This is a genomic window from Enterobacter sp. EGD-HP1, from assembly GCF_000733275.2.
In the GTDB taxonomy this organism is placed as follows: Bacteria; Pseudomonadota; Gammaproteobacteria; order Enterobacterales; family Enterobacteriaceae; genus Enterobacter.
Window position 1 is genome coordinate 565,121 of sequence record NZ_AVOP01000001.1, and the last position, 53,976, is coordinate 619,096.

Below are 53,976 nucleotides of genomic sequence, written 5' to 3' on the forward strand. Positions count from 1 at the left end.
TGCAGTTCACGCAAGACCTGATCAAGACGCTGCATATCTGCCACCATCTTGTTGTAGGCCGCTGAACCCGGCTGGAAGCCCTGCATACTGCGGTTCAGCTCACGCAACGTTTTCTGCATATCCTGCGGCAGCTGCTGCATGCTCTGGCTCGCCGTGATCTTGTTGATGTTATCCAGCGTGGTTTGCAGACGACGCATCGTTGCCTGGCTTTCGCTCAGAGAGTTCGTCGCCGCTTCAATCATCGGATTCAGTGGCAGATTGTTGATCTTATCCAGCGTCTCCATCAGACGCTGCTGGATCTGCGCCAGACCGCTGCTCACCGTTGGGATGATCTTATAGCCACCGAATTCACGAATACCGGTAATCGGCGGCGCTTTCGGGTAGAAGTCCATATCCACATACAGCGCACCCGTCACCAGGTTACCCGTTTTCAGCGACCCGCGCAGACCACGGTTCATCAGTTCGTTAATATGCGCCGCGATATCCTGGTTCTCGCCAATCTGGTTCAACAGACGCTCCGGCTCAATGCGGATCAGCACCGGAATACGATAATCATCGTCCAGCATCTGGCTCAGGCCCGGAACAAAGAATGGAACTTGTCCAACCGTACCAAGACGAATACCGCGGAACTCAACGGGCGCGCCCGGCTGAAGACCGCGGACGGAATCTTTGAAGAACATCAGGAAGTCAATGTGATCGGTATAGAGCGCGTCCTGAATGCTTCGCTGATCGTCAAAGAGTCTGAACGCCGTTTTCTCCGCAACCGGCTGCCCGAGATCCTGCCCTTCCGGCACATCAAAGCTCACCCCGCCGCCAAACAGCGTGGTTAAGGAGCCCATTTCTACGCGCATCCCCGCCGAGGTAAGATCCACCGCGATCCCGCTGTCCTTCCAGAAGCGAACGTTGCTGGTCACCAGACGATCGTTTGGCGCATTGATGAACAGCTGATAGCTGATGGTACGCTTTTGCGCATCGAAGGTGCTGGTTTCAACGGAACCGACGCGGTAGCCGCGGAACAGTACCGGGTCACCCGCCGTAAGCTGGCCCGCTTTTTTACTGTCGAGGATCACGCGGATACCCTTGGCATCAGGCGGCGCTAGCGGCGGTGAATCAAGAAGCTGGTATTTTCCCGGCTGGCTACCCTTCGTGCCGGGCTGCAGTTCAATATAGGCCCCGGAGAGCAGCGTCCCTAAGCCGCTGATCCCTTCGCGCCCCACCTGCGGTTTAACCACCCAGAAAACGGAATCGCCATGCAGCAGTTTTTCCATGCCGGCATTAAGGCGCGCCTTAATCTCCACATGGGTTAAATCGTCGGTCAGGGTTGCGCTTTCGACCACGCCCACGTCCACGCTACGGCTTTTGATGGTCGTTTTACCGCCCTCAATCCCCTCGGCATTGGTGGTTATCAGCGTGACTTCCGGTCCCTGATGGCTGTAATGATAAAACAGGATCCATGCACCGATCAGCGCGGTCACGATGGGGAAAATCCACACCGGCGACCAGTTTTTGACCTTCTGCACTTTCGCCTCTCCACTCTTATTTTCCATGCTCTTACTCTTCCTCATGGCTTGATTCAGGCTCACGATCCCACGATAAACGAGGGTCGAAGGTCATGGCCGCAAACATGGTCATAATCACAACCAGTGCAAACATTAAAGCCCCCATCGCGGGATAAATACTCATCAAACCGCCCATCCGCACCAGTGCAGAGAGAACGGCGATGACAAACACGTCAATCATTGACCAGCGTCCGACAAACTCGACCACTTCATAAATCAGGTGCATGCGTTCGCTGTCGCGTTTTCCATGACCTTTCGCATCCCAGCAGAGCCAGGCAATGGCGATCATTTTTAAAGTTGGCACCATAATACTGGCGATAAAAATTACCCCGGCGACCGGATAAGAACCCTCGCCCCAGAGCAATATCACCCCGGCGAGGATCGTCGAGGGCATTTTGTCGCCGAGTAAATCGGTGATCATGATCGGCAGAATATTGGCCGGCAGATACAGCATGATGGACGTGACCAGCAGCGCCATCGTCCACTGCAGGCTATTTTTACGGCGTACGTGACCTTTCGTTTCGCAGCGCGGACAAACGTCGAGATCGGCGGGTAGCACGGCGGTGCAGCATGGGCAAGAACGCAGCCCCTGACGAATACCGGGCACGCCGACCTTCACCGTCTGCGCCAGCGTCGGTGCCGGGGCGATGTCATCCCACGCCCAGCGCCTGTCCACGCACTGGAATGCGCGCAGCTGCAGGACACAGTAAAGGCACCACGGAATAAAGCTGCTGCCAATCCCCACATCGCCGTACGCCATCAGCTTAACGAAACTGACCAGAATGCCCGCCAGAAAGATCTCGGCCATGCCCCAGCTTTTGAGCTGAAAAAGGATACGCGCGAGCCGGATTTTCAGCGATGCCGGCATCCTGACGCGGTTGACCAGCAAAAGGATAACGACCAGGCAAAAAGCCGGGACTATCTGGACAAACAGGAGAAAAAAGGTGCCGAGGCTGGCGTAATCTTCCGAAAACATTACGCCCGGAATTTCAAGCAAATCAACCTGACTGGTTATCCCCCCCACCTTCATATAGATAAAGGGGAAGAGATTTGAGAGTAGCAGCATGAACAATGCTGCCAGGGCGTAAGCAGTGGGACGCTGCCGCGGCGCGTCCCACTCGGTTGTCAACGTCGCACCGCAACGTGGACACAGGGCTTTATGTCCGTGACCAAGCTCTGGCAACGCCACGAGCATATCGCATTGCGAGCATAAAATATGCCTGTCGGCATGGTGCTGGTCACACATATGTTATCCCTGTTTATGCGCCGTTCTTCAGAGACTCAAGGTACTCCCAGCGCTCAAATGCTTCTTCCAGGGCTTTTTCAGCCGCGGACAGTTCTGACAGTACTTTCTGAGTATAGTCATGCGATTGGGTAAAGAATGATGCATCAGCAACCTGTTTTTGCAGATCCTCAAGCGCGGCCTCCAGCTCTTCCAGACGCAGAGGTAGCCCCTCCAGTTCGCGCTGCAGGTTATAACTTAGTTTAGCCGAGGTTTTCTTGACAGTTTCTGCTTTTGTTACAGCAGATTCAGAACTCGTTTTGGACTTTGACTGTTTCTGCGCCAGAGACTGCGATTGCTGCCCTTTTGCATCGTGATAACCGCCTACGTACTGTCCAATTCGCCCTTCACCTTCGAAGATCCAGCATTCTGTCACGGTGTTATCAACAAACTGACGATCGTGGCTAACCAGCATCACGGTCCCCTGATAACCGTCAATCAGTTCTTCGAGAAGTTCCAGCGTTTCGACATCCAGGTCGTTCGTTGGTTCATCGAGAATCAACAGGTTACTTGGTTTCAGGAACAAACGCGCCAGCAGCAGACGATTTCGCTCCCCGCCTGACAACGCACGCACCGGGGTCATTGCACGTTTCGGATGGAACAGGAAGTCCTGCAGATAGCCCAGCACGTGGCGCGGCTTGCCGTTTACCATCACCTCTTGCTTACCTTCGGCGAGGTTATCCATCACCGTGCGGTCCGGATCCAGCTCCGCGCGGTGCTGGTCGAAGTAGGCCACTTCCAGCTTAGTCCCGCAGTGAATGCGGCCGCTGTCGGCCTGCAGCTGGCCCAGCATCAGCTTCAGCAGCGTGGTTTTACCGCAGCCGTTCGGGCCGATAAGGGCAATTTTGTCGCCGCGCTGAACCTGGGCGGAGAATTCTTTCACCAGCACTTTGCCATCAACCTGATAGTTGACGTTTTCCATTTCGAAGACAATCTTGCCGGAACGGGACGCTTCTTCCACCTGCATTTTGGCGCTGCCCATCACTTCACGGCGTTCGCTGCGCTCACGGCGCATTGCCTTCAGCGCGCGCACGCGGCCTTCGTTACGGGTGCGGCGGGCCTTGATGCCCTGGCGGATCCACACCTCTTCCTGCGCCAGCTTGCGGTCGAACTCCGCATTCTGCAGCTCTTCCACGCGCAGGTTTTCTTCTTTCTCCAGCAGATAGGTATCGTAATCGCCAGGATAGGTGACCAGCTTGCCGCGGTCGAGATCGACAATACGCGTCGCCATGTTGCGAATAAACGAACGGTCGTGCGAGATAAAGATGATGGTGCCGCTGAAGGTTTTCAGGAAGCCTTCCAGCCAGTCAATCGCTTCGATATCCAGGTGGTTCGTCGGTTCGTCCAGCAGCAGCACCTTCGGCCCGCTGACCAGCGCGCGGCCCAGGGCCGCTTTACGCAACCAGCCGCCGGAGAGTGCCGACAGCTCCATGTCCGCTTCCAGACCAAGCTGGGCCAGAACCTCGTTAATGCGGTTTTCAAGCTGCCACAGACCGTGGTGATCGAGCATCTCCTGCACTTTCGCCAGTTCGTTGAGGTTTTTGTCGCTCGGATCGGTCATCACCAGATGCGAAATCTCGTGATAGCGCTTCAGGTATTCGGCCTGCTCAGAAATGCCTTCCGCCACGAAATCGTAAACGCTGCCGGTCACGTGACGCGGCGGGTCCTGCTGGAGGCGAGAGACGATCAGATCCTGCTCGTAAACGATGCGGCCGTCATCCAGCCCCTGTTCGCGGTTGAGGATTTTCATCAGCGTGGATTTACCCGCGCCGTTACGGCCCACCAGACAGACGCGCTCGTTATCTTCGATATGCAGCTCTGCATTATCGAGAAGCGGCGAGTCGCTGAAAGAGAGCCACGCGCCGTGCATGCTAATTAATGACATTTATTTTTCCTTTCAGACCGCGGTAATCAACCAGCAGTTATGAATTTGACGGTTACGGGCAAAGTCCTGAGACAGCGTTTTTTGGCTGATTTCTTGTGCTTGCAGTCCCAGGGCCGCTAAACCGTCATGATCCATACGGAAGCCGCGTTTGTTGTTCGAGAACATAATGGTGCCGCCCTTGCGCAGCAGACGCTTCAGGTCGGTCATCAGGCGCAGGTGATCGCGTTGTACGTCAAAGCTATCCTCCATACGCTTGGAGTTGGAGAAGGTCGGCGGATCGATAAAGATCAGATCGAACTGCTCGTCGGTATCACGCAGCCAGCCCAGCACATCAGCCTGCATCAGGCGGTGCTGACGTCCGGTTAAACCGTTAAGACGCAGGTTGCGCTCAGCCCATTCCAGATAGGTGCGGGACATATCCACCGTGGTGGTGCTCCGCGCGCCGCCCAGACCCGCATGCACGCTCGCGCTGCCGGTATAGGAGAACAGGTTAAGGAAATCTTTGCCCTTGCTCATCTGGCCCAGCATGCGACGGGCGATACGGTGGTCGAGGAACAGGCCGGTATCCAGATAGTCGGTCAGGTTTACCCACAGGCGGGCGTTGTATTCTCCCACTTCAATGAAGTCACCCTTCTCACCCATCTTCTGGTACTGATTTTTCCCTTTCTGACGCTCGCGGGTTTTCAGCACCAGCTTGTTTGGCGCAATGCCGAGCACGGCGATGGTCGCCGCAATCACATCCAGCATGCGCTGACGCGCTTTTTGCGCATCAATGGTTTTCGGTGGCGCATATTCCTGAATCACCACCCAGTCCGCGTAGCGGTCAACCGCCACGTTGTACTCCGGCAGGTCGGCGTCGTACAGGCGGTAGCATTCAATCCCTTCCTGCCTAGCCCACTTCTCATATTTCTTCAGGTTCTTGCGCAGGCGGTTGGCGTAATCTTCCGCCACGCCGGACGGCTTGCTGTCCGCCGCTTTCTCTGCCAGATGGTAGTTTTTCTGCACGCAGTCCAGCGGGCCGTTTTTCGCCTTAAACTGGCGATCGGCACGCAGCTGCAGGCAGCTCAGCAGCTCCGGCGAGGCGCTAAACAGGGAGAGATTCCAGCCGCCGAAGTAATCCTTCATATTGCGGCCCAGCAGGCTGTGCAGGGCAATCAGCGCCGGTTCGCTGTCCAGACGCTCGCCGTATGGCGGGTTGCTGATCACGGTACCGTACGGGCCTTTTGGCAGCGGGTTGGTCAGGTTCGCCACGTCTTTCACCTCGAAGGTGACCAGCTCGCCAATACCGGCGCGACGGGCGTTGCTGCGCGCGCGTTCAATGACGCGCGGGTCGCTGTCCGAACCGTAGAAGTGGGAGGTGTACTCTGCCAGACCTTTGCGCGCGCGGGTTTGCGCGTCGTCTTTGACCTCTTTCCAGAGTGCTTCGTCGTGCTGTGCCCAGCCTTTAAAGCCCCAGTGCCCGCGATGCAGGCCCGGCGCGCGGTCGGTTGCCAGCATGGCCGCTTCAATCAGCAGCGTCCCGGAACCACACATCGGATCGAGCAGCGGCGTGCCCGCCTGCCAGCCGGAGCGCATGACGATGGCGGCGGCCAGCGTTTCTTTGATCGGCGCCATACCGGTGCGATCGCGGTAGCCGCGCAGGTGCAGGCCCGCGCCGCTCAGATCGAGAGAAATACTCGCCGTGTCGCCGTTCAGCCAGACGTTAATACGCAGATCCGGGTTTTCGCGATCGACGTTCGGACGCTCCTTATTTTTACGCGTGAAGCAGTCCACAATGGCGTCTTTTACGCGCAGGGCACCGTACTGGCTGTTGCGGATCTCGTCGTTTACGCCGTTGAAATGCACCGCAAAGGTGGCATTTGGCGTGAAGATCTCTGTCCAGTCGATCATCTGTACGCCGGTATAGAGGTCCAGGTCGCTATAGACCTTGCACTCCTTCATCGGCAGCATGATGCGCGACGCCAGACGGCTCCACATCAGGCTCTGGTAAATAAGCCGCGTGTCGCCCTCAAAATGGACACCACCCTGAACCACCTGACACTCTTGTGCGCCCAGGCTTTCCAGTTCAGTTTTTAACAGCTCTTCCAGCCCACGGGCCGTACTGGCAAACAGAGAATTCATATCGTCACTTTTACTCTTAGAAAATTGTCGCGCATTATAGCTAATATGGCGTGTATGTCATAAAGTTGAAGGCTTATTTTCATTTGTGGGAGTGTGCAGTGGCGACGTTATCCAGGCTTTTTATTCATCCGGTGAAATCCATGCGCGGCATCGGCGTCTCTCACGCGCTGGCCGACATGAGCGGATTCGCCTTCGATCGTATTTTTATGGTCACCGAGCCTGACGGCACGTTTATTACCGCACGCCAGTTCCCGCAGATGGTTCGCTTTACCCCTTCCCCGCTTCATGACGGGTTGCATCTGACCGCGCCGGACGGCTCCAGCGCGATTATCCGCTTTGCTGATTTTGCGCCTGTCGATGCGCCAACGGAAGTGTGGGGCAATCATTTTACCGCGCGCATCGCCCCGGATGAAATTAACCGCTGGTTGAGCGGTTTCTTCTCCCGCGACGTGCAGCTGCGCTGGGTTGGGCCTGAACCGACGCGTCGCGTGAAGCGCCATGACTCCGTTCCCCTCTCCTTCGCCGATGGCTTCCCGTTTCTGCTGACTAACGAAGCCTCGCTGCGTGATTTACAAGGCCGCTGCAAGGCCAGCGTTCAGATGGAACAGTTCCGTCCGAACCTGGTGGTCACGGGCGCCGACGCCTGGGACGAAGACACCTGGAAAGTGATCCGCATCGGTAGCGTGATTTTCGACGTGGTGAAGCCATGCAGCCGCTGTATTTTCACCACGGTGAGCCCAGAGAAAGGCCAGAAGCACCCTTCCGGCGAACCGCTGAAGACGCTGCAGTCGTTCCGCACCGCGCAGGACAACGGCGATGTGGATTTCGGCCAGAACCTGATCCCGCGCTCCAGCGGCGCAATCCGCGTCGGTGATGAGGTAGAGATCCTTGCCCGCGGGCCTGCAAGAGTGTACGGCTCAGGTCAGGAAGAAGAAATGGTCGACGTTGTGACGAACGTTGCCTCGGCGGTAGATATTCACTGGCAGGGCAACGTCATCCGCGGCAATAACCAGCAGGTATTGCTTGAGCAACTGGAGCAGGCAGGTATTCGCGTACCCTATTCCTGTCGCGCAGGCATTTGCGGATGCTGCCGCATCAAGCTGGTGGATGGCGAGGTCAGTGCGCTGAAAAAATCGGCAATTGGAAATGACGGCACAATTCTGTGCTGTAGCTGCATACCGAAAACGTCCGTACAGCTGGAAGCTTAAACCGCCTGTTCAAGGCTGAAGGAATCTACACGCAGCTGCGGCTTCAGCCTGTCGTTCATCACTTTAATGGCATCGCCAAGCTGCATCGTCCGCCCGGCAATGGTTACGCCGGGCTGCGCCAGCAGGCAGAGCGCAGCATTTTCGCCAGGCTCAACCACAAGCAGGCTCACCTCTTCTGCGGTATCGCTCAGATTGACGCTGGCAGCGTCACCCGTTGCCGGGGTCCAGCTCAAACCGTGCGCGAGAAAATGCCAGCTTTTTGGCATTTGCGGTTTCAGGAAGCGGATAGCCACCAGCGCATTTAATACAAGCTCGGCACGCTGCTCTTTAGAAAGCACCAGATCGCGGCATTTTTCTTCAAAAGAAAAATAAAGCGCCGCATCGTCGACGCAAAAGCCCGACGGGGAAAACGCGTCCGGGGTTAACATTCGGCGGGCAAAACGAGAACGAAACAACATGCCATTGGCTAAATCGAGCATCATTCGGTCATGCTCGTCGCAAAAATACCAGCGCCAGTTATCGTCAGGTTTAATTCGCATGTGTCTCTCCCGTCCCCAAACGTCCTGTACTAAAAATGTCCTGATCGCCGCTTCGTTTATAACACCATTAATAAAAGACTATAATGACTAAATAAGCAACAGTGACGGAATATAAAACAACCAGGGCTGGAAATAAAGCCCTGGTTGTCTGATTAGGAGAAAAGATTAGATATGAGTAACGATTTCTTTAATCAGCGGCGGTCCTTTAAAAATAAAGCCGGAATAGATTTGCACCAGTGACGCACCCGCCGCCATCTTCTCGCGTGCAGCAATCACTGAGTCAATGCCGCCGACGCCAATAATCGGCAGACGTCCTTTTAATTCCGCAGACAGGGCGCGAATAATTTCGGTGCTTTTTAATTGTACCGGACGTCCACTTAACCCACCCGCTTCGTCACAGTTTTTCATTCCCTGCACGAGGGAACGATCGAGGGTGGTATTGGTTGCAATCACACCATCAATATTATGGCGAACCAAACTGTCGGCAACCTGGATCAATTCTTCGGCAGAAAGATCCGGGGCGATCTTAACCGCGACCGGAACATATTTATGGTGGATCGTCTGGAGTTCATTTTGCTTATTTTTAATGGCACTCAGAAGATCGTCCAGCGCTTCGCCATATTGTAAGGAACGCAGCCCCGGGGTATTGGGTGAAGAAATATTCACCGCAATATAACCGGCATAGGCGTAGACTTTTTCCATACAAATCAGATAGTCATCTTTACCCTGCTCGACCGGCGTGTCTTTATTTTTGCCGATATTGATGCCTAATATCCCGTCGAAATGGGCTTTTTTTACGTTCTCAACAAGGTGATCAACACCGAGGTTATTAAAGCCCATGCGGTTGATCAGCCCTTCGGCTTCGACCAGGCGGAACAGGCGCGGCTTGTCATTTCCCGGCTGCGGGCGCGGCGTGACGGTACCGATTTCAATGGAGCCAAAGCCCATCGCGCCCAGGGCATCAATGCACTCGCCATTTTTGTCCAGACCCGCCGCCAGACCCAGCGGATTTTTAAAGGTCAGACCCATGCACTGCACAGGTTTTTCCGGCACATTCTGACGCACCAGAGCGGCCAAAGGCGTTCCGGTAATACGACGTAATTGCTGGAATGTAAATTCATGAGCGCGCTCAGGGTCGAGCTGGAAAAGGGCTTTACGAACGAAGGGGTAGTACATGAACTCTCCTGGATTCCCGGTGTGCAAACCGGGAGGGGATTATGGGCGATCCACGCGAGAAAGGGAATTGACCTGCGGCAAAAAATCAGCGTAAAACGCAATCGTTTACCTCCCTGTCCATTTCTTATGCACTTTTTCGCATTTTAATTGCAGATAAATCATTTAGTGGAATAACCGCGCGGTGTCACACTCCTGAAAATTGTTATGAATGTTAGATAAAAGCAAACAATTGGTTATAAGGAGGAAGTATGCGCGTCATTACCCTGGCCGGAAGTCCACGATTCCCTTCGCGCTCCAGCGCCCTGCTGGAATATGCCCGCGAAAAACTCAATGCCCTGGATGTGGAAGTGTGCCACTGGAACCTGCATAACTTCGAACCTGAAGATCTGCTCTATGCCCGTTTCGACAGCCCTGCGCTGAAAACGCTCATCGAGCAGCTTAACGGCGCTGACGGCTTAATTGTGGCAACGCCCATTTATAAAGCCTCTTTTTCCGGGGCGCTGAAAACCCTGCTCGATCTGCTTCCGGAACGCGCCCTGGACGGCAAAGTCGTGCTGCCGCTGGCAACGGGCGGTACGGTTGCCCATTTACTGGCCGTGGATTATGCCCTGAAGCCGGTGCTGAACGCGCTGAAAGCGCAGGAGATCCTCCACGGCGTTTTCGCAGATGACTCCCAGGTTATCGATTATCAACATAAACCTCATTTTACGCCGAACCTGCAAACCCGCCTCGATACTGCCCTGGAAACCTTCTGGCATGCTCTGCACCGCCGGGATATCCAGGCGCCGGCGTTTGGTCAGCCTCAAGGAGTCGCACATGTTTAAAACGTTAACCCGCATCGGCCTGGCAGGTCTGATGGCGCTTACCTCGCTGGCCCATGCCGCAGAAACGGCTCCGGAAAGTTTACGCATTGGCTACCAGAAAGGCAGCGTCAGCATGGTGCTGGCGAAAAGCCACCAGCTTCTGGAAAAACGCTTCCCGGACACCAAATTTTCCTGGGTAGAGTTTCCGGCTGGCCCGCAGATGCTGGAGGCCCTGAACGTTGGCAGTATCGATCTCGGCAGCACGGGTGATATTCCGCCGATATTCGCCCAGGCGGCGGGAGCGGACCTCGTCTATGTTGGCGTTGAGCCGCCCAAACCGAAGGCCGAAGTGATTCTGGTGCCTGAAAACAGCGACATTAAAAGCGTCGCCGATCTCAAAGGGCATAAAGTAGCTTTCCAGAAAGGCTCCAGCTCACACAACCTGCTGCTGCGCGCCCTGCAAGAAGCCGGGCTCAAGTTCACTGACATTCAGCCTGTTTACCTGACGCCTGCCGACGCGCGCGCCGCGTTCCAGCAGAAGAACGTTGATGCCTGGGCCATCTGGGATCCGTACTACTCCGCCGCATTACTGCAGGGCGGCGTTCGCGTGCTGAAAGACGGTACCACGCTGAAGCAGACCGGCTCGTTCTATCTGGCCGCGCGTCCTTATGCAGAAAAGAACGGCGCATTTATTCAGGGCGTGCTGGATACTTTTACCCAGGCCGATGCGCTGACCCAGACCCAGCGTCAGGAGAGTATTGCCCTGCTGGCGAAAACCATGGGCTTACCTGAGCCGGTGATCGCGAGCTATCTCAACCATCGTCCGCCGACCACCATTACGCCCGTGGACGCGCACGTCGCCGCGCTTCAGCAACAAACGGCTGACCTCTTCTATCAAAACCACCTGGTACCAAAACAGGTCACTATTCGCGAACGCATCTGGCAGCCCGCAGGCAAAGAAGGAGCTAAATCATGAGTCTGAATCTTTTCTGGTTTTTACCCACCCACGGTGATGGACACTATCTTGGTACAGAAGAGGGCTCGCGCCCGGTTGACCACGGCTACCTGCAGCAGATTGCGCAGGCGGCGGACCGAATCGGTTTCACCGGGGTGCTGATCCCGACCGGACGTTCATGTGAAGATGCCTGGCTGGTGGCCGCGTCGATGATCCCGGTCACCCAGCGTCTGAAATTCCTGGTTGCGCTACGTCCGAGCGTTGTCTCCCCCACCGTGGCGGCGCGTCAGGCGGCAACCCTGGACAGACTCTCCAACGGTCGCGCCCTGTTCAACCTGGTGACGGGCAGCGATCCGCAGGAGCTGGCGGGCGATGGGGTATTCCTCGACCATACCGAGCGCTATGAAGCCTCCGCCGAGTTCACCCGCGTCTGGCGACGCCTGCTGGAAGGGGAAACCGTCACCTTCGAAGGCAAGCACATTCACGTTCGTGACGCGAAACTCTACTTCCCGCCGGTGCAGCAGCCGCGCCCGCCGCTCTATTTTGGCGGATCGTCGGATGTGGCCCAGGATCTGGCGGCAGAGCAGGTCGATCTCTATCTGACCTGGGGCGAGCCGCCTGAACTGGTGAAAGAAAAAATTGCCCAGGTACGTGCTAAAGCGGCCGCCCATGGCCGCAAGGTGCGCTTCGGCATTCGCCTGCACGTGATTGTGCGCGAAACCAATGAAGAAGCCTGGCAGGCCGCCGACCGCCTGATCTCCCACCTGGACGATGAGACCATCGCCAAAGCCCAGGCCGCGTTTGCCAAAACCGACTCCGTCGGACAGCACCGAATGGCGTCCCTGCACAACGGCAAGCGCGAGAACCTGGAGATCAGCCCGAACCTGTGGGCGGGCGTCGGCCTGGTGCGCGGTGGTGCGGGCACGGCGCTGGTCGGCGACGGACCGACCGTGGCCGCGCGAATTAATGAATACGCAGAGCTGGGCATCGACAGCTTTATTCTCTCCGGCTATCCGCATCTGGAAGAGGCGTACAAGGTGGGCGAGCTGTTATTCCCGCATCTGGATGTCGCCATTCCGGAAATTCCACAGCCGCAGCGGCTTCAGCTTCAGGGCGAAGCCGTGGCGAACGAGTTTATTCCACGCAAAGCCGCACAGAGCTAAGGAGTGACCATGTCTGCCACCTCACAAAAATGGCTGCTGCGCGCCGCGCCGTGGTTTTTACCCGTCGGCATTGTGGCACTCTGGCAGCTCGCGTCGTCCACCGGCTGGCTGTCGAGCCGTATTCTGCCCTCCCCGGAGGGCGTTGTAGAAGCGTTCTGGTCGCTGAGCGTGAGCGGCGAGCTGTGGCAGCATCTGGCGATCAGCTCCTGGCGCGCCGTGATTGGGTTTTCCATCGGCGGCAGCATCGGTCTGGTTCTGGGCCTGATCAGCGGCCTTTCCCGCTGGGGCGAGCGGCTGCTGGATACCTCCATTCAGATGCTGCGCAACGTGCCGCATCTGGCGCTGATCCCGCTAGTTATCCTGTGGTTTGGTATTGATGAGAGCGCCAAGATCTTCCTCGTGGCGCTGGGTACATTGTTTCCGATCTACATCAACACCTGGCACGGCATCCGCAATATCGATCGCGGTCTGGTGGAGATGGCGCGCAGCTACGGCTTATCGGGTTTTTCCCTCTTTATTCACGTAATTCTGCCGGGCGCCCTGCCCTCCATTATGGTCGGGGTGCGTTTTGCGCTCGGCCTGATGTGGCTGACGCTGATTGTGGCGGAGACCATCTCGGCCAACTCCGGCATTGGCTATCTGGCGATGAACGCCCGCGAATTCCTGCAAACGGACGTGGTGGTGGTTGCCATCATTCTGTATGCCCTGCTCGGCAAACTCGCCGACGTTAGCGCCCAGTGGCTGGAGCGCAGCTGGCTGCGCTGGAACCCGGCCTACACCCTTCAGGAGGCGAAAGCATGAATACAGCACGACTGAACCAGGGAACACCGTTACTGCTGAACGGCGTGACCAAACGCTACGGCGATAACACCATTCTTAACGGGCTGGATCTGCATATTCCCGCAGGACAATTTGTGGCCGTTGTCGGGCGCAGCGGCGGCGGCAAGAGTACCCTGCTACGCCTTCTGGCCGGACTGGAAGCCCCCAACGGCGGTGACATTCTGGCAGGAACGACGCCGCTTTCGAAGATTCAGGACGATACCCGCATGATGTTTCAGGATGCGCGCCTGCTGCCGTGGAAGACGGTTATCGACAATGTCGGGCTCGGTCTGAAGGGCAACTGGCGGGATGAGGCCCGCCAGGCGCTGGCCGCCGTTGGGCTGGAAAATCGTGCGGGTGAATGGCCTGCAGCCCTCTCGGGAGGACAGAAGCAGCGCGTGGCGCTCGCGCGGGCATTGATTCACCGTCCGGGCCTGCTGTTGCTTGATGAACCGCTCGGCGCGCTCGATGCCCTGACGCGGATCGAAATGCAGGATTTGATTGGATCCCTGTGGCAGGCGCACGGTTTTACGGTACTGCTGGTAACGCATGACGTGAGCGAAGCCGTCGCGATGGCTGACCGGGTGCTGTTAATAGAGGACGGAAAAATAGGTTTGGATCTGACGGTGGATCTTCCGCGGCCTCGTCGCGTAGGCTCGGCAAGACTGGCGGAGCTGGAAGCTGAGGTGTTGGATCGGGTGATGAAGCGCGGGGGCACGGAGTTACAGCGAGCTAAGGCTAATGCCTGATGCCCTCACCCCGGCCCTCTCCCGCAGGGAGAGGGAGGGTTAACTTTTATTACGCTAAGGCCTTAGCAATCTTCTCGTACAAATCACCAGACAGGTTTTCCAGCCCTTTCAGTTGCTCAAGCGCGGCACGCATCTTCGCCTGACGCTTCGCATCGTAGCGTTTCAGACGGATCAGCGGCTCAATCAGGCGGGACGCCACCTGCGGGTTACGGCTGTTCAGCTCGGTCAGCATTTCCACCATGAACTGATAACCGCTGCCGTCTTCGGCGTGGAACGCCGCCGGGTTGCTGCTGGCAAACGCGCCAATCAGAGAACGCACGCGGTTTGGGTTGCTCAGGGTAAAGGAACGATGCTTCAGCAGGCTGCGCACGTTGCTGAGCGCATCGGCCGCCGGGCTGGTCGCCTGCAGGATGAACCACTTGTCCATCACCAGGCCATCCTGATGCCACTTGTCGTCGTACTCCTGCATTAGCGCATCACGGCACGGCAGTTCGGCGGCAACGCTTGCACCCAGCGCGGCCAGCGCGTCGGTCATGTTATCAGCTTCGTGATACTGCTTGCTCACCAGGGTGTTCGCCAGCTCGGTTTCACCAAACGCCAGATAGCGCAGGCAGGTATTGCGCAGAGAACGTTTACCAATGTCCGCGTGCTCAACGCGATACGCGTCAAGCTTATTGGCGTTATAAATGGCCAGGAACTCATCGGCCAGTTCTGCAGCCAGCGTACGGGTCAGCGCTTCACGCACCGCCACGATGGCAATCGGGTCAATGATATCAAACAACTCGGCGATTTCAGTCGCTGACGGCAGGGTCAGAATTTCAGCGGCCAGCGCCGGGTCAATCTTCTCATCCAGCAGGATCGCGCGGAACGCATCAGCCACATGGACAGGCAGCGACAGCGGCTGGCCCTGCTGATGACGGTTTACGTTGAGCTTAATGTAGGTCGCCAGCAGGCTTTGTGCCGCATCCCAGCGGGAGAAGTCGTTACGCGCGTGGCGCATCAGGAACGTCAGCTGCTGATCGCTCCACTTATACTCCAGCTTCACCGGCGCGGAGAATTCGCACAGCAGCGCAGGCACCGGCTGGAAGTAGACGTTATCGAAGATAAAGGTCTGCTCGGCCTGGGTCACGTTCAGCACGTGGTGTACCGGGTGACCGCCCTTCTGAAGTGGGATAACTTTGCCTTCGTTATCGTACAGCTCAATGCTGAACGGAATATGCAGCGGATATTTCTCTTCCTGCTCCGCCGTCGGCGGCGTGCGCTGGCTGATGGTCAGAGTGTACTGCTCGGTTTCCGGATTGTAATCGTCTTTGACGGTGACAACTGGCGTACCGGCCTGGCTGTACCAGCGGCGGAAGTGAGAGAGATCGACGTTAGAGGCATCTTCCATCGCCTGCACAAAATCGTCGCAGGTGGCCGCGCTGCCGTCATGACGCTCGAAGTACAGCTGCATCCCTTTCTGGAAGTTCTCCTCACCCAGCAGGGTGTGGATCATGCGGATAATTTCAGCGCCCTTCTCGTACACCGTCAGGGTGTAGAAGTTGTTCATCTCGATGACTTTATCCGGGCGGATCGGGTGCGCCATTGGGCTGGCATCTTCCGCAAACTGCAGGCCGCGCATGGTGCGCACGTTGTTGATGCGGTTCACCGCGCGTGAACCCAGATCGGAGCTGAACTCCTGATCGCGGAAGACGGTCAGGCCCTCTTTCAGGCTCAGCTGGAACCAGTCGCGGCAGGTGACGCGGTTACCGGTCCAGTTGTGGAAATATTCGTGGCCGATGACGCGTTCGATATCCAGGTAGTCTTTGTCCGTTGCGGTATCGGTACGCGCCAGCACGTATTTAGAGTTAAAGACGTTAAGGCCTTTGTTCTCCATTGCGCCCATGTTGAAGAAATCAACGGCGACGATCATATAGATGTCGAGGTCATATTCGAGGCCGAAGCGCTCCTCGTCCCACTTCATGGAGTTGATGAGGGAGGTCATCGCCCACGGCGCGCGGTCAAGGTTGCCGCGGTCAACAAACAGCTCCAGCGCCACCTCGCGGCCTGAGCGCGTTTTAAAGGTGTCGCGCAGCACGTCGAAATCCCCCGCCACCAGCGCAAACAGATAGCACGGTTTCGGGAAGGGATCCTGCCACTGCACCCAGTGACGGCCATTCTCCAGCTCGCCTTCGCCTACGCGGTTACCGTTGGAGAGCAGGAAGGGATACAGGGTTTTATCGGCGATGATTTTGGTGGTGAAGCGCGCCAGGACGTCCGGACGGTCGAGATACCACGTAATGTGGCGGAACCCTTCCGCTTCACACTGGGTACACAGCGCCACGCCTGACTGGTAAAGCCCTTCCAGCGCGGTGTTGGCGGCCGGGCTGATTTCATTCACGATGCGCAGCGTAAACTGTTCCGGCAGGTTGTCGATGACCAGCTGGTTGTTTTCTTCTTTATAGTCTGACCAGGCTTCATCATTAATATGCAGGGAGACCAGCGTCAGGTCTTCACCATCCAGACGCAGCGGCACCGCAGTTGCGCTGTGGCGCGTCACCTGGCTCACCGCCGTGACAACGGTTTTTGTGGCATCCAGGTCAAAAGTCAGATCGATTTCGCTAATCAGGTAATCCGGCGCACGGTAGTCGTGGCGGTATTTGGCTTGTGGCTGTTGTGTCATAGAAAACCTTATGCATCGTTTGTCGAGTAACGTTTCAATATATTCCTGTTGCGCAAAACGCGCTATGCAGAATGTTCATCTTTTCAGGGTCAAAACCTTTTTTTGCTACATTTGTATAATATGAACCCATAATTTTTAAAATCGACAAAGACCGTCCAAGAGCGCACTACATAACAGATGGTTAGGCCAGTCGAAAACATCAGTCGTCTAAGTTCACCTTAGAACGAGTGCTGTTTCATGCCCCATATATGCCCCATCACATCATCTGGCAGTCGTCGAACTCGCCAGAGCGAGCATCGTTGATGCTGTAGGTGATCACCCCAAACACCGGCCGCGATGTATCCGACACTTCGTCTTTCTGCGGTAACGGCTCCCTTCTCCCATTTTCAGGGTTTTCCAGATACGGCTGCGGATGTGTCCTGTAGCGCATAATCCTGAACTCACCATCAATAGTGCACACCAGCAGAGAACCGTCTTTCGGTGTCAGAGACGAGTCGACGATAAGCATAGCGCCCTTCATGATCCCGGCGCGCATATATGTCGTGCCAGCTACCATCATGTACGTGGCTGATGGATGAGCGATAAGACGCTTATCGAGTGATATGCGCTCTTCAACGTAGTCTTGCGCCGGACTTGGGAATCCCATAACTCACCTCCGATAAAAACTGTATACATATACAGTATTATTGATTATCGGTATCGATCAATAACTTTTACAGTGTTACTATGCTTTCCGTTAATCCTAAAACGTAAAAATGGTTATAAAATGATTGATTTTCTTGTACGTTTTGCGGCCTTGATATCGTTTTGCGGCCTTGTTACAGGTTACAGCGCTGACAATTTCTCGCTTCAAGTTGCCGAAGTGGTGATGATATTCATATGGATCTTCTCTGACATGCATCATCTGAAAAAATTGGCAATGAAAATTAAGGATAATTTTAAAGGATAGAAGCTGATGCTTCACATTTTTGGCAAGTATGTATCAGTTGGCGTGGTGAATACGGCGCTGCACTGGCTATGTTTCGGTGGGCTAATCCACTTCTTTGGAGCTACACAGTCCCTGGCGAACATCATAGCGTTCTGCATCGCAGTTACATTTAGTTTTTTCGTAAACGCAAAATGGACATTCAAGTCTCAGGCCACCTCCGGGCGTTATTTTGCGTTTGTTGCTTTCATGGGCGTAATGGCTGGCATAACTGGATATATTGCTGATGTTACCGGTGCTCCAGCTGTTATTACCCTCATCGTCTTTTCAGGCTTTAGCCTTGTGGCTGGTTTCATCTATTCTAAGTTCATTATCTTTAGGGATTCGAAATGAAAATTTCTCTGGTCGTTCCGGTGTTTAATGAAGAGGAAGCAATTCCGATCTTCTACAAAACCGTGCGGGAATTCGAAGCGCTGCAGCAGCATGAAGTAGAGATAGTCTTTATCAATGACGGTAGTAAAGATGCTACAGAGTCAATTATAAAGGCGCTTGCTATTGCCGATCCGCTTGTGGTCCCCCTGTCATTCACTCGCAACTTCGGTAAAGAGCCAGCACTGTTCGCCGGGCTTGACCATGCCACTGGTGACGCGATCATCCCGATTGATGTAGACCTGCAGGACCCAATTGATGTCATTCCGCACCTTATTGAGAAATGGCAGGCCGGTGCGGATATGGTGTTGGCTAAGCGATCTGACCGGTCAACCGATGGACGACTCAAGCGTAAGACCGCAGAGTGGTTCTATAAACTGCACAACAAAATCAGCAATCCGCAGATCGAGGAAAACGTTGGCGACTTCCGCCTTATGTCTCGTGATGTGGTTGAAAACATCAAGCTAATGCCAGAACGCAACCTTTTCATGAAGGGGATTTTGAGCTGGGTTGGCGGACGCACTGATGTTGTTGATTACGCTCGCGCTGTACGTGTTGCAGGGGATTCTAAATTCAATGGATGGAAGTTGTGGAACCTTGCACTTGAGGGAATAACCAGCTTTTCTACGTTCCCGCTGCGCATGTGGACGTATATCGGTTTATTTGTAGCTGGCCTGGCCTTCATCTATGGTGCATGGATGATCGTCGACACGTTAGCATTCGGCAATCCGGTTCGCGGCTATCCATCAATGCTGGTTTCAATACTTTTTCTTGGCGGGGTTCAGTTGATAGGCATAGGCGTGCTTGGGGAGTATATCGGCAGGATTTATGTTGAAGTTAAGGGAAGACCGAGATACATCATCAAAAATGATGAACCAAAAAACAAGTCTTAAGGTGTAAAAATGCTTAGTTTCAATTTAGATAAAAAGCTTTTTTCAATGATAATGCTTATTTCATTGATATTCTTCATTCCCATTATCTTATCAAGTCACTATTACGTTGATGATTTAGGGCGATCTATTTACGGCTATTCAAAGTGGTCTGAGAACGGCAGGCCCCTTGCTGATCTTTTATTTCTATCTTTGAGCTTTGGGCCTCAGTTACCAGACATATCCCCTCTACCACAATTGCTTGCCTTGAGCATCTTATCGCTAAGTGTTTACTTTTCTGCAAAAGCATTCCTCACTGAATTTGACGGGTACGTTGCTGCCATCATTTCAATGGTTGCAATTTCAAGCCCATTCTTGTTGGAAAATCTATCATATAAATATGATGCTTTCCCAATGTCGATATCCGTGCTGTGTGCGATAATTCCTTTTGCAGTAAAAGCCGTAAAATTAAAAAAACAATTTCTATATTGCTGCGCTTCTGTAATTCTAATTTTGTGCATCTATCAGGCATCAATTAACATATATATAATATTCGCTATTTTATACGTATTAAACTTATTTAGATTAGGCGACACTCGCAATGGATTATTATCAATAATCGCATCCATTGGCGGATTGGTTATTAGTTATATTATATATTCAACATTCATTTCGCCGTACTTTTTAGTTGGTAGTTATAATCTAAGGCATAGTCAACTTGCGACCTCAGGAATAAATGATGCCTTAACGGTTATATCACGTAACATTTCCGAATTTGGAAATATGCTAAGTCTTGTTGTTACTACACCATTTATAATCTTTAGTGTAGTGGTGTTAACATTATCTTTAATTGCGTTAATAAAAATAGCGTTTGTTAAATGCAGTTCCTCTAAGCCTGAGAAGATAATGAAGCTTTTAGTCATTGTATTTTCTCCAGTGGCAGTTTTGTGCATGATAACAGGCCCCATGATGCTCCTGAGGGATCCAGTGCTATCTCCCAGGGTTCTAATGGCATTTGGAACTGCATGCTTCTTCTTTGCAGTACTTTCTACTTGGGCCTTCTCTCGCACAAATCTTTATAAATCATTATGCGGAATTTTGTTTACAGTTTACGCCCTATACTCTTTAGGGGTTGCCTATGCTTATGCTAACTCACTTAACAATCAAGAAAAGTATGAGAATGCGATAATTCAATTAATGATGTCTGACTTAAACAGCCTTGGCTTGAGCGGTTATGAATTTATTGCTTTCAAAGGTGGGGTGTCGTTGTCACCAGAAGTTCGGATGGCAGCCAAAAAATACCCAGTAATTTCAAAACTTATACAACCAACAATAAATAATCAATGGGTGTGGGGTCACACACAAATGATGCATTTCGATTTGGATAAGAAATTTCAAAGTTTTGATTATCACATGTCGCTTAAATCTAGTTTATGCACATTTGAAAATGTCAGAAACTCTAACAACTATAACATTTTACTTGATAAAAAAAGCTCAACTGTTGTATTTGATTTCACGAAGACAGAGTGTAAATAGCTTTTAAAAGCCCCCCCCAGCATCTGGAGGGGGATGTATTTATATACTGCTTGTATAAGTAGCCGCAGTATACATATGCTTCCATACTTTGCTTTGAACCGTTACCATACCAATGCCGCAAGATAATAAAGAATTAGAGTTATAACACCCAGCGTTATCAACAGAGGTTAGTTTAGTAAGGTCGCATGCAATGTTATGCATTCCTGGTCGAAGTTTTATAACTCCTGAGTTGGAAGTTGCCAGAGAATTAGCGCCGTCAGTATCTACCTCCCCTCCGATGAAATAGGTAGCAGCATTAGCCGAGAAAGGAACAAAACCTGATGCCATAGGCGCCTTGACGTTTCTGCAATAAATCTTCGCAGTAGTTCCGGTGAGATCTACCATCCCAGCACAACCATCAAAAGTGGCATTTGTTAGATAAATCTCAGGCTGAGTTGCCATTGCAGCCTGTGCGAAAATAGCAGCGAGCCCGTTAGTTTGTGTCATGTTTGTAAGATGCATTTTTGTAAGGCTTGTAGTACCGATAGCTCGGTACAGACGACCTTGCGTAATTCCTGAAAGAATAGCCTGAACATTATCCATGAATATTTGCCCAATTACACCGCGGTTGTTTACTACTGCGGCGTTGGCATTAACTGGCATAATGATTCTGCAGTTGTTAATTATTAGGGTGTCAATGCTGGCAGTATTTGCGTTATTGACTGAAACAAGACCCAGCCCATTTCTAGGCCCATTATTAATTATTAACTGGTGAGCCACTGTTCCAACAGAGCCTGAGACATTAACAACTGGAGCAGTGTCCTTACGGCTGAATATATTCTCCAGCACAACATAGTCCAGCTCAACGCCATACGTATTTCCTGGTTTCTTATACCCTCTGTCATCAAAGGTAAACACAGGGAAAGGCGTGGTGCCAGCTAAGCCATCTCCCGGAATAGCATAAACATCGCTGACATGAAGGTAATTTACATGGGTGTAGTCTAATCCGTTAGTGTCTGCGTTGCAGCGCATCACGGAGTCCCTTGTATTACCATATAACCCAGCTATCTTGATGCGTACGAAGTTGCCTGACCCATTGCCGCCCATGGTTACCAGCGTGGTGGTGCTACCTCCTTCATCGTTAACACCGCTCAATGAGTACAGCCCGGCCACGTCAACGTTTGAGAAGTCGCCTGCTTCACTGATATCGTATGACGGGTAGTCACCGATAGTCATGGCAAACATGTCGTCGCCAGTGATGCCAGACAGGTTGCGAACATAAACGTTCTGAATAGGGTTCTGTAAGTGCAGCCCATCAGAGATGGTGTTGAAGCGCAGACCGTCTACATACAGGTTCTGGATTTTAGCTATCAGCCAGCAGTATTTGCGGGCGTTACGCGTAAGTATCCCACCGCCGAGGCGCAGGGTGGTGACGTTCTTGAACACGGACGCCATGCTATTGGTGCCGTTGAAGCCTTTGGCCAGGCCATTGAAATCAATAGTGCCCGGGCCACATACCTCAATAAAGTCGTCCGCAGTTCCAGCTCCGGCGTTTACTGCATAGCTGTAATTCCGAAGGATGTTTCCGTTATAACTATCTACAGCCTTTAGAATAACCCCCGGGCCAATCCATAAGCGCGTACCTGAGCGCAGTACCCAGGCCCGGTCAGTCAGATAGGTTCCTGGCTTCTCAAAGCGTATATCACCGCCTGCAGCAAACATAGCATCCAGACCAGCACCAATGATGTTTGTGGTGCTTGGCTCAATACCATACATCTGCGGAGTGCGGTATTGGATGGCAGATCCGACAGTGCCAGCAGGATAGACAGAGCCAACCGAAACCCCGACCAGACCAGCGCCACTCATCGCTGCAAGCGCAGCCCGCAATGACGCATCACCAACGCCAAGCCAGGCCCCAGGCGCAATACCACCAGTGCTTGCCGGGGTTGAATTGGCCGGAACAACTTTCGGGCCGGATGCAAGCGAACCAGTCCATTTGTAATATTCGCCGTCGGCGGTGTTCAGCAGCACCTCATTGGGGTTGTTGATTGTCGCGCCGGTGGTGAAAGTCTTTCCTGCAAGAATCACGTAGCCATAGGCGGCCATGGCCTGCTGTGACAAATAGTTGATGCCCTCAATGGTGTAATGATTCACGCCAAAGCGATCGGTGTAAGTCCACCCCATCGAAGTGACAAACTCGTCAATTTTCCCTGCGTTGAACTTCAGGTCGCGAGGCGATTCACTCGGTACTGCATCTTGAGTTGGTTGCGTGGCCATATTTATTCCATAAAAAAGCCCGGCATGCTGGCCGGGCTGGGATTGTCGGAAAGGGTCTTATTGGTAGATGGCGTCGCTGTATTCCGCGACTGTCAGAGATACCGTGTTATCGGTGTTCGGTTTGATGCTGTTAACCGTCCATAGCTGACTGTCAAGCTCCTCCACTGTCGCGATGAGATAGCGCGACGGGAGTTGTACAGTGTCTCCGTTCCATATGTTGAGCTGAATGTTGGGTATTGCCGCGGTGAATCCGTATTTCGTGTCGCTACGGGCGGTGGCTGAATAGCGCAGCGTCGGGTTACCCAGGCTGTCGGTGACCAGCACATACATATCCCCAGAAAAGGTGATCGGTTCGCTGGTATCGAAGTTATTCCCGGCGCGGCCGGTGATGTATCCCTGCTGCTGGTTGCTGTCGTAGATGTCAGGCATCTGAATGACGCTACCGACCTGGATAATGCCGTCCTCAAACACTTTGGCGTTCATCTTCACGCGCGAGTAGATTAGGCGCTTGGTTTCGCGCAGCGCGCGCTCCCGGGCTTGATACTCATTACGAAAGCCGACAATCTCAAGCTTGTTTGGGTTCTCCGCCTCCTGCTCGACGATAGCGCCGTTCAGCACGCGGTAGTTGATGTACGTCTTGTTGTTAGTGGTTGGATGAACGTAGGACACCTGCACGCCGTCGTAGCCGCCTGGAAGAGTGGCTTCGTACGTCATTTTGTACTCGTCCGTCTTCATGTTGGCCCGGTTGAATACGGCCGCCGGGTAATCAACTTTCTGATCCCGGGTGAACGTCAGCACGCCGTCATCCCAGTACGCCACCACTGAAGCCGCGTTGCAGATCGCCTGCACGCGGTCACCGAGAGAGTCATTCTCATCGTCAAACGTGTAGTCGAAGTAACCCAGACGCTCGTCAGGCAGGCTTTCGGCAATCGAATACAGCCCATAGAGGTCAATGCTGCTTACCGGCTGCTCGCCCATAATGAGCCAGGTATGCGCCACTGCATCAGCGAATGAGCGCGACGGACGCAGCGTGTAATCCACCGTCTGCATGTCCAGGTTGTACGTGATGGTGTGGCGGGTCACCAGCGCGTTGTATTTGCGCTCCCGGCTGCCCAGGGCGTTCTCTGTCGCCCTCACCTTTACCCGCACCAGCGTGTCTGTCGGGTGAACGACATTCGTCCGGATGTTGATGCTGTGGATCTCTTCGACCTTCAGCAGTGACGCGTCGCCGGAGTTATCCGTGCGCTGGAAGCTGACCGCGTACTTCCCGAAGCCACCGGTCGGCGTGATTTTGTCGGTGCGGTAGAAAACCTCACTGGTCGACTGGTGCGGCGTCGTCTGCCTGTACGTGAAGGTCTGCTGCGTTCCCGGCACCTGGTTGTAGTCGTCGTCGATTTTCCAGATGACAACTTTCCAGTTCGTCTCTTTCTTCCCACCCAGGCTGGATTGCGTGTGCAGCCACAGCTGCGTCGACTCGACCGGGGAGAAGAACGGGCCGACCACCAGCGCCTCGTTATCGTTCAGGATGAACTTAGTGGTGTTAATCGTGGCGTTGGCCGGGATATCCTGCGGACCCTCCAGCTGGTTCATCGTAAACGTATACCAGCGCACCGGGTTAACGACGGCGCCGTCGTTCGTTTCAACTGCGGAGATCAGCGTTCCGGAGAATGTCGCATCGGTAGTAACGTTGCCTGACGCAGTGCTGTACGTCACGTTGATGGTGAAGGTCACCGCATGCGGCAGCACCAGCCCCATAAAGTAATCGAACTCGGCCTGCTTTTTGATTTTCATCGCAATCTGGCCGCCTGAATACGTGCCGCTGACCACAGTTGTTGCAGTGGCGCTCTCTACCGGAAAATCGCTGGCCTCGTTCTGCCCGGGAACCTCTTGCCCGTCAACGTCATCAAAGCCATATCCCTCGACGATCTGGGGGATAACCACACCAGGCGGATAGAACTGGAATTCAGCGCCAGCCAGTGAGCCCAGACTCGATTCTGAGTAGCGCACGGACTCGTAATCGTATTTGCCGATCCCGATGCACATCCACTCTGTGACGTACTTCAGGCCGCCATCCGTAGACGTCTGGTGAACGTATTCGAAAACAGATTCCTGAATCAGGTCCGGAAACGAACGAATCTGGCCGTAAATGTCCGGCTTGGCCTTGTAAACGCGGGCGGTGTTTGTCTGACCGGTCAGGCTATTGTTCGGCGAGTCGACAGAATTTCCACCGGTGTTTGCGATGGCCGGTTTCGGTGCAAGGAACGAAAATACCTGACCAACCACTTTGAAGATCGGGCTGAGGATATCGCCGACAATACCCTTCGGCTGGTCGAATATCTGGATGTGATCAAGCTCGCTCAATTCAAACGCCAGCTCGTCATCGTCGCCAAGCTTCACGCCGTTGCGGACGATCAGCAGATCTCGGTGAAAGGTAGCGTCATTTGCAGCCAGCCAGTCATAAAAAAGGGTGCCGTTTGGCACCCTGCAACGCAACTTAGGCGTTCCTGGAAAATTCGAAATCTCAACCAGCGCCATAAGAAAAATACTCCACTTTGGTGAATGCCCGCTGAATGACCAGCAACGAGTCCATGCGTACGCTTCCGTTCTCACCGCGTGAATGCAGCGCCTGCCTGTTCAGTACCAGGCCAACGTGTGCCGGTTGCGCGCCGCGGTACCCGACAAATATGCCGCTCTCGACTGGCTTATCGACCTGGTTCCAGAAAACGACGTCACGCTGATAGCAGGTGAAGAAGTCCTCACCGGCTTCGTAGTCCGGCGTCTGGTGCAGTTCAATGCCGAGAACGTGCCGGTAATACAGCACCACCAGCCCCCAGCAATCGACTTTCTCGAAAGAACAGGCACGGTTAGCCCACGGCACGCCGATCAACTTCCTAACAAAATCAGAGGTACTGCAGGCCGGTGTATTCCGTAGGGTCATAAAGCCGTCCGATGTTGTTGTTCAGCGGGTTGGTCACGGAGAGGGTTACCGATGCAGCGTCGGCGTCGATGTCGACCGTTTTGACGTAGAGCTGCCAGGACTTAATCGGTACCGACACGTCGCCGCTGTCGAAGATCTGCCTTGTTGCCGTAATGGCCGTCAGCCGGGCCGCGCCCTTCCACTGCTTCATCAGCGCTTTGATATCCGACGACAGCCGGCCTAACTTCACCGTCGCGTCGATCACCGGCGTGCCGCTCTGCTGACTCTCTTCGATTTCAAAGCGCGCTGGCGTGTACGTCTGGCCGCCTAGCGTCTTCGCAAAGAACTGCTTGTCGACCAGGCGGACGTAGCCAAAGGATGGATGGTAGAACGTGATGGTATCGTACAGCCCGCGCGTCGGGCGCTGCTGCTTATACTCCCTGAAGCTCGGCATTACGGCACCCTCGGCAGCGATTCCGGGTCACGCCCGTCCGGATAACCTGTAACCACGATATCCAGCCACGAATCCCACGGCGGCGGCAGTTCAACAATGATGTCGTCGAACTCGTCGTCGGCGTTATAGATGTGGTTCGCGATAACTGTCCCCGTCCAGGTCACCGACCCGCCATCGATGCTGGTTTGCACCGGCATCTGCGTGAAGTGAAGCTGCTGCAGCTGCAGGCCGCTGCCGCCAAGATTGATATTCATCCGGAACCAGTTCAGGCCCCGGTTGAGATAATTCGGGCTGCGCAGCCACTGCTGGAAAGCGCGCTCCTGGTCCAGCGTGAAGATCCATGTCAGTGACCAGGTCACTTTCAGGTCGTCAGTAAGGTTCTGGAAGATAGCCGGGCCGACCGCCGGCTGGTCGGTCTGGAACCCGGTATCGAGCGTCATGTTTTTGCTGGCCTTCTGCGCCAGTGGCAGCCAGTCTGGATAGTCAATAATTGGCATCACCCCTGCCCTCTTGGCGTGCGTTTAACGTTCATGTTGCTGGTAATGGCGCTACTGATTGGGCCGCCGTTGTTCAGGTCTGCAACGATGACATCAACGGTAAGCCCACCGTTAGCATCGGTACCGGCCTGCGCATCAACTGACGATGACGTGTAGTTCTGGATGTTGATAACCACCCCGCCGCCGCCCCCGGCAGCCATCTCCTTATTGCTGATCACCTTGCCGTTGTCACCCGGTATCATGTACTGCTTACCGGTGCTGGCCTGGTAGATCTCCGGCATGCCACCTTCGCCGACCTGGTACATTCCTCCCGCCGTCACCGGCCCGCCGTTCTTACGTTTACCGAGAAGGTTAGCACCAATAACGCCCGCAACCGCGCCGAGACCGATCGCTGCAGCCGTACCCATTGAGGCAATGGAGGACAGGATCGCCGCTGGGGTCCACGCCGCCGCAGTCGTTGCCGCCGCCGCTGTGCTGGTAGCGGTCTGCGTAGCCACTGCTGCAGTTTGAACAGCCGTAACCGTGCCGATGGCCGCAGTTTGTGCCGCCTGGCCCATGATGGCAGATTTCACCCACTCAACGCCCATCTGCACGAAGGTATTAACCAGGCTGTTGAGAACCGTGCTGCCAAGAGATCGCATTGCATCACTGGCCGTCATACTACCGGTGATAATTCCCGTTAATGCATTGGAGGCATTTCCTGCTAGCGCATCGATTGAAGCTGCCAGTGCTTCATTGCCCGCGCTCTGGTTACGGAAAATCTCCCACTGCGCAGCGATACGCGCCTGCTCATACTCCTTGTCAGCATTAGCGCGTAACATAAGTGCGTTCTGGTGAGTGATAATCCCCTGCTGCTCGTAGGCCTGAATGAGCGCGAGTTTACGGGCATTTTCATTAGCCAGTTGCTGCACCGGGTCCACGCCGCCAGCAGCTTCCTGCTGCGGACTTACTGCCTGATCGGCGCGGATTTTCGCAAGGTTGGCCTGGTGGGTTGCTTCCAGTCGCTCAGATGTCTGATTGAACTGTTCCTGACTGATTTTCTTCGCAGACAGAGCGGTATTCAGATCCTCAACATCCTGCTTATAGCTGGCGTTTTCGCGCGCTTCTGGCAGGAGCTTCTCAGCTGCTGCCTGCGCTTTAATGGCGTTCGCCGTGTCCCATTTTTTGGCCGCATACTGACCGGCAAGTGCTATCTGCTCTTTGGTGGCACCTTTCCCGAGCGACTGCTGCGCATTCAGAATAGCCTGCTCTCGGCTCAGCTTATTCGTTGAATCGGCAGCGAGTTCTGACTGCTGTTTTAGGTTCGCCAGTTTCTGAGCAATGGTTTCTGCCTGTGATGCTCCTTTTTTCTGCTCAGACTGAAGCGTCTTCTGCGCCTGAGTATTTTTGTACGTAGCAGCAGCATCATCTTCCATCTGCTTGGCGTGCGGATCATCCTTCGAGAAGCCGGCATCTTCGGCAGCGTATTGCGCCTGCAACCGTGCGCGAGCCTCGCCCTGGAGCTTCGATAGTGCCAGGTTGCGCTCAGACTGCTTGATCAGGTTCTTCTGTCCGGCAGTAAGGTTATCCGTGGACTTATTCAGGCTGTCTACGTTGATCTTCGCGTTGGCTGCCTCTCTCGCCAGATCGACAAGTTTACCTGCCAGTTCAGCAATGGCTGACTGCCCATCTTTGGATGATGACTGCATTTCCTGGAGTTTTTTCGCCAGTTCCTGAAGTGCTTCCGGAGACGGATTGTTGCTCAGGTCTGATAGTTCTCTTGCCAGATCAAACGCTGACTGTTTGCTGATGCCGAGGCGGGAAGAAAGCGTGCTGACCGTCGAAGATAAAGAGTTAACAATGCCAGAAGCATATTGACCATGGCTGTTGGCCTGCTGAATGGCCTGGCTCCAGTCTGTGGTGGTAACACCAAGCGCAGAAAGCTCATCGTTGAACTTCTTGATGCTTGGAGACGCGCCGCCAACCGCCGCGAGTGCGCGATCGCCTAACGTAATGAAAGCATCAGACGCGTCACTAATGGCCTTCGGGATCTTTGAGATGGCCTGGTTATACTCGAGCAGCGCCTGATTTCGCAGCAAAGTAGCCACGTCGGCATTTACGCGCGCCAGGGCGGCATATTTGTCTGAAAGCGCGGCCACGCCTTGCGAGGAAATGGTTATCACCTTATCCATCGCTTCTGCTGCATCTTTCAGCGTGTCCATGGCATTTTTTCCGCCATTAAGCGAAGTGATAAGCACACCAGCCAGTACCGAACCAAGGGCGATTATAGCGCCAACTACGGCACCGCCAGGACCGAACGCCCCGGCAAGCTGCGAGCCCTGCTGAGCGAACGCCACCAGCGCAGACTGCCCACCCTGCACCTGCACGATGAAGTCCTGAACCTGGTACCCGGCCTGCTGCATGCTGGTTTTCCAGCTACCAGTGCCTTTTGCGCCATTTTCAACACCAGTCTTCATGTCATACAGGCGACCAGTAAGCTCGCCTATCTTCTGCTTCTCTTCGTCGGTGGCTTTCGACCCTGCACGCAATTGTGCAGCCAGGACTGCGGCACTACGCGCGCCATTCTCCTGCGCTTCGTCCAGCACAGCCAGCTGGTTACCCAGCGCCTCGATGATGGATTCTGCTCGACTGAATTCACTGCTCGCGCCGCCGGTACCGCTGCGGGCCTCTTCCATTGCGCGGGCAATACCGCTCACGTTGGTGTTCAGCTTGCGCAGCTGGTTATCCATGGAGTTGGCATAACCGGCCAGCTCAGTAAACGCGGACCCGGTCTGAGATGCGCTCTGATCGAGGTTATCCATTCCCTTGCCTGACTGCTGGGCTGCAGAATCCAGTTTATCCAGAGCATCAATGGCCTGTTTCCCGCCCTGCAGCAGCGGCTCAACGTCGGCGCTGATTTCATAAACGATGCTACCGGCGTTCTTCTCACCTGCCATGTCATTCTCCGGTTATTGCTTTGCTTTTGCCCTGCGTGCGGCCTGTTTAGCCAGGTACTCATCGGCGATACTGTCGTACTCTTCGCGAGTGAAGCCTTTCTGGTCAGGGTATTTCGCCGCCAGCAGCATCTGGAATTCGGTCATCGTTAACTGAGAGGCTTCGTCGCGGTTCATGCCGAAGTGACTACGTGCCGCGCTGATATAGTCGAAGGCTTTAAACTCTGTGGTGCGTTCGCCTGTTTCGTGGCGCTGCAGCTGGCGGACCTTAGCTTTGCCGACGACGCCGTGCTGCATGAGGTGCTGCGCCAGCACGATGATGTCGTTCTTCGGCATCTGGCCGGGTCGATATACAACGCAATGCCGCCAACCCTTCCACTCGCCAATCATTGGTGTCAGATCGTCATCGCAGCACGCCTGCAGCACCAGCATGCACGTTGATAGCAGCTTCTCAGCGGCGCGGTTGAATGATGGTGAAAGCCATTCAGGAATACGTCCCAGCGTGCCAGCGCAAACATCTATCAGCTGAGCGACATCATTGCCGTGTATGGTCGCGTACGCCTGCACAATCTCTTCGGGAGTGCCGATCCTGGTCATGGCCTCAAATGAAGGCCGTAGCAGGTAGTCTTTCCCGCCGGTGCGGCTGTCGCTGATAGAGAGTTCGCCAATATCGGTTAAAGCAGTCATAGGCCTTCCAGTAAACGGTCATTATCAAGGGCAGCACGCCGCCCTTTGGAATGTCCGTTAGGTAACGGTAACCGTGTGTACGGCCACAAAGTTGCCGTCTTCGGTATTGATGATGATCTGCGCGCTGCCGGTGGCGACACGCGTCACGGTAACGGTGTTGCCTGAGGAGGTTGCCGTTGCTTTGGTCGCATCGGTAGTCGCTACAGTGAAGTCTTTGTTGGTAGCGCCGGTTGGTGCGATGTTCACCGTGAAGGTGCTGGTACCGCCTGCCGTGCCGGTGCTGGTTGTCGGGGTTACCGTTACGCCAGTCACCGCAACCGCAGTGATTTCGTTCACTTCGATGGTGGTTGCATCGCCGACTTTGAACTCAGTAGAGAACGTGACGATGTCGTTGGTACCACCGTCAGAGCTCAGCGCCGTGATGTTCATGTAGCCGATGAATTCGACCGGGCCGTAGTCCATGCGCACCCAGATACCAGGCTGGCGCTTGGCCTTCAGCTCATCAGCGAAATACTTGATGAACTTGCCGACACCGTACTGATCCAGCTTGTCCTTCTTACGCACCTCGCCTTCAAAGCTCAGGGTGAAGTCACTGTTTGTGATGATGGTCTCGACATAGCCGCCGCCGTCATCCGCATCAGAGGTAACCGAGTTCGGGTTGAAGTCGAAGCCCTTCGACGTACCAGCGGCCAGCGCCATCCACTCACCTTCGAGTGGTTTGACGTCCGGGCAGCCATCGGCGACTTCCAGCACGACCGCACCACCGAACAGGCGCTCGTTCGAGTTCTGGCAATTAGCCATGTGAAACTCCTCTTTGACGTATAAAAAAGAAAACCCGCCGGAGCGGGTTATTTGGTTGGGATGGCTATTCGCCGTAAGTGCAGGCGAACTGGAGTCGGAAGACTATTCGCCCTTCTTCTGTGAGCACAGGCGCGGGAATTGCGCCCATGTTCTGGATGTAGCCGACGCACTCGTCAGCCATGGGGTTGGCCTGGACGTAATCGACTATGCGCTGCACGGCGTTTAGCGCGTCTTTGCGCTTATCTTTCGCGCCTACGACATCAACCAGGACGTGATACTCAGAACCGAGATCGGTGCGGATATCTGACCCGCCGTTTGGCCTGAATACCATGACCGCCTTCGACAGGTCGCCCGGGTCGTCGTACATCAACTGCTGCACAGTGAAGCCGGTCGTTAGCCCGGCGTCGCCGAACATGTTTCGCACCCGCTCATGCATCATCGGTGTCATAGCGACATCTCCTTGCGCATCACCGCGTCAACGTTATCACGCTCATCATTTGCGCCTTTGGTCAGGAATTGCGGCTCACCATGCGGATCCCAGTAGTTGCCCTTTCCTGTCCCGCCACCGAATTCTTTCGGTTTCTGCGGGCCGAACTCAGAGCGGTTACTGGTTATTCCGAAGTGCGCTCGAGGCTGACCTTTCAGTTTGCCTGACGCCTCATGCACGTAAGCAGCATAGTTGGCTGAGTACCCGACGCGCCCGGTGATGAGCACGCCACCAGCGTCGATTTCCCGAAACTGGCTGTTAATAAGCGTGGAGCTGTCGATCGGAGTGTAATAGGCCGCCCGGGTGCCGATAAGCATCATCGCCGACTGTAACGCGCGGATTACCTTGCGCCCTTTCACGTCGTTGATAATGCGGTTGAGCCCGGCTTTAGACTGCTTAACGCCGCGCACTTTGATGCCCATGATTACACTCCAGTCAGGATGGCGTAATCATCCGCCAGGCGCTCGAACGTATCGGCGTAACGGATAACCTGCCGCACCTCGTCGGCACCGGCCACAACCGGGTCAGCTTCAGTCGAAACGCCAATCAGCAGGTAATCACCCGCGGCCGCCAGCGCGAACTCCGTCCAGACGGTGTTTTTTACAACGATTTCAGCGCCCAGGCTGGCCAACTTCTTGCTGAGCCCGCCCTCGTAATCACAGAGGATTTGCTCAGGCTCGGCATAGCCAAGCGGATCGCCGTATTCATCATTACCTTCCAGCTTTCGCCAGATGGTCGCCGTGGCGGTATAACTCCAGTTCGCTACCGATGACATCAGCCCTCCTTCCAGCGCAGCACCTTCGCGCCAGTCGCCCGGATTCGCGGGCAGTTGATGAACCACTCGCCGTCCGATTTAACGTAGCCGGTAGTCTCCCGTCCGGTGTCGGTCACCACCCAGACGCGGGTGAATGAGCGAGGCAGTCCGTGCTTAACTGATTTGTACGTCATCACTTTCCCCCGCACATGCAGCCGCCTTTTCCGATCCAGATTCCAGCGAATGCCGGGGCGGCAGTAGGGTCGGCAGGGATCAGCGAGGTGGCGCAGCCGTACTTATCCAGCCCGCGCAGCAGGTTAACGGAGGCTTTCCAGCGATCGGTAAACGACTGATACCGGAACGAGCGCGATGCACCACTCGGGGCTGTCTGGCTGGAGATGTACTTATCCCCCTGCCCGAGTCCCATAAGCGCCAGCAGATAGAGCTGAATCAGCAGCGCTGTAGATGCCGGATAATACGCATCAAGACACTCCTGAATACTGTTGGCCTGGTCGACGAGAGCCTGAAGAACAAAATCGGGAATGGTAATTCCCTGGCTCTCCAGATATTCCTTCGCCTGTTCGAGAGTTACCATTATCGACTCCGTGAAATACCCCGCCGGAGCGGGGCATAAAAAAACCGCCTTAGCGGCGGCTGTTATTCAGCAGGGAAAAGCTTTTCGAGTTCGCCATCCGGCAACAGCTCACTGAGCTTTTCAGCGCCCAGGTTGCCTTTGAACTCAATGCCCAGTTCAGTAAGGCGGACCTGAATAATCTCTTTGCGAGATTTCTCACCGGTACCGGCATCAGGCGTCGACGGGGTAAGTTCTCCGCCTGCCTCACCATTCATGAGCCGGACGTTGGACTTCAGCGCCGGGTGAAGCTCTTTCAACTCCACCACCTGCCCTACCTTCACGCCGAACCATGGGCGCACAACTTCGTATTTAGCCATGCTGTTTCCTTACGCCAGGTTAGCGCCGTAGACAACGCCAGACAGGCCCTGATCGTCTGCGGTGATTTGCAGACCTTCAGCAGACATAATCTGGAAGTTGTAGTTAACGTTAGGCAGTGGGCGCGGCAGTGGCACAACACCGACGGCCATACCCACCAGTGGAGAGATCACGTCACGGCGACGAACGTACGCGATAAACTCGTTACCACTCAGTGCGAAGCTCATGCGGATTTCTTTTACCGGCGCGAACGGCAGCACCGCCTGCAGTACAGTTCCGCTTACAACGCCGTTAACCACGTACGGCTGCGCCAGGTTTGCCCAGATTTCCGGGGAAACCCACATCACATCGTATGCAGCGACTTTGTTAGTGCGTGCGGTGGTGCCGAATGCGCCTTTACCGAAGAACGCGAAGATCGCTGTCATGTCAGCGGTAGTCAGGTCGATATTCGCACCACCAGCACCAGATCCAAGGTTAATCTTCTTGGTGTGACGGTGGTTCTTGATGCCCTGCGCCGGATATGACTGAACCTGAATTTTTGAATCGCCGTTCAGGTAGTAGTTGACGCGCTTCTGGTTGAACTTGCGCATCTTCGCCATCTGGGAGTCCAGCACCAGATCGATGCCCACAGAGTTCAGGCCAGCAGCATGGCGCCAGTTAACACCGTAGCCAGCAGTGAACACCGGAATCGGATCGCCGTCGCTCGCGTAGTCAGTGTGGTCGAAGGAGAACGGCGCCTGACCATCGATGCTTACTGACACGTCGTCAGCGATGTCGCCAACCACGTTATAAAGCTTGGCGGTTTTACCGACCGGCAGCACGGTCTGAACGCCGATCAGGTCGTTCACGATTTCCATGCCAACTTCCTGATCGCGCAGTTGCAGCACCTGGTTGTCAATCTCAGCCCAGAAGTCACGGGAGAAACCGCCAACAGCGTTACAAGCCAGCATGTCAGGCGTCATGATTGCGCGGTTTGCCGCAATGATGGAATCGTTCTGCAGGTTCCACATGTTGCGGTTTGCCCACAGTTCGCTCCAGTGCCCGCCGAGGCGGGAGTTAGTCGCCAGCGTCTCTTTAGAGAAGTACATATGTGTTTGTCCTTTTGTTACGCGCCAGCTGCGGCGACAGTGCCAACGCGCATGCGCACGCGAATGAAGTCGGTGGTGCTGGCCGCGATGGTGTATTCATCCTGGCTGTAGCCGATCACTGAATCAGTGTCGGAGGTGGCAAGGGTGAACTGACCGGCAGTTCCCAGCTTGATCGGGCTGTCTTTCTTATAGGCACCAGGCAGGCAACGCAGCGCCATCTCGCGGCCTTCTTCGACGTAGTTGCCGACAGCCGAATCACCGGCAGGGATTGATTCAGTGATAGTCAGGCCCTGGTGATAACCGACATCGATGATGTACAGGCGGCCGGTTAGCGCGGTGGCCTGAGCGAATTTATCGGATGAGTTGATGGTTGCGGCGGTGCCAGGAAGCAACGCGGCGGCCGTTGTGCGGGTTTCGGTCTTGTACAGAGACTGACCGTCGATATTAACGCGACGATAACGTGGCATTATTCCGGCTCCTTACTTGAAGTGTTCGTCTGCGGCTGGTGCGCCGGTTTCTTTGTGCTGCTGAGCATTGTTGGTGCCCAGCGGCGCAGCTTCGCCCAGCGACTTGAACATCGCGTCCAGAGCTTCGCCTGACAGCGCGTTCGCGACGATATCGCCATGGACCTTAGCTACCGCTTCACGCTTGGATTTCTCTTCAGCGCGCGAATTGGCGGTCAGCGTTTCGGTAAGCTTGTCCTGATTGGCCTGCAGACCGGTGATCGCATCCTTAATCGGATTCAGGGCATCGGCGAAGTTAGCGGCCAGGCCTTTACCGATTTCGCTGATCAGCTCTTGTTTCTCTTCAGTGGTTAAAGGCATGTCGCCCTCCGTTTTGTGGTTTGGTGCAGGCTGTTCCTGCGGTGTGAATAGAGCTTTGAATTTGTTGGCTACGACGGCCACCCATGACTCCTGGCGCGCTACTGCGGTGCCGGTGTCGTCGAAGGTGATAACGCCGCCCTCAGACTTGTAGCCAAACACCTCTGCTGTGCCGCCGTTGCGGATGATTACCGCTTGCGAGTCAGTGAAGTCAGCAATCCAGGCGTATTCATCCGCGCCCGCCGCAAACTTCTCTTTGGCTGCGCGATCGAGACGCTGTTCGCGCTCCCGGTAGGATTCACCCACCAGCGCGCCGGAGTTCGCTTTAAGCGGCTGCGCCAGATCGGCGTTTACCATCAGGCCAACGCCCTGCTCAGGGGTAGCGGCTCCAACTTCGTGCAGCAGGATCGCGTCATGGTCCATGCCGTGGATATCAGCTACCCACTCAGCACCCGTTGCGCGCTGCTGATCGTTCGGTTCAAGTTGGTCGAGGAATGCGGCAACACTGGTATGAATCGGCGGAACGTCTTCGCCACGCTCAATGGCAGCGACACGCTCAAGAAGCTCCCTGCCACCTTCCGACTCGCTGGCGCGGGCCACATCTACCCACTTTTCGAGGTAGATGCGATTACCGGACTTCTTAACGTTGCGGTTCCACGCGCCGATATGGCCTGCGTTAATACCCTCAGGGGAGAAAGCAGACACGAACTGACCGTTAACCTGAGGGTGGCCCAGCGGTGCCAGGGTGCCCTCCAGCCCCTGATAGTGGGCATCGATTTGTTCTTGCGTGTACAGACCGCCGTTCATGACGACGTTTGCTGGCAGCGTGTAGCTCGGCAGCACCAGGTGCTCACGCCCGTTGTATGTTTCGCGCCGGATAGACTGGCTGTTCACCTTCGTGGTGATGTTTACCTGCATTGGCATAGTTATTTCTCCGCCCAGGCGTAACCGCGCGCCTGCATCGATTTATATTCCTGTTTGAGTTTCGTGATGGTGTCCGGGTATTCCGGTTTACCGTCCTCATCCACCAGCACCGACTGCTGGCTGCATTTGCAGTTGATGGAGTTGCCATCTTTGCTGTACCAGTCACGCACCTCTTCGTTGGTGTATAGGTGAGCATGGCGCACTGCGTGGGTATGTCGCGTTGTCGGTGACAGAGCCGAGATGTGAACCAGAAGCGTTTTAAGGCCGAAGAGGTCATTCGCCTCCTGGTCTTCATCCCACTTAGCCCGGCGTAGCGCGGTAGTCACTTCAGTCCGTGCTATCCGGTTCGCCCTGCGCTTCTCGATGCCGGTCTGGTCTGTCAGGTTGCGCGCAATATCCAGCGGGTTAAGCCCGCGCCCCACACCATCAGTCAGCACGCGCGCCATATCTCGCTTAACGTCAGCAGTCAGCCCCTTCATTTCCTCAAACACACGGGCATGCACCAGCGCCATTCGTTGCTGGTACGGGTCGCTTGTGAGGATGGACGCCAGCGATTCCCGCCCGGCTGCGTACACCGGGGATTGCTGGCTAAGGTTGTAGAACGACTGACCGGTCCCTTTCTCCGAAGCCAGATCGATGTACTCGTAAAACCACAGGTCGTAATCGCCGCCTTCAAGCAGCACCTGATCAACCAGGTAACTGGCATCGTTCAGGATGATGGAGAGTAGCGTTGGGTTTAACTGGTATTCGTATCTGGCATTTACTGCGAGGGAGGAAGGTATTTTGTCGAGTGCTGATTTGTACGCTTTGCCAATCTTATTTATCCGCCTGGTGAAGTCTTTCATTGCCCGGCGTTCCAGCGCATCGGCTCCGGTCGGATCTTGGTAGTTACGCGGCAGAATCGGTGGCTTCGTCTTCTTCGTCGCCATCCTCTTCTCCTAACGGGAATTCATCAACGTTTTCATAACCGGCTGCCGTGCGAATTTCTTCACGACTGAAGGCTGGATTCTCTCCGCTGCCCTGGAACGTCTGGTTAATCTCTGCCATGGTTTTGGCATTTGCGAGCTTCTCAGTTCCAGTCTGCTCGTTGAGGTCATCCCAGATAACCGTCTTTTCGCTGACAGGATCAATGATTTTCAGGTCGATGAGCTTGTCACTGAAGTCTTCAATTTCGAATGACAGGTCGCCGCGGCGTGACTGACAGCGCGCGTTGAAATATTTCTGATCCTCGGTGCTTGCCCTTTCACCTGTCTGCATCCCAACCAGAACTTTCACAGGGATATCAACAGATGCAGCGAAGGTTTGCAGGTTGACGTTATAGGTCGCTGACGGATCCGCTACAGCTGTGACCAGTGGTGCGACTGTAGCCCCTTGGGTCGTCATCAGAACATCGTTACCACGGTTCATTTCCCCGGCAACTTCGTTAAACTTATCCTGCAACTCGTCAATGCTCACGCCATAAAGTGACGCGAGATTGTTGAAGTCGATTTCCTTCTCAAAGTTGACATTAAGCTGCCGCGCGGCGTTCTTTAGGAATGACTCACCAGAACCACCCTCGACCTTCTCAAGGCTGACGCAGGCGTTATAGCCAGGCTCAAGGAAGCCAATAGCACCATTAGAATAGTCACCAAGGATGAAGACACGATCGGGATGTACGAAGCGCTGATTTGTCCCGCCATTTGGCAGGCTCTCAACGTATTTCCACTGCTTTGGCTGGCCGTAATCTGCCGATTTCTGGTCAGTAACCCACTCGCTGACTGTTAGTGAACCAGCCCATGCGATCGTAACCTTTTTTAGTGACTTCCCACGAAATACCGGCTGATCCCATGTTCTGGAATCATTGATGTGCAGCAGGATACCCGCATAACGTCCAACCTGGCGGCGGCGGTCTGCTTCAGCAAAAGCCCGCCAGAGGCGCTTAGTGAAAACCTTTTTAGTGTTCTTCTCCCAGGAAGTTTCATCCTTACTCTCGTCGGCATCGTCACCCTCGATGATTTCCGGGTTAGTCTGCCAGCATTTGCCCACCAGCTTCTCAACTGCACCGTGGGCTATTCCACCACGGCGGTACAAAGCATAGAGGTTTTCGTAGGTTACCTGCTCAGGAAAACCATATTCGCACCATGCTGAATGGCGTTTATTATCCAGCCCCATTGTTGGCGCCATGAGCCCCATACGGGCACGCGCCATCCGCGCATCGTTCAACGCATGGTTGACGGCGAGAGTTAATTTGTCAGTCATGGATTGTCCGTTGGTGGATTTATGGCAATAAAAAAGGCCGCCTGAGCGACCTTTATGAGTGATTTATTTTATACCCGGTTAAAAGATTTGAACAAAATCTTGTCCGGCGCAACGCCATGTGATTTTGCAATCGCATGTCTCATCTCATTCATAGCTTCAATTGAAGTTATAGGTGAGTCTGTCGAATAGAAATCATTCCCTTCTAAATCAGAACCATCTTCAGAACCGGCATAAACAATCCAATACCCAAACCAAATATTCATACTCCCTCCTATTGAAAGACAGTATTTAATCGGCAATTTTTCAGAAATATTTATAGGGACAATTTCAACGTAGTCTTTTCGGAATCATCATCCCTGCCATCTGGCCTTTGCGCTTAATGTGCCCGTCAAGGCTGTAGCGAATGCCGTCCCAGCAGTGTTCATAGCCATCGGCAAGCTTCGGCAACACCTCGCCGGTGATGCGGTCCGTTTTGTACGACCACATACGAGCCTCGCGCGCCACGTTCTTGCAGCGCGGATGGATAATGATTTCGTCGAAACCGCGAAGATGGGCGATGCCGTCCTCAACGCTCCCCTGCCATTTCTCGGCAGCTGAGATGTTGAATCCCTGCCGCTTGAGATAGCTAATCGTCTCGGGTCGAGCTGAGTCGGCCTTGATGGGCCAGTCACGCGATCCGGGGATTGTGTCATACAGCTCTGGCATGTGGTCGAGCTCTGTCTGCTGACCGTACGCCTCATACTCGATGTAAAGCCGGTTGTGCAGGATGAAAGAGCGCACCAGCGTGTTAGGGTCTTTGGCGAAACCGAAGTCAGCACCGAAGAACAGGCGTTCAGCCTCTTTCCAGAGATTTTCCGAGAACTCGGTAATCCTGTATTTTCCGGCCAGCACCTGCTTATCGGAGTTTTCGAGATAAGCCCCTTCCCACACCCATGCGTATGTTGCCGGGTCTAGGCGGCGCTGGTCGTTCTGGCGTTCACCTTCCAGCACGTCAGGGAACCACGGGTTATCCGTATAATTCATCTCAACGGTGATGCAGTCGTCGCCAGCTTCTTTGCGGAAACGCTTATCCGTGGCGCTACCGTCGCGCTCCGGGTTCCACGTCACCCAAATCTCTGAGCCTTCCTCACGAACTGTCGGGCTCAACTTCTGCCAGGCTATTTCACTGACTGATTCGGCCTCATCAACCCAGCACAGCAGGATACGCGCTTTCGACTTGATGCTGTCGAGGTTATGCCGCAGACCGCAGAACACGTAGTTAACGCTCTTATCGATGGTGCGAATGTACTTCTCGCCGATATCAAAGTTGGAAGCCAGCCATGGAACAGACAGGATCGCCTGTTTGACCTCCTGCATGCTAGATTCTTCCAGAGAGTTCATGAACTCACGTGCGCAGAGCACCACCCCGCTTTCACCGTTCATCATCGACTGATATGCCTTTACGGCTGTCATCAGCGCGAATGTGCGCGTCTTGGCGCTGCCACGCCCACCGTGCGAACACCGGTAACGCTTATTCACCGCAGTGAACAGTGGCGCAAGCTTCGCTGGGATCGGCAGTTGAACGGCGTTACTCATGCTTTCGGCTCAACGGGGAGTAGCTGAATGATTGTTGGCTGCGGCGTCATGCTGCCATCAGGGCTTGTGTGCTCGACTTTCTGGCGATTGGTGTAGGCATCACCCATTTCTTTGGCGGCCTGCTCGATAAGCTGCGAGGTCATGCCGTAGTTCTTCATCTTTTCAGCATTGGTCGCCATTCGGTCGAGAACGCGCAACCGGTACGCTTTATTTGCGATCGGGATGTCGGCGATCTCATTCTGGAATCGTTTACGGGTGGCGTTGAACAGGTCAATCCACTTCTGGCTCAACTTGGCCGCCATTGCGTTGCCGGGCGTATATTGCGACACCTGCTGCCGTGAGACATCAATGCCGTATTCAGCCTTTACAAGCTCTATGACTTTTACCGGGGTCTCGTAGCAGGCGAGCGATTGAACAATGAAGGCTTTAACCTCTGTCGATAATGCTGCCATCGGTCACCTCCATGACAATCTGAATAAAGCGTTACGCCAGCTTTATCATGCACGTCCCGCATGACCTGGCTATATCGATGTGAGCCACTTCTGCGGGCGCATTGGCCGCATCAACGAGCTCCTGTACTTCTTTGCTGGCACCGTATCGACGTACGACACCAATGAATTCTTCGACGTCGTGGCCGCGCAGTGTTAGCACTGGCTGCCCGGTCTCTTTATTGAACTTAGGCGCGCCGAAATCATCGGTTGCCTGGGCAATGTGGTAAAGCTCATGCTCTACCAGCGCGCAGAACTCGAGGTCACTGCATTGTGAGCAGTAATCGGCTGCCAGGGTGATGATGAACTTCGGGATGCGCCCGAACCATTCATGCATCTGCTGTTCCATTCTGGCTTTTTGCCAACCACCAGCCCGGAGCATCACCTGCTCGGCCTGACCGAGGACTAAGCGCCCTTTCTTCGCGAACGAATAGGACGCCCACATGAAGCAGAGATCAGCCTCTAAAAGGTGTTCATGGTCAGGGTTATGGATGCTTCCGGTATCGCTGAGGATTTGCCGGCTGATCCACTCATGCACTTCATTGGCGGGGATCAGTCTGGTGTATGGCTGCCAGTTGTCGGAGTCGATGAAGTTAACTGGCGGGTATGGCCTGCGCTCGTCATCGTTAGCCATGGGTTACTCCGTCGTTTGTTCTGCTGGCTGCTCTACAGGCTCAAACAGGAAGTCATCAATGCTGTCCTGGCTGAAGTAGCGCCATTTGCCGTTATCCATTGCCAGAGCGACAAAACCATTGACGATTTCTGGCTGGCTTCGGGTCATGAGCCCAGTAAAGGACTCTTTGGATTTTTTGGTGATTGTGATTCGGTAGACGGTAGCCATTTCGTTCTCCACGTGTCGCAGCTGTTGCCCTGCTTCTCAGAAGTGCTTAGCCACTTACGGCTTACCCGTCAGCAAGATGTGATCACCATCCTTGCGGGGTTACACAGATCATTATCGAAGCCCCTCAGTGAAGAGCTTCTGTAATGAATCACAACTTAACGATGTGCCCTGTCAGTTCTTCGAACTTATCCCTGCCGACCGAATTGAGCAGCGTTACAAAGCCACATGCCAGGATGTAAAACAGCGACGTGAATACCCATCCGGAGTAAGACAGCATGACGAAGATGGCCGCCATAGTCACAAGTCCAATGAGCCTTCTGATCGCGCCCTTGCGTTTGTAATAGTCCTTTAGAGGGATTAACTGCTTGGCACGCTCCATGGGGTCACTCTCCTTCCCGGCCATGAATACAGCCACAAGGAACAGAGGCGAAATGAAGCAGGCAAGAGCTATAATCGCCCAGTAAGCCGCCACGACGATGCTCATCAGTGAATGGTCGCCCTGTAGTGTTGCGTAAACCAGCAGGCCAAACAGCCCCCAGACCAGCACGAATACAAAAGCAGCAGTCATCAACTTCTTCATAATCCACCTATAAGTTGCGAGCCTGTTCGCATAGATAAGCCGCCCCGAGAGATAACGATTCATCTCAGGCTCGCTTCCTATAGGCTCTCGGTTGGTAATGCGCTGCGATGCGCATAAAAAAGCCCCGCGGATGCGAGGCTGTGAGAATTTGCTACGGTTAAAGTCCAGAGGAGAGACTGTGTCAGAACCTCAGGGATGAGGCTCTTTGTCTGCCACCTGCAGTTTTCTAATCGCTGCCCGGTCGTAATTACACTGGCCGACGATCCCGTAAAGTGTCGCGTTCATCGAAACGCTGTCACCATACGAAGGGTTATCGGGCAGATCTGGCACATCAATGCGCGACGTCAGATCCGCCGGAAGGTTCAGGACCGGCTGCTTTATCACCCGGTATTCCACGGGCGGCTTCTGCTGCTGCGCGCAACCGCTCAACAGCGGCATCAGGAACAGGAGCAGCAGCGCACTTATCTGCCGCCAGGTAGCGCTTAATCTCGCTCTGTAGCATTCGGTTCTGCTTGGCCGATTCAGCCCTTTGCTCTGCGACCTCAGACATGACCACGTTTTGCCTGTTAACGGCGCCAGCAAGCTCTTTAACGCTCCCCGCCAGATCGTCATTTTTAGCCCTCAGGTCGTTGATCTGCACATCCTTGCTGTCGTTAAGCTGTGTCAGCCTGTCGTTCGTCGCCGTCAGCTGGTAGTTGCGGGCGTTCAGCCCCCACAGGCAGATAGCGACAAGGATGATGAACGCGCAAGGAATGAGAATGTGCGCATTATTTTTGAAAATGCGGAATAAACTGATTAACCCGAACATAAAACCCCCTTAGCTTTAGTCAAGCGGGCTTTCCTGTCCTCCAGTCCGTTGGTACCACCATTGATGATTCTGGTGATGCGGCTAACATCATCTGAGTCAGCGATAGCGTTAAGTCCGTGATTGCTCCACCAGGCAGCTGCGGATTCAGCAGCATATTGAGGCTGAGTGAGTAGCTCCGGGCTTTTTACGATATCAACGTCAAGCTGGTTCACCAGCGCGGCGTAATTCGCTTTCCCCGTCACCTGAATCAGGCCGCGCCCGCGGTAACGATATCCATCACCACTGTTGCGATCGCCGTTCCCGTTCCGGTTGGCGTAGATGATGCTGCCAATCATTTTCTGGTCGGCAGGGTGAGCATTCTGGCCCGAATCAACACGGCCATATCTGAAAGCATCTTCCTGGCTAATTCGATTACCGAACATCGCCAGCAATGCGCCGTAGCGGTAATTCAGGCTTTCTTCCACATGCACAAAGCCAGATGATTCATGCCCAACCTGTGCGAGGAAGTGTGCCTGCCTTAGCGGCGTGCTTATATCGTATTTCTGCATTGCTGCCTGCACGACAGGAAACCACTTTCCGGCAAGTGCCGCACTGGTGCCAGTTGCTTGCTGGAATTTACTGAGGGTCAGCATTTGCTTTGTCTCCCGGTTCATTCAGGCCAAGGCGACGGCGCGCATAGGCGAAAAGAGAATCCACACCCACATACCCGACGCCAGCCGAGATCGGCCAGCAAAGCTCAGGGGGGAAATTCCAGTTGAAGATTGCCCATATAGCCGTAAGTGTCGGCTGAGCGAAGAAACAAAGGATCCCGCACATCGTTGCGCCGGCGATCCGGTCTTTCCACTTTGATTTCGCGCCGCGCGAGGTAGCGAGTATCGACATGACAAAAGCCAGTACCGAATAGCCAGCTTCGTTTTTGTGGTTTACAAGCCACGCAAGCATCACCGCCCAGGTATCTGGTCTGTCTTGCATAGTGGTTTTCTTCATGTTCGCACCTGCTTGGTGCTGGTTGATTAGGTCAGGCCCTCGGGACGGTTTAACAACAAGGCATGTCGATGATGGTTCCCGGAGCCTGAAAATAAAAAAGCCAGCGACAGGCTGGCAATGTGAGGGTAAGGCAATGTCGGCTCTCTGGCCGAAGGGTCCCAGGTAGTGGGTTTGGTGTGTGGCGATCGGACTCGAACCGATACTCAGGTTCAGCATTAGCATCATGCCTGCCCTGCTGGCTATGCCAGTTGATGCATTACTCTACCCATCTAACCCGCAAGCGGGAATTGAGTTACACCACAACGGACAGAGCACTGAGCACTTCGCGCCAACTCCATGCTTCTGCGTGGGTTGGGTTATGAGCCCTTCACGCCAATGCTCTTTCCTGTTGTGCAGATACGAAAAAGCCCAAGGCGTTAACCTTGGGCTTCAATTCTTTGTGTCGACAATCAAAGCTGTGGCGACGATATCAGATTTACATGAAATATATGCGTTTCAATCCAGTTTTGCAAGACTTTCGTCTAAATTTGTCGCCTTTTGTTGTGAACGTGATCGCGTAACCTGCAACAAAGCTCCGCTGTCCAGGCGCAGGAAGATGCGGCGCATCTCTACCCAGCGGTCCGTAAACGTCTCTGACCAGTTCTTTGGTGTTACGCCAACCAGCTCCGCCAGCGCCTGATATTCGTACGTATCACGCCCTGCCAGCTCCGCTTTGACGTCCTGAGCCGCCAGCCAGATAAGCTTCTTCAGACGCTCCATAGTCTTGCCGGCCACCTTCTTCGCGCCGAGTTGCTCCCGGAACTCTGCCCATGCCCATTGGGTAATCGCCACCTGGTGCTCGAAGCGGATATTCTCGCTGTAGTTCCACAGAAGCCATGCTTTCTGGTGGTCTTCCAGTGACAGGACAGCGCGGCGCCACGATGCTGTCACGAACTCAACCGGCCCAACCAGCGCGATGGATGAGCCTTTGGCGCGGGACTGGCTGCCGCTCATCGGTGGTCCTTCAGGGTTGACCATCCTCTGCTTATCCTTGTCGAATACCTTTTTTCGGCCCCGGCTGCGGGCCGTCGCGGTGAATTGCGCGTTCTCGGCGAAAGCTACCAGCTGCCCTTTCGTCGCCCCGCTCAGATCTGCGGTCGCCACAATGAGCTGCTGACGTACGTACTCGAGGTGCTGATTGTTCATTGTGCGGCTCCTGCAGGGTGATAGATGCGAACGAAGTTACGGAGAATGCGGTAATCCACCAGCACGGAGCCCGGGCGGCGGTAAATCCGGAGGCGCTGCCAGCGCGCTCGGAGTATCTCGATCGTTTCTGGCTTCATGCTGCCTCCTGCTGTTTCAGTGCTTTGAGTTTGGCGCGGTACTCATCGCGGATCCGGATGAAGTCTTCACGGCGGTAGTTGGTCATTTCGTGGGGGCCGTTGAGCCAGTCGACGTATTCCTGCCCGTAACGAGCGACTAGGCCCGCTTCGTAGCGCTGCGCGACAGTGGCCTCCTTGGCGGTGTACTTGCCAGCTCCAGCATTACAGGATTTGCACTGCTTATGGGCGTTGCGTTCTTCAAAGCGCAGTTCAGGGTTAGCGCCTACAGTCTTGAAATGGCCGCAGTCCCATTGCCCGCCATGCAGATCAGGCGGGTTGGTCTCGCCGCAGCTGATGCATGGCAAATCAGCATCGCGCGCACGGATGTATGCGTTGAATGCCTGCTGAGCCTGCGCTTTGTAGTAACCGGCAGGCCGAAGCTCAGCCAGCCGCTCCTTGCGGCGTTTGCGCCCGGCCTTCTCGGCTTCTTTCTCCTCCTTGATGCGCTTAGCAGCGGCTTTCACCTTCTCCTTCTCGCGTTCTTCCATCGCGAGGATTGCGCCGTGCTCCGGGCAGCACCAGCGGATCCGGATGTCGTGGAATTTCGGCACGAAGTATTCACCGCATACTTTGCACTTACGGCGGGATGGTTTACGCATGGTTCCTCCGTGCCGCGAGACGCAGCCATTTCTGATCCACCAGGCGGGCGGTGTAGCCCTTCAGTGTTGGGATATCGGACGGCTTAACCGCGGCCTTGCGCTGGCGGCGCGCCGGAACGCGGAAGATTTCATTGGTGATAACGCGGGAAAGTGGAGTAGACATCATGCCTCCTGCTTATCGCGCAGCTGCTGGTATTCACAGCCGTTCGGGATTGTCAGGGCCAGGCCGAATTGGGCGCACCACATTTCAACCTTCACCAAGAAGATATGCATTTCCCCGGTGTCGAGGTCTGCGGTGTGGCGTGGCTCCCAGGTTGTGGTTTTCTCACCGGTGATGAAGTCGGTGTAGGTCACCTCTTCGCAGCCGAGATAAGTTTTCTTGAGGTTTCGCTTAACCCACTCCGGAGTCGCGTCGGTACGTCCGGAGCTAATCAGGTATTCGCTGATTTCCGTGTACCACATATGGCTGAGCGCGTTCTGCGACAGGCTGCGTTTCTCGCGCCACGGCTTCACCTGCAGGCGGAAGCATTGCCCGGCATCCAACAATGGCTGAATCTGCTGGCCGATGGCCGCGAAGTTACCGCGATGGAGTTTGATGCCGTCTACTGGCAGAGTCATACGGCCTCCTTAATGGAAACCGCAGAATGCAGAAAATCGCAGGTGCATTTCTGCATCTGTGACAAGGTGAGGAGTTCAGATTGTGGTCGCATTTAAGTCCCCTTAAATGCGCAGAAGTCACCAATGGGTGTTCAGGCCATCAGCAAAGAAAGTATGGACGGTTGATTCAACAAAATCAACTGAAGAGAAAGGCCTCCGAAGAGGCCTGTTTGTTATGCGTCGAATGGGTTAGGCATTACTGCTTATCCCTTTTCAGTTTGGCGATCGGGTTGTTCCACGCGTCAATATCCTCCTGGATAAGTTTTCCTTTCCCTTTGCATAGTTCGCATTTTTCCAGCAACCCGAAGCACTCAGGGCACTTAACAAATGGTCCAAACTCTCTCTTCCATGAAAGCACGCGAGCATTGATGATTATCTTGTTTAAACTTTCCATCACGCCTCCTGCTGCGGTGCTGCTGGCAGTGGCATCCAGTGAGTTGGTTCCCAAGAGCCTCCAGGCATTATGAAGCCGTGTGAGTTAGCTTCAGGATGCGATGGGATATAAGTTGCCCACTTAGTAGCCCACGAGCGACCAATCCACTTACCAACGATTACGCCAGTCTTTAAAGGAGGCATCCGCTCACTGCAAGCCACCCAACCATCCGGCAACTTGTAATCCGTCGTTACAGGTTCGGCATATAGCGCCTGACAACTCCACCCAGACCAATGAGCGCCTTCTGCTCGCTCATCATCTTCAGGCTGAACGAGCGTAACCTCGCTTGGATGTTTCCTGTGTGACCACATCCAGGCTACGGGGTCGGCATTAGCTGGCGCTGGCAGGGCGGCGCGGTACAGAAGCACATCACCCATCTCTGCTCTGGATGCTGGCCATACATCTGCATCAGCGCCAGATTTGAGATAATCAAGATTGGTCTGGTCGATGACGCACACAGGCTCCGCTTCGAGCGATGCCTGCAGCGCATCCATCGCCACCATTGCCAGACCAAACATGTCGTACTGCTCTTTGTCTTCTACCGGGTCATAGTCCTGCTGCCAGCAGTCGAATGCGTTACGGAGGTCTTTAGCCTGCTCTCTGGTAATAGTGCTCATGGGCGAATCTCCGTTCTGCCACCAAGTAAGCGAATTGCCACTCTTTCCCGCAAGGTAAGCGGTCGATGGTGTCCGCGGGCATTAACAATTTCAGGCTTGCCATTAGGCGGATAATTGACCCTGACCGATTGACCATCCAGCGCGTGAGAGGCTTCAAGCAATGCTGACTTTAAGTGCGCAGGGCACTCTTTCTGCACCTTTTCACCGTCTGAAATTACACCTGCAATGCCCTGAAGCATGCTGGCTAAATTGCTGAGATAATTTTTCATGCTCACTCTCCTTTACCGGCTGCGGTGCGAATTCTTTTGCAGGTCCAGCCAACGTATTGCTGCGTATACTCTGGATCCGAACCACCCGTATCAACCAGGTTCTCAACGATATCCTTCGCCAGTGAGAGCAATTTTGAATCGCTCAATTTGCACTTCACCGCCTCCAGCTCAGCAATCCGCTTCTCTGCGGCTTCCAGCTCATCCAGCAGCGCCAGCACGGCGGCGGGATTGGCTACGGCGATGAATGCTGCATCGACCTTGAGGCAGTGCTGAGCGACGGCTCTCACCCCAACTTTTACCTCATAGCCCCGCGCGCCTTTGTGTGGGTGGTATGATTCCCAGCGACCCCATGAGGATTTATTTGCTGCATCTGCCGCTTCACGTAATGCGCGTTTGTCGATGTTGCTCATTGGGAGGCCTCCCCGTGATTAGCGAATTCACCGTGAGTTTTTTCTCTAAACAACCTCACGGCTTCGATTGCATCCTCTTTACGTTCATGTGCGCCTAACCAGTTTTCATGGCCGTTACATGTGCATCGCGCTACCCATTTTTTCAGCCGTTTCTCCCATGAAACACCTTTTACACCACTGGCATTATCGATTCTCATATTTGAGTTCTGACCATTTTGTGCGCGATTTGCAGCGCGCAAGTTTGATATTCGATTGTCCGCCCTGTTTAAATTTTTATGATCAACCATTTCAGGCATATACCCATAGGTATAAAGAAATGCGAGCCGGTGCGCCTTAAAGGTTTTCCCACCTATTTTTATATTGATATATCCTTGCCCATTAATGCCGCCAGCAACGCTTCCAGCCGCAACCCCGCCACCGCCTTTTTTGCGTGTGAAAATGCCTGTTTCAGGGTCGTAATAAAGTAAAGATTTCAACTTCTCTTGGGTTAATTCACACATTTCCACATCTCCCATAGACGGAAAGAATCCTTTTCATAACGGCGCTGTTGCGGCACTCCTGGCAGATCACGTTTGTGTCCGTCCGCTGAATTAACTTCGACTTACCCTGTTTCATGCCCGGTATCGTGTCAGGGGCGAAGCGCATGCCGTAACTGGTAAGGCTGTACAGGCGCTGGCCGTATTTTCCTTCGCAGCTGATCAGCCCGTCGGCCAGCAGCGTGCTCACCGTTCCGGATATCTTTTTGGTGTCCATGCCGATTAGCGCTGCCAGTTTGGCGTTGTTCAGCCCTGGGTTATTGCGCAGGGCTGCCAGCACCTGCTCACGGATTGTTATGGTCATCAGAATCCCCCTTTCTTTTTCGGCTGCTGCTCGCGCCCGCGGCGTTCTTCGGCTGCGGCATGCTGGTCTGTGTCGTAAATTGCACCGTTGATCTGATTGCAATAAACCGTGCCGGTACTGCCGTGGCGGTTGAGTCGCAGGATTAACTCGGTTTCTCCCGGCGGCACGCTGTCATCGAAAGCACCTTCCCGGTGGATGCCAACCCAGTAGTCGCAGTCCTGCTCAATCTGTCCTGTGTCGCGGGAATCGCTCGGTAACGGGCGTTTATTCACTCGCTTCTCCAGTTCGCGGTTGAGCTGGGTCAGCAGCACGACGACGCAACCAAGCTCTTTAGCGAGATTCTTAAGCCCTTTGGTGATCATCCCGTAGGCCAGGTCATTACGGTCTGCTTTTTCGGCGGTCATTAGCGTCAGGTAGTCAACCAGAATCATTCCTACGCAGCCCTTCTCGCGTTTGATTCGGCGGCTTTCGCTAACGATGTGAGCCAGTGACAGGCCCGGGGTGTCGTCGATGTACAGCATGTCGATTTCACTCAGTCGCCCGGCTGTAGCGATCGCCTTCTTAAAGTCGCCGTCGTAGTCTCCCTGGTACTGGTCGTCGGCGTCATCCGTGGCGGGCATGTAAAAAATGCTCGGGTTTACGCCGGACTTCTGCCCAACAAGCTTTTCGAGGATCTGGTCGCTGGGCATTTCCAGGCTAAACATCAGCGCTGGCTTTTTCTCCCGAATCGCGCAGTTGATCGCCATCTGCCCGTACAGGGTTGTCTTGCCCATCTTTGGCCTTGCGCCAATAACAAACAGAGAGCCTTTGACCAGACCTTTCGGTGCCAGTAGTCGGTCGAGTGACGGGATACCGGTACTCATGCCGCGCTGTTCGCCTGAAGGGTCAAAACGTTTCTCCAGATCTGCTACCCAGTCGTCCATAACCTCGCCAAACGATCTCAACCCACGGCGACTGCCGGTTTTTGAATGGTCTGCGAGCTGGGTGAAAATACCCTGAATGGCCTCGTACTTCTGCGTAGCGCTCATGCCGTTGCGGGAATACAGCAGTTCAGTGGCTTCGGTCAGGCGGTTTATGCCGTAGCGCTCCATTGCGGCTTCCCGTACTGATGCAGCGTATGCCACGATGTTTGCAGCACTGGGAGTGTTCTTGGCAATCTCCGCCAGGTAAGCAAAGCCACCTACCTGCTCCGCGAGCCCTTTGCCTTCAAGCGCGTCGAACAATGTCAGACCATCGACTGGCTTGTTGTCACGGAACATCTGGCGCATCTCGGCAAAGATCAACTGGTGAGGTCGGCTGTAGAACGACTCAGGCTTGAGCATCGCCAGAACCTTCTGGACTCGCTCGCTGTTGTCATCATCCAGCAGCAGGCCACCGATAACGCTCTGCTCTGCTTCGAGGTTTTGTGGTACAGCCATGAAATCAGCGGTCATCACGATCCCCCTCGCGCACTTCGATGTAGAGCTTTTCGGTCAGGAACTTATCGAATTTCATGCGGCGCCAGGTCTTCCCGGATTTCTGGTCTGGTCGGTCTTCAAGCATCCAGCGGCAGTTCTGAGCGATGTAGCGCAGATAACTTCTGAAACCGTCCATATCCATCGGCTTGCCGTCCAGGTTGCGGGCAATCTTGTTAGCCTTACCCCAGAAGGTGCGGATGAGATTGCGTCGCTCATCAGTTAGGCATCTCCATCCCCGGGCTTCAGGCAGTTCGTCTTTTAGGCATTGCCATACTTCATCGCATGACAAACGGGACTTTTTCTCTTCAGCGGGTTTCTGGTTATTTGCGAGATACTTACTACCGTTAGGTAGTAAGTTATTTAATATATTGTTATCTGTGGACACTGGCTGGACATCGGCTGGACACTCCACTTCCGCAGGCATTGGTACGACTGCGTTTGCGCTGGACACTGGCTGGACATCGGCTGGACAAAAATTTGACTGATATTCGTCATATTTGACCACTTTTAGAACAGTAAAACGGTTGTTCGATTTGGTGGTGATCATTCCCAGGTTCTGGAATTTACGTAGCAGTGATTTAACGCGATCAGCGGTCAAACCTGTTTCCATTGCCAGTGTGTTTCGCCCGGTGATGAACTCTCCACGTTCGCAGATCACATCGCCGACATCAGTCGAAACCATTGTCTGTTCGTGATTAGCGCGCAGGAGCAGGTGAACCCATAAATGAGCCGCCTCAGCGTCCTTGTAGAACGGCACATCCATAATTTTACGGTGCAGCAAGGCAAACCCCTTACCGTCGTTCGTGCGCGGTTTCTGGAGCCTTCTGGCCTCTCTGGCTTCGGCTAAATTGGATACGTTACCCACGGCCACTCTCCTTACGTTTCAGTTCTTCCAGGATTGCGCGCATCTTCTCTGCCACAATCGGGTTAACCGAGCGGATGAAGCGATCGCGGGTTATGTTTTTATGTACAGCGGTATGGTAATAGCGTGGATTTTTTGCCATTATTCCTCCTGCAATGAGTGCACACGATTTGCATTTGAAGGCCAGTTCTGTTGACGCAGACTGGCTTTCGCCGTTTTTGATACTTCCCATCACATAACCCCTAACATCGAAGTGACCATGGCCATCAGCGGCGCGGTCAGGTCCGGGTCGACACGGAACATCTCTACAATCCCCTCACTGAGTTCCTTGAGCTTCTGGTGACGCGGGGCGTTCATCGCAACGGCAACTTTCGCCTCGCTCGTTTCCTTCTCAAGTCGCGCTAAGCGGGACATAAAGCTGTCTTCTGGAAGAAGGCGGTGCCGGTACTCCAATGGCAGGACCGCCATGATTGCCGGTGTCAGCTGGCGAACGTTCTCGCGGTACTGCTCAGAGTCGAAACGGTTATCCAGGAAGCGGAAAAGCTTCTGGCGAGCCCGGCTGATGTCTTCCGGGAAGCTGATAGCGGTCCCGCCATGCTCCCGGTATTCGTTGATGATCAACGCCGAAACGACGTCCTGATTGTCCAGCGCCGACGACCATGCCCGGACCGCATCGCGGATCTTTTCGTGGTCTGGCGCCGCCTTAGGTTGAGCGCGGTTTATCATCGCTCCCGGGTGTATTCCGGTATTGTGTTGATACGCAAGTGAATGCATTGCTTTCCCTTTCGTTGTTGTGGCCGCCGTTAAGCGGCTGTGTTGTCGTCCGGTGACGGGAACAGCGTCGGCAAATCAGGGCGAATCTGGTATGCCTGAATCTCGCCACCAGTTGCTTTAACGATGCTGTTCACATGCTCCGGAGAAACCTTCGCTTTGTTGTGTAGCCACTTGTAAACCGCCTGCTGCGACACTGCGCACGCTTCACCAAGGGCTTTTTGAGAGCCGACAATGGTGATAGCGGTTTTAATGGTTGGGTTCATAACAACCTCCGTAGTGAATATGAATGAAGAATAAAACTATGGTTGTATTTAGTCAACAACCATTTTCGTTTGATGGAATAAAACCATGGTTGTACATTGCGCGTATGAAAACGACACTCGCTGAAAGATTGAAAGAAGCCAGGACATTACGAGGACTTACACAAAAGGCTCTCGGAGATCTGGTCGGGGTGAGCCAGGCGGCCATCCAAAAAATAGAAACAGGAAAAGCCAACCAGACAACGAAGCTGGTTGAGCTGGCTAATGCGTTAAAGGTAAAGCCTGAATGGTTGAGTTCCGGTGAAGGCGCTATGCTTCTCACTGGGCAGGATGAAGCCATCCCACCGTCTGATCAGTGGGGTACCGTTGAGCCTTGGGATAATTCAACCCCATTACCTGACGACGAGGTAGAAGTGCCATTTCTAAAGGATATTGAGCTGGCCTGCGGCGATGGGACATTCCCACGCGAAGACTATAACGGCTACAAACTACGATTTTCTAAAGCTACCTTGCGTCGTGTAAATGCACACAGAGAAAGCGTCCTGTGCTTCCCTGCCCACGGGAACAGCATGGAGCCAGTCATCCCTGAAGGAACCACGGTAGCTATCAACATCAACGACAAAAAGATCGTGGACGGCAAGGTCTATGCCATCAGCCAGGATGGATGGAATCGCTTAAAAATACTTTACCGTGTGGGCCCGAACAGGCTGAGCATTCGCAGCTTTAATCATGTCGAGCACCCAGACGAAGAAGCGGACCTTGATAGCGTCCAGATAATCGGAAGAATGTTTTGGACATCAACAATATGGTAGGGAAGCAACTATGAAAAAATTCTTATGGGCAATATTATTTCTGACCCCTCTGGCGGCCAATGCGGAAGAGTCTGCTCTCGATCAGCTGAAGCAATCACCAGCTGCAATATGTAAAGACCACGCACAGCCAGATCAGTGCAAAGTAGCAGTACAGGCTACGATGCTGGCGGTTTACAACATCACTTCGCTTGATGCTGGATGCGAGAGTAGTTCTGACGAAGTTAAAGCAAAAATGAACAATGAGCTGAAAGCGCAGTGCGCGGCAGCCAAAGAGATCTCCGATTACCTGAAAAGCCAAAACCGGTAAATACTCCTCCCCTATGAAACCTCGCTCCGGCGGGGTTTTTTATTGCCCAAACCCCGCCACCAAATATTTCTTAAAAATAAATTCCTTTCAAATACAACCAAATAAAACCATAACAACCATTAAAACAACTATTGTTGTTGACGATAAAACAACTATGGTTTTTAATAAGTCCATCGAAACGAAACATCGACAGCTGAGCGAAGTTAGCCAGCGGCGGACAGCAAGTCGCCTGCTTTTTAACAACATGCAGATTTACAGCGTCAATGACCTGTTAAGACCCCTACACGTAAACGTGCAGTATCACCGGGTGCGATCCGGTCGGTGAGAGAGTATCCCCGCGCGAGAGCGAGAACGGCGTGAGAACGGGCAACACTGGCAGGGAGTTGGCGCTGACCAATACAGGGAATGTTTTGGGCTGGCAGACGGTTATCAGCTAGTTGGTGTGGTAATGGCTCACCAAGGCGACGACGGCCTTCCCTGCTACTTGAAAGTGGGGAGCCAGCACCAAAGCATTTCTCCCGCATCAGCGGGTAACGACAGAGGGTAAGGATAT

Annotated in this window: 65 protein-coding genes (2 of these 65 only partly in view); 12 read left to right on the plus strand and 53 right to left on the minus strand. The window is 54.2% G+C overall.

Annotated features, from left to right (window positions below; genetic code table 11):
- The 4 genes in view from pqiB to rlmKL are tightly spaced (at most 13 nt apart) and all read right to left on the minus strand, a layout consistent with a single transcriptional unit that may run on beyond the window.
- Positions 1-1,547, minus strand: partial view of an intermembrane transport protein PqiB gene (pqiB, locus tag N037_RS02850; protein WP_023311025.1) — the 5' portion only. It extends 94 nt beyond the left edge of the window; 1,547 of the gene's 1,641 nt are visible here — the first part of the coding sequence; the start codon lies at positions 1,545-1,547; its stop codon lies off the left edge, out of view.
- Positions 1,548-1,551: 4 nt separating this feature from the next.
- Entirely contained in the window at positions 1,552-2,805 is a 1,254-nt protein-coding gene (gene pqiA / locus N037_RS02855; protein WP_023335152.1) for a membrane integrity-associated transporter subunit PqiA, read from the minus strand.
- Positions 2,806-2,818: 13 nt separating this feature from the next.
- A complete protein-coding gene (locus tag N037_RS02860) occupies positions 2,819-4,726 on the minus strand; it encodes an ABC transporter ATP-binding protein (RefSeq protein WP_032638803.1) in 1,908 nt (635 codons plus the stop codon).
- A 12-nt stretch (positions 4,727-4,738) separates the two neighbouring features.
- Complete coding sequence (gene rlmKL, locus N037_RS02865; RefSeq protein ID WP_032638806.1) at positions 4,739-6,847, minus strand: bifunctional 23S rRNA (guanine(2069)-N(7))-methyltransferase RlmK/23S rRNA (guanine(2445)-N(2))-methyltransferase RlmL; 2,109 nt, start codon at positions 6,845-6,847, stop codon at positions 4,739-4,741.
- Between the two features lie 98 nt (positions 6,848-6,945).
- On the opposite strand from rlmKL, the gene N037_RS02870 reads away from it, so the two are divergent.
- Positions 6,946-8,055: a YcbX family protein gene (locus tag N037_RS02870; protein WP_032638808.1), complete on the plus strand. Its 1,110-nt coding sequence runs from the start codon at positions 6,946-6,948 to the stop codon at positions 8,053-8,055.
- On the opposite strand, the gene zapC is transcribed toward N037_RS02870, so the two are convergent.
- Together zapC and pyrD are read right to left on the minus strand one after the other, a co-directional pair.
- Positions 8,052-8,594 (minus strand): cell division protein ZapC, encoded by a 543-nt coding sequence (gene zapC, locus N037_RS02875; protein ID WP_023335148.1) that lies wholly within the window; start codon positions 8,592-8,594, stop codon positions 8,052-8,054. The genes N037_RS02870 and zapC overlap by 4 nt on opposite strands.
- A gap of 165 nt (positions 8,595-8,759) precedes the next feature.
- Positions 8,760-9,770 carry a quinone-dependent dihydroorotate dehydrogenase gene (pyrD, locus tag N037_RS02880; RefSeq protein WP_032638810.1) on the minus strand — a complete coding sequence of 337 codons (1,011 nt, stop codon included), beginning with the start codon at positions 9,768-9,770 and terminating at the stop codon, positions 8,760-8,762.
- 248 nt (positions 9,771-10,018) lie between these two features.
- Here pyrD and ssuE point away from each other — a divergent pair, with 248 nt between their 5' ends.
- From ssuE to ssuB, 5 genes are read left to right on the plus strand one after another with little or no spacing between them, the layout of a single operon-like run.
- A complete protein-coding gene (gene ssuE / locus N037_RS02885) occupies positions 10,019-10,594 on the plus strand; it encodes an NADPH-dependent FMN reductase (RefSeq protein ID WP_023335146.1) in 576 nt (191 codons plus the stop codon).
- Positions 10,587-11,549, plus strand: coding sequence for a sulfonate ABC transporter substrate-binding protein (locus N037_RS02890; RefSeq protein WP_032638812.1), 963 nt, complete (start codon positions 10,587-10,589; stop codon positions 11,547-11,549). Before ssuE ends, N037_RS02890 begins: the two co-directional genes overlap by 8 nt.
- Complete coding sequence (gene ssuD, locus N037_RS02895) at positions 11,546-12,691, plus strand: FMNH2-dependent alkanesulfonate monooxygenase (RefSeq protein ID WP_032638814.1); 1,146 nt, start codon at positions 11,546-11,548, stop codon at positions 12,689-12,691. Before N037_RS02890 ends, ssuD begins: the two co-directional genes overlap by 4 nt.
- Before the next feature lie 9 nt (positions 12,692-12,700).
- Positions 12,701-13,492: an aliphatic sulfonate ABC transporter permease SsuC gene (gene ssuC, locus N037_RS02900; RefSeq protein ID WP_023311016.1), complete on the plus strand. Its 792-nt coding sequence runs from the start codon at positions 12,701-12,703 to the stop codon at positions 13,490-13,492.
- Positions 13,489-14,259 carry an aliphatic sulfonates ABC transporter ATP-binding protein gene (gene ssuB / locus N037_RS02905; protein ID WP_032638816.1) on the plus strand — a complete coding sequence of 257 codons (771 nt, stop codon included), beginning with the start codon at positions 13,489-13,491 and terminating at the stop codon, positions 14,257-14,259. Before ssuC ends, ssuB begins: the two co-directional genes overlap by 4 nt.
- Before the next feature lie 49 nt (positions 14,260-14,308).
- On the opposite strand, the gene pepN is transcribed toward ssuB, so the two are convergent.
- Together pepN and N037_RS02915 are read right to left on the minus strand one after the other, a co-directional pair.
- The gene (pepN, locus tag N037_RS02910; RefSeq protein ID WP_023311014.1) at positions 14,309-16,921 is read right to left on the minus strand and encodes an aminopeptidase N; all 2,613 of its coding nucleotides are present in this window, start codon (positions 16,919-16,921) and stop codon (positions 14,309-14,311) included.
- Between the two features lie 256 nt (positions 16,922-17,177).
- Positions 17,178-17,567 (minus strand): HumD family translesion DNA polymerase, encoded by a 390-nt coding sequence (locus N037_RS02915; RefSeq protein WP_032638818.1) that lies wholly within the window; start codon positions 17,565-17,567, stop codon positions 17,178-17,180.
- A gap of 309 nt (positions 17,568-17,876) precedes the next feature.
- On the opposite strand from N037_RS02915, the gene N037_RS02925 reads away from it, so the two are divergent.
- The 3 genes from N037_RS02925 to N037_RS02935 are packed head-to-tail and all read left to right on the plus strand — an operon-like array spanning position 17,877 to position 20,680.
- Positions 17,877-18,239: a GtrA family protein gene (locus tag N037_RS02925; RefSeq protein WP_032638823.1), complete on the plus strand. Its 363-nt coding sequence runs from the start codon at positions 17,877-17,879 to the stop codon at positions 18,237-18,239.
- A complete protein-coding gene (locus tag N037_RS02930; protein WP_032638825.1) occupies positions 18,236-19,168 on the plus strand; it encodes a glycosyltransferase family 2 protein in 933 nt (310 codons plus the stop codon). Before N037_RS02925 ends, N037_RS02930 begins: the two co-directional genes overlap by 4 nt.
- Positions 19,169-19,177: 9 nt before the next feature.
- Positions 19,178-20,680: a glucosyltransferase domain-containing protein gene (locus N037_RS02935; RefSeq protein ID WP_032638827.1), complete on the plus strand. Its 1,503-nt coding sequence runs from the start codon at positions 19,178-19,180 to the stop codon at positions 20,678-20,680.
- Positions 20,681-20,719: 39 nt separating this feature from the next.
- On the opposite strand, the gene N037_RS02940 is transcribed toward N037_RS02935, so the two are convergent.
- The 45 genes from N037_RS02940 to N037_RS03140 form a co-directional block, all read right to left on the minus strand.
- Positions 20,720-22,936 carry a hypothetical protein gene (locus N037_RS02940; RefSeq protein ID WP_032638829.1) on the minus strand — a complete coding sequence of 739 codons (2,217 nt, stop codon included), beginning with the start codon at positions 22,934-22,936 and terminating at the stop codon, positions 20,720-20,722.
- Positions 22,937-22,993: 57 nt separating this feature from the next.
- Positions 22,994-25,471, minus strand: coding sequence for a host specificity factor TipJ family phage tail protein (locus tag N037_RS02945; protein WP_032638831.1), 2,478 nt, complete (start codon positions 25,469-25,471; stop codon positions 22,994-22,996).
- The gene (locus tag N037_RS02950) at positions 25,458-25,874 is read right to left on the minus strand and encodes an NlpC/P60 family protein (protein WP_050511210.1); all 417 of its coding nucleotides are present in this window, start codon (positions 25,872-25,874) and stop codon (positions 25,458-25,460) included. Before N037_RS02950 ends, N037_RS02945 begins: the two co-directional genes overlap by 14 nt.
- Positions 25,837-26,307, minus strand: a complete 471-nt coding sequence (locus N037_RS02955) for a hypothetical protein (RefSeq protein ID WP_032638833.1) — start codon at positions 26,305-26,307, stop codon at positions 25,837-25,839. Before N037_RS02955 ends, N037_RS02950 begins: the two co-directional genes overlap by 38 nt.
- On the minus strand, positions 26,307-26,804 hold the full coding sequence (locus N037_RS02960) for a hypothetical protein (RefSeq protein WP_032638835.1): 498 nt from the start codon (positions 26,802-26,804) through the stop codon (positions 26,307-26,309). The genes N037_RS02955 and N037_RS02960 overlap by 1 nt, the downstream gene beginning before the upstream one ends.
- On the minus strand, positions 26,804-29,740 hold the full coding sequence (locus tag N037_RS02965) for a tail protein (tape measure) (protein WP_032638837.1): 2,937 nt from the start codon (positions 29,738-29,740) through the stop codon (positions 26,804-26,806). The genes N037_RS02960 and N037_RS02965 overlap by 1 nt, the downstream gene beginning before the upstream one ends.
- A 12-nt stretch (positions 29,741-29,752) precedes the next feature.
- Complete coding sequence (locus tag N037_RS02970; RefSeq protein ID WP_032638838.1) at positions 29,753-30,424, minus strand: DUF6246 family protein; 672 nt, start codon at positions 30,422-30,424, stop codon at positions 29,753-29,755.
- Positions 30,425-30,481: 57 nt separating this feature from the next.
- Complete coding sequence (locus N037_RS02975) at positions 30,482-31,225, minus strand: Ig-like domain-containing protein (protein ID WP_032638840.1); 744 nt, start codon at positions 31,223-31,225, stop codon at positions 30,482-30,484.
- Between the two features lie 64 nt (positions 31,226-31,289).
- Positions 31,290-31,673 carry a phage tail termination protein gene (locus N037_RS02980; RefSeq protein ID WP_032638843.1) on the minus strand — a complete coding sequence of 128 codons (384 nt, stop codon included), beginning with the start codon at positions 31,671-31,673 and terminating at the stop codon, positions 31,290-31,292.
- Positions 31,670-32,134 (minus strand): hypothetical protein, encoded by a 465-nt coding sequence (locus N037_RS02985; RefSeq protein WP_032638845.1) that lies wholly within the window; start codon positions 32,132-32,134, stop codon positions 31,670-31,672. The genes N037_RS02980 and N037_RS02985 overlap by 4 nt, the downstream gene beginning before the upstream one ends.
- 2 nt (positions 32,135-32,136) lie before the next feature.
- The gene (locus N037_RS02990; RefSeq protein ID WP_006808949.1) at positions 32,137-32,487 is read right to left on the minus strand and encodes a hypothetical protein; all 351 of its coding nucleotides are present in this window, start codon (positions 32,485-32,487) and stop codon (positions 32,137-32,139) included.
- Complete coding sequence (locus N037_RS02995; RefSeq protein WP_032638847.1) at positions 32,487-32,660, minus strand: hypothetical protein; 174 nt, start codon at positions 32,658-32,660, stop codon at positions 32,487-32,489. The genes N037_RS02990 and N037_RS02995 overlap by 1 nt, the downstream gene beginning before the upstream one ends.
- Positions 32,660-33,061 carry a DUF7370 family protein gene (locus tag N037_RS03000; protein WP_032638849.1) on the minus strand — a complete coding sequence of 134 codons (402 nt, stop codon included), beginning with the start codon at positions 33,059-33,061 and terminating at the stop codon, positions 32,660-32,662. Before N037_RS03000 ends, N037_RS02995 begins: the two co-directional genes overlap by 1 nt.
- A gap of 62 nt (positions 33,062-33,123) precedes the next feature.
- Positions 33,124-33,417, minus strand: a complete 294-nt coding sequence (locus tag N037_RS03005) for a hypothetical protein (RefSeq protein WP_032638851.1) — start codon at positions 33,415-33,417, stop codon at positions 33,124-33,126.
- Between the two features lie 9 nt (positions 33,418-33,426).
- Positions 33,427-34,503, minus strand: coding sequence for a major capsid protein (locus N037_RS03010; RefSeq protein ID WP_032638853.1), 1,077 nt, complete (start codon positions 34,501-34,503; stop codon positions 33,427-33,429).
- Positions 34,504-34,520: 17 nt separating this feature from the next.
- Entirely contained in the window at positions 34,521-34,970 is a 450-nt protein-coding gene (locus tag N037_RS03015) for a gp53 minor capsid family protein (RefSeq protein WP_032638855.1), read from the minus strand.
- A gap of 12 nt (positions 34,971-34,982) precedes the next feature.
- On the minus strand, positions 34,983-36,248 hold the full coding sequence (locus N037_RS03020) for a hypothetical protein (RefSeq protein ID WP_032638857.1): 1,266 nt from the start codon (positions 36,246-36,248) through the stop codon (positions 34,983-34,985).
- Between the two features lie 2 nt (positions 36,249-36,250).
- Positions 36,251-37,177 (minus strand): phage minor head protein, encoded by a 927-nt coding sequence (locus tag N037_RS03025; protein WP_032638858.1) that lies wholly within the window; start codon positions 37,175-37,177, stop codon positions 36,251-36,253.
- On the minus strand, positions 37,137-38,486 hold the full coding sequence (locus N037_RS03030; RefSeq protein WP_032638860.1) for an anti-CBASS protein Acb1 family protein: 1,350 nt from the start codon (positions 38,484-38,486) through the stop codon (positions 37,137-37,139). The genes N037_RS03025 and N037_RS03030 overlap by 41 nt, the downstream gene beginning before the upstream one ends.
- Before the next feature lie 68 nt (positions 38,487-38,554).
- Positions 38,555-38,749: a hypothetical protein gene (locus N037_RS24765; protein ID WP_032638862.1), complete on the minus strand. Its 195-nt coding sequence runs from the start codon at positions 38,747-38,749 to the stop codon at positions 38,555-38,557.
- Positions 38,750-38,813: 64 nt separating this feature from the next.
- A complete protein-coding gene (locus N037_RS03035; RefSeq protein WP_032638864.1) occupies positions 38,814-40,061 on the minus strand; it encodes a PBSX family phage terminase large subunit in 1,248 nt (415 codons plus the stop codon).
- Complete coding sequence (locus tag N037_RS03040; RefSeq protein WP_023300389.1) at positions 40,058-40,513, minus strand: DUF2280 domain-containing protein; 456 nt, start codon at positions 40,511-40,513, stop codon at positions 40,058-40,060. The genes N037_RS03035 and N037_RS03040 overlap by 4 nt, the downstream gene beginning before the upstream one ends.
- Before the next feature lie 31 nt (positions 40,514-40,544).
- On the minus strand, positions 40,545-41,183 hold the full coding sequence (locus N037_RS03045) for a putative metallopeptidase (protein WP_032638866.1): 639 nt from the start codon (positions 41,181-41,183) through the stop codon (positions 40,545-40,547).
- A gap of 3 nt (positions 41,184-41,186) precedes the next feature.
- Positions 41,187-41,390 (minus strand): hypothetical protein, encoded by a 204-nt coding sequence (locus N037_RS03050; protein ID WP_032638867.1) that lies wholly within the window; start codon positions 41,388-41,390, stop codon positions 41,187-41,189.
- A gap of 148 nt (positions 41,391-41,538) precedes the next feature.
- Positions 41,539-41,970, minus strand: coding sequence for a hypothetical protein (locus N037_RS03055; RefSeq protein WP_156369699.1), 432 nt, complete (start codon positions 41,968-41,970; stop codon positions 41,539-41,541).
- 189 nt (positions 41,971-42,159) lie between these two features.
- Positions 42,160-42,408 (minus strand): Rz1-like lysis system protein LysC, encoded by a 249-nt coding sequence (gene lysC / locus N037_RS25385; RefSeq protein ID WP_442855928.1) that lies wholly within the window; start codon positions 42,406-42,408, stop codon positions 42,160-42,162.
- Positions 42,302-42,778 carry a hypothetical protein gene (locus N037_RS03060; protein ID WP_032638871.1) on the minus strand — a complete coding sequence of 159 codons (477 nt, stop codon included), beginning with the start codon at positions 42,776-42,778 and terminating at the stop codon, positions 42,302-42,304. The genes lysC and N037_RS03060 overlap by 107 nt, the downstream gene beginning before the upstream one ends.
- Positions 42,766-43,410 carry a glycoside hydrolase family 19 protein gene (locus tag N037_RS03065; RefSeq protein ID WP_032638873.1) on the minus strand — a complete coding sequence of 215 codons (645 nt, stop codon included), beginning with the start codon at positions 43,408-43,410 and terminating at the stop codon, positions 42,766-42,768. The genes N037_RS03060 and N037_RS03065 overlap by 13 nt, the downstream gene beginning before the upstream one ends.
- Positions 43,394-43,765: a phage holin family protein gene (locus tag N037_RS25025; RefSeq protein ID WP_048961198.1), complete on the minus strand. Its 372-nt coding sequence runs from the start codon at positions 43,763-43,765 to the stop codon at positions 43,394-43,396. The genes N037_RS03065 and N037_RS25025 overlap by 17 nt, the downstream gene beginning before the upstream one ends.
- 495 nt (positions 43,766-44,260) lie before the next feature.
- The gene (locus N037_RS03075) at positions 44,261-44,950 is read right to left on the minus strand and encodes a bacteriophage antitermination protein Q (RefSeq protein ID WP_032638875.1); all 690 of its coding nucleotides are present in this window, start codon (positions 44,948-44,950) and stop codon (positions 44,261-44,263) included.
- A complete protein-coding gene (locus tag N037_RS24770) occupies positions 44,947-45,087 on the minus strand; it encodes a YlcG family protein (protein ID WP_017693180.1) in 141 nt (46 codons plus the stop codon). Before N037_RS24770 ends, N037_RS03075 begins: the two co-directional genes overlap by 4 nt.
- Positions 45,084-45,725, minus strand: a complete 642-nt coding sequence (locus N037_RS03085; protein ID WP_032638877.1) for a recombination protein NinG — start codon at positions 45,723-45,725, stop codon at positions 45,084-45,086. Before N037_RS03085 ends, N037_RS24770 begins: the two co-directional genes overlap by 4 nt.
- Positions 45,718-45,888, minus strand: a complete 171-nt coding sequence (locus N037_RS23430; protein WP_032638879.1) for a NinE family protein — start codon at positions 45,886-45,888, stop codon at positions 45,718-45,720. The genes N037_RS03085 and N037_RS23430 overlap by 8 nt, the downstream gene beginning before the upstream one ends.
- Entirely contained in the window at positions 45,888-46,343 is a 456-nt protein-coding gene (locus N037_RS03090) for a YbcN family protein (protein WP_032638881.1), read from the minus strand. Before N037_RS03090 ends, N037_RS23430 begins: the two co-directional genes overlap by 1 nt.
- A 235-nt stretch (positions 46,344-46,578) precedes the next feature.
- A complete protein-coding gene (locus tag N037_RS03095) occupies positions 46,579-46,776 on the minus strand; it encodes a hypothetical protein (RefSeq protein WP_032638883.1) in 198 nt (65 codons plus the stop codon).
- Complete coding sequence (locus tag N037_RS03100) at positions 46,776-47,432, minus strand: DUF551 domain-containing protein (RefSeq protein WP_032638885.1); 657 nt, start codon at positions 47,430-47,432, stop codon at positions 46,776-46,778. Before N037_RS03100 ends, N037_RS03095 begins: the two co-directional genes overlap by 1 nt.
- The gene (locus N037_RS03105; protein WP_023293894.1) at positions 47,429-47,701 is read right to left on the minus strand and encodes a hypothetical protein; all 273 of its coding nucleotides are present in this window, start codon (positions 47,699-47,701) and stop codon (positions 47,429-47,431) included. The genes N037_RS03100 and N037_RS03105 overlap by 4 nt, the downstream gene beginning before the upstream one ends.
- A gap of 2 nt (positions 47,702-47,703) precedes the next feature.
- Positions 47,704-48,111: an ead/Ea22-like family protein gene (locus tag N037_RS24560; RefSeq protein WP_082440881.1), complete on the minus strand. Its 408-nt coding sequence runs from the start codon at positions 48,109-48,111 to the stop codon at positions 47,704-47,706.
- Positions 48,108-48,626 (minus strand): HNH endonuclease, encoded by a 519-nt coding sequence (locus N037_RS03115; RefSeq protein ID WP_032638888.1) that lies wholly within the window; start codon positions 48,624-48,626, stop codon positions 48,108-48,110. Before N037_RS03115 ends, N037_RS24560 begins: the two co-directional genes overlap by 4 nt.
- Positions 48,604-48,951 (minus strand): winged helix-turn-helix transcriptional regulator, encoded by a 348-nt coding sequence (locus N037_RS03120; RefSeq protein ID WP_032638891.1) that lies wholly within the window; start codon positions 48,949-48,951, stop codon positions 48,604-48,606. The genes N037_RS03115 and N037_RS03120 overlap by 23 nt, the downstream gene beginning before the upstream one ends.
- Entirely contained in the window at positions 48,951-50,384 is a 1,434-nt protein-coding gene (locus N037_RS03125) for a DnaB-like helicase C-terminal domain-containing protein (protein ID WP_032638893.1), read from the minus strand. Before N037_RS03125 ends, N037_RS03120 begins: the two co-directional genes overlap by 1 nt.
- Positions 50,374-51,273 carry a hypothetical protein gene (locus N037_RS03130; protein WP_032638896.1) on the minus strand — a complete coding sequence of 300 codons (900 nt, stop codon included), beginning with the start codon at positions 51,271-51,273 and terminating at the stop codon, positions 50,374-50,376. Before N037_RS03130 ends, N037_RS03125 begins: the two co-directional genes overlap by 11 nt.
- The gene (locus N037_RS25030; protein WP_015571544.1) at positions 51,266-51,412 is read right to left on the minus strand and encodes a hypothetical protein; all 147 of its coding nucleotides are present in this window, start codon (positions 51,410-51,412) and stop codon (positions 51,266-51,268) included. Before N037_RS25030 ends, N037_RS03130 begins: the two co-directional genes overlap by 8 nt.
- Before the next feature lie 89 nt (positions 51,413-51,501).
- Positions 51,502-52,044 carry a toxin YdaT domain-containing protein gene (locus N037_RS03135; RefSeq protein ID WP_032638898.1) on the minus strand — a complete coding sequence of 181 codons (543 nt, stop codon included), beginning with the start codon at positions 52,042-52,044 and terminating at the stop codon, positions 51,502-51,504.
- A gap of 29 nt (positions 52,045-52,073) precedes the next feature.
- The gene (locus N037_RS03140) at positions 52,074-52,307 is read right to left on the minus strand and encodes a transcriptional regulator (protein WP_032638900.1); all 234 of its coding nucleotides are present in this window, start codon (positions 52,305-52,307) and stop codon (positions 52,074-52,076) included.
- 38 nt (positions 52,308-52,345) lie between these two features.
- Between N037_RS03140 and N037_RS03145 the strand changes: the two genes are divergently transcribed.
- The 3 genes from N037_RS03145 to N037_RS24775 all read left to right on the plus strand — a co-directional run.
- The gene (locus tag N037_RS03145) at positions 52,346-53,116 is read left to right on the plus strand and encodes a S24 family peptidase (RefSeq protein ID WP_072163854.1); all 771 of its coding nucleotides are present in this window, start codon (positions 52,346-52,348) and stop codon (positions 53,114-53,116) included.
- A 10-nt stretch (positions 53,117-53,126) separates the two neighbouring features.
- Positions 53,127-53,423: a hypothetical protein gene (locus tag N037_RS03150; protein WP_032638902.1), complete on the plus strand. Its 297-nt coding sequence runs from the start codon at positions 53,127-53,129 to the stop codon at positions 53,421-53,423.
- A gap of 551 nt (positions 53,424-53,974) precedes the next feature.
- A protein-coding gene (locus N037_RS24775; protein WP_156369700.1) for a hypothetical protein crosses the window boundary here: on the plus strand, positions 53,975-53,976 show a 2-nt sliver of it. Its footprint extends 157 nt past the window's final position; only 2 of the gene's 159 nt are visible here; only part of the start codon is in view: it crosses the right edge, with 2 bases visible at positions 53,975-53,976; its stop codon lies off the right edge, out of view.

Coding starts and splice junctions, on each gene's coding strand:
- N037_RS02955 (WP_032638833.1), bottom strand. CDS start 26,307: ATGCCGAGCTTCAGGGAGTATAAGCAGCAGCGCCCGACGCGCGGGCTG.
- N037_RS24765 (WP_032638862.1), bottom strand. CDS start 38,749: ATGAATATTTGGTTTGGGTATTGGATTGTTTATGCCGGTTCTGAAGAT.
- N037_RS02965 (WP_032638837.1), bottom strand. CDS start 29,740: ATGGCAGGTGAGAAGAACGCCGGTAGCATCGTTTATGAAATCAGCGCC.
- N037_RS03045 (WP_032638866.1), bottom strand. CDS start 41,183: ATGGCTAACGATGACGAGCGCAGGCCATACCCGCCAGTTAACTTCATC.
- N037_RS03125 (WP_032638893.1), bottom strand. CDS start 50,384: ATGACCGCTGATTTCATGGCTGTACCACAAAACCTCGAAGCAGAGCAG.
- N037_RS03115 (WP_032638888.1), bottom strand. CDS start 48,626: ATGGGAGATGTGGAAATGTGTGAATTAACCCAAGAGAAGTTGAAATCT.
- N037_RS02860 (WP_032638803.1), bottom strand. CDS start 4,726: ATGTCATTAATTAGCATGCACGGCGCGTGGCTCTCTTTCAGCGACTCG.
- N037_RS03105 (WP_023293894.1), bottom strand. CDS start 47,701: ATGAAAAATTATCTCAGCAATTTAGCCAGCATGCTTCAGGGCATTGCA.
- N037_RS03100 (WP_032638885.1), bottom strand. CDS start 47,432: ATGAGCACTATTACCAGAGAGCAGGCTAAAGACCTCCGTAACGCATTC.
- N037_RS03090 (WP_032638881.1), bottom strand. CDS start 46,343: ATGACTCTGCCAGTAGACGGCATCAAACTCCATCGCGGTAACTTCGCG.
- N037_RS03055 (WP_156369699.1), bottom strand. CDS start 41,970: ATGAAGAAGTTGATGACTGCTGCTTTTGTATTCGTGCTGGTCTGGGGG.
- N037_RS02890 (WP_032638812.1), top strand. CDS start 10,587: ATGTTTAAAACGTTAACCCGCATCGGCCTGGCAGGTCTGATGGCGCTT.
- N037_RS02950 (WP_050511210.1), bottom strand. CDS start 25,874: ATGACCCTACGGAATACACCGGCCTGCAGTACCTCTGATTTTGTTAGG.
- N037_RS03150 (WP_032638902.1), top strand. CDS start 53,127: ATGAAAAAATTCTTATGGGCAATATTATTTCTGACCCCTCTGGCGGCC.
- ssuB (WP_032638816.1), top strand. CDS start 13,489: ATGAATACAGCACGACTGAACCAGGGAACACCGTTACTGCTGAACGGC.
- N037_RS03020 (WP_032638857.1), bottom strand. CDS start 36,248: ATGCCAATGCAGGTAAACATCACCACGAAGGTGAACAGCCAGTCTATC.
- N037_RS03025 (WP_032638858.1), bottom strand. CDS start 37,177: ATGGCGACGAAGAAGACGAAGCCACCGATTCTGCCGCGTAACTACCAA.
- N037_RS03035 (WP_032638864.1), bottom strand. CDS start 40,061: ATGAGTAACGCCGTTCAACTGCCGATCCCAGCGAAGCTTGCGCCACTG.
- N037_RS03140 (WP_032638900.1), bottom strand. CDS start 52,307: ATGAACCCAACCATTAAAACCGCTATCACCATTGTCGGCTCTCAAAAA.
- N037_RS02970 (WP_032638838.1), bottom strand. CDS start 30,424: ATGACTGCTTTAACCGATATTGGCGAACTCTCTATCAGCGACAGCCGC.
- N037_RS03040 (WP_023300389.1), bottom strand. CDS start 40,513: ATGGCAGCATTATCGACAGAGGTTAAAGCCTTCATTGTTCAATCGCTC.
- pqiA (WP_023335152.1), bottom strand. CDS start 2,805: ATGTGTGACCAGCACCATGCCGACAGGCATATTTTATGCTCGCAATGC.
- N037_RS02925 (WP_032638823.1), top strand. CDS start 17,877: ATGCTTCACATTTTTGGCAAGTATGTATCAGTTGGCGTGGTGAATACG.
- N037_RS03050 (WP_032638867.1), bottom strand. CDS start 41,390: ATGGCTACCGTCTACCGAATCACAATCACCAAAAAATCCAAAGAGTCC.
- N037_RS25030 (WP_015571544.1), bottom strand. CDS start 51,412: ATGGCAAAAAATCCACGCTATTACCATACCGCTGTACATAAAAACATA.
- N037_RS03095 (WP_032638883.1), bottom strand. CDS start 46,776: ATGGAAAGTTTAAACAAGATAATCATCAATGCTCGCGTGCTTTCATGG.
- N037_RS02935 (WP_032638827.1), top strand. CDS start 19,178: ATGCTTAGTTTCAATTTAGATAAAAAGCTTTTTTCAATGATAATGCTT.
- N037_RS02980 (WP_032638843.1), bottom strand. CDS start 31,673: ATGACACCGATGATGCATGAGCGGGTGCGAAACATGTTCGGCGACGCC.
- pyrD (WP_032638810.1), bottom strand. CDS start 9,770: ATGTACTACCCCTTCGTTCGTAAAGCCCTTTTCCAGCTCGACCCTGAG.
- N037_RS02930 (WP_032638825.1), top strand. CDS start 18,236: ATGAAAATTTCTCTGGTCGTTCCGGTGTTTAATGAAGAGGAAGCAATT.
- N037_RS03060 (WP_032638871.1), bottom strand. CDS start 42,778: ATGTTCGGGTTAATCAGTTTATTCCGCATTTTCAAAAATAATGCGCAC.
- pepN (WP_023311014.1), bottom strand. CDS start 16,921: ATGACACAACAGCCACAAGCCAAATACCGCCACGACTACCGTGCGCCG.
- N037_RS02990 (WP_006808949.1), bottom strand. CDS start 32,487: ATGTCATCGGTAGCGAACTGGAGTTATACCGCCACGGCGACCATCTGG.
- N037_RS03005 (WP_032638851.1), bottom strand. CDS start 33,417: ATGGCTAAATACGAAGTTGTGCGCCCATGGTTCGGCGTGAAGGTAGGG.
- N037_RS03000 (WP_032638849.1), bottom strand. CDS start 33,061: ATGGTAACTCTCGAACAGGCGAAGGAATATCTGGAGAGCCAGGGAATT.
- N037_RS02960 (WP_032638835.1), bottom strand. CDS start 26,804: ATGCCAATTATTGACTATCCAGACTGGCTGCCACTGGCGCAGAAGGCC.
- lysC (WP_442855928.1), bottom strand. CDS start 42,408: ATGCCGCTGTTGAGCGGTTGCGCGCAGCAGCAGAAGCCGCCCGTGGAA.
- N037_RS25025 (WP_048961198.1), bottom strand. CDS start 43,765: ATGAAGAAAACCACTATGCAAGACAGACCAGATACCTGGGCGGTGATG.
- N037_RS03120 (WP_032638891.1), bottom strand. CDS start 48,951: ATGACCATAACAATCCGTGAGCAGGTGCTGGCAGCCCTGCGCAATAAC.
- N037_RS02915 (WP_032638818.1), bottom strand. CDS start 17,567: ATGGGATTCCCAAGTCCGGCGCAAGACTACGTTGAAGAGCGCATATCA.
- N037_RS03075 (WP_032638875.1), bottom strand. CDS start 44,950: ATGAACAATCAGCACCTCGAGTACGTACGTCAGCAGCTCATTGTGGCG.
- N037_RS24560 (WP_082440881.1), bottom strand. CDS start 48,111: ATGAGCAACATCGACAAACGCGCATTACGTGAAGCGGCAGATGCAGCA.
- N037_RS03010 (WP_032638853.1), bottom strand. CDS start 34,503: ATGTACTTCTCTAAAGAGACGCTGGCGACTAACTCCCGCCTCGGCGGG.
- ssuE (WP_023335146.1), top strand. CDS start 10,019: ATGCGCGTCATTACCCTGGCCGGAAGTCCACGATTCCCTTCGCGCTCC.
- N037_RS23430 (WP_032638879.1), bottom strand. CDS start 45,888: ATGTCTACTCCACTTTCCCGCGTTATCACCAATGAAATCTTCCGCGTT.
- N037_RS02940 (WP_032638829.1), bottom strand. CDS start 22,936: ATGGCCACGCAACCAACTCAAGATGCAGTACCGAGTGAATCGCCTCGC.
- N037_RS03015 (WP_032638855.1), bottom strand. CDS start 34,970: ATGCCACGTTATCGTCGCGTTAATATCGACGGTCAGTCTCTGTACAAG.
- zapC (WP_023335148.1), bottom strand. CDS start 8,594: ATGCGAATTAAACCTGACGATAACTGGCGCTGGTATTTTTGCGACGAG.
- rlmKL (WP_032638806.1), bottom strand. CDS start 6,847: ATGAATTCTCTGTTTGCCAGTACGGCCCGTGGGCTGGAAGAGCTGTTA.
- N037_RS02995 (WP_032638847.1), bottom strand. CDS start 32,660: ATGACGTACAAATCAGTTAAGCACGGACTGCCTCGCTCATTCACCCGC.
- N037_RS03065 (WP_032638873.1), bottom strand. CDS start 43,410: ATGCTGACCCTCAGTAAATTCCAGCAAGCAACTGGCACCAGTGCGGCA.
- N037_RS02945 (WP_032638831.1), bottom strand. CDS start 25,471: ATGGCGCTGGTTGAGATTTCGAATTTTCCAGGAACGCCTAAGTTGCGT.
- N037_RS03135 (WP_032638898.1), bottom strand. CDS start 52,044: ATGCATTCACTTGCGTATCAACACAATACCGGAATACACCCGGGAGCG.
- N037_RS03030 (WP_032638860.1), bottom strand. CDS start 38,486: ATGACTGACAAATTAACTCTCGCCGTCAACCATGCGTTGAACGATGCG.
- N037_RS24770 (WP_017693180.1), bottom strand. CDS start 45,087: ATGAAGCCAGAAACGATCGAGATACTCCGAGCGCGCTGGCAGCGCCTC.
- ssuC (WP_023311016.1), top strand. CDS start 12,701: ATGTCTGCCACCTCACAAAAATGGCTGCTGCGCGCCGCGCCGTGGTTT.
- N037_RS03145 (WP_072163854.1), top strand. CDS start 52,346: ATGGTTGTATTTAGTCAACAACCATTTTCGTTTGATGGAATAAAACCA.
- N037_RS02975 (WP_032638840.1), bottom strand. CDS start 31,225: ATGGCTAATTGCCAGAACTCGAACGAGCGCCTGTTCGGTGGTGCGGTC.
- N037_RS03085 (WP_032638877.1), bottom strand. CDS start 45,725: ATGCGTAAACCATCCCGCCGTAAGTGCAAAGTATGCGGTGAATACTTC.
- ssuD (WP_032638814.1), top strand. CDS start 11,546: ATGAGTCTGAATCTTTTCTGGTTTTTACCCACCCACGGTGATGGACAC.
- N037_RS02985 (WP_032638845.1), bottom strand. CDS start 32,134: ATGGGCATCAAAGTGCGCGGCGTTAAGCAGTCTAAAGCCGGGCTCAAC.